Source organism: Noviluteimonas lactosilytica, assembly GCF_020866925.1.
GTDB lineage: Bacteria > Pseudomonadota > Gammaproteobacteria > Xanthomonadales > Xanthomonadaceae > Noviluteimonas > Noviluteimonas lactosilytica.
Window position 1 is genome coordinate 55,896 of record NZ_JAJGAK010000001.1, and the last position, 55,610, is coordinate 111,505.

At 67.6% G+C, this 55,610-nt stretch carries 57 protein-coding genes and 2 pseudogenes (2 of these 59 cut by a window edge); 19 read left to right on the forward strand and 40 right to left on the reverse strand.

The features are described from left to right. Positions 1-1,856 carry the 5' portion of an efflux RND transporter permease subunit gene (locus tag LK996_RS00270; protein ID WP_230525176.1) on the reverse strand. 1,642 nt of this gene lie to the left of the window's left edge, so only the first 1,856 of its 3,498 coding nucleotides appear in the window; the start codon lies at positions 1,854-1,856; its stop codon lies beyond the left edge, outside the window. Between the two features lie 31 nt (positions 1,857-1,887). Further along, complete coding sequence (locus LK996_RS00275; RefSeq protein WP_230525177.1) at positions 1,888-3,027, reverse strand: efflux RND transporter periplasmic adaptor subunit; 1,140 nt, start codon at positions 3,025-3,027, stop codon at positions 1,888-1,890. 294 nt (positions 3,028-3,321) lie between these two features. Between LK996_RS00275 and LK996_RS00280 the strand changes: the two genes are divergently transcribed. Together LK996_RS00280 and LK996_RS00285 are read left to right on the forward strand one after the other, a co-directional pair. Next, on the forward strand, positions 3,322-3,777 hold the full coding sequence (locus tag LK996_RS00280) for a c-type cytochrome (protein WP_230526797.1): 456 nt from the start codon (positions 3,322-3,324) through the stop codon (positions 3,775-3,777). Between the two features lie 8 nt (positions 3,778-3,785). Further along, positions 3,786-4,229, forward strand: a complete 444-nt coding sequence (locus tag LK996_RS00285; RefSeq protein ID WP_230525178.1) for a c-type cytochrome — start codon at positions 3,786-3,788, stop codon at positions 4,227-4,229. Positions 4,230-4,311: 82 nt separating this feature from the next. Here LK996_RS00285 and LK996_RS00290 read toward each other — a convergent pair whose 3' ends face one another. Together LK996_RS00290 and LK996_RS00295 are read right to left on the reverse strand one after the other, a co-directional pair. After that, entirely contained in the window at positions 4,312-6,027 is a 1,716-nt protein-coding gene (locus LK996_RS00290; protein ID WP_230525179.1) for a hypothetical protein, read from the reverse strand. 27 nt (positions 6,028-6,054) lie between these two features. Then, positions 6,055-6,648, reverse strand: a complete 594-nt coding sequence (locus LK996_RS00295) for an NfuA family Fe-S biogenesis protein (protein ID WP_230525180.1) — start codon at positions 6,646-6,648, stop codon at positions 6,055-6,057. Between the two features lie 105 nt (positions 6,649-6,753). On the opposite strand from LK996_RS00295, the gene LK996_RS00300 reads away from it, so the two are divergent. Next, positions 6,754-7,107, forward strand: a complete 354-nt coding sequence (locus tag LK996_RS00300; protein ID WP_230525181.1) for a 4a-hydroxytetrahydrobiopterin dehydratase — start codon at positions 6,754-6,756, stop codon at positions 7,105-7,107. Between the two features lie 31 nt (positions 7,108-7,138). Here the strand turns inward: LK996_RS00300 and LK996_RS00305 are convergent, their stop codons facing one another. Further along, positions 7,139-8,104: an RluA family pseudouridine synthase gene (locus LK996_RS00305; RefSeq protein WP_230525182.1), complete on the reverse strand. Its 966-nt coding sequence runs from the start codon at positions 8,102-8,104 to the stop codon at positions 7,139-7,141. A gap of 438 nt (positions 8,105-8,542) precedes the next feature. Between LK996_RS00305 and rne the strand changes: the two genes are divergently transcribed. Next, positions 8,543-11,632: a ribonuclease E gene (rne, locus tag LK996_RS00310; RefSeq protein ID WP_230525183.1), complete on the forward strand. Its 3,090-nt coding sequence runs from the start codon at positions 8,543-8,545 to the stop codon at positions 11,630-11,632. Positions 11,633-11,659: 27 nt separating this feature from the next. Here rne and LK996_RS00315 read toward each other — a convergent pair whose 3' ends face one another. The 14 genes from LK996_RS00315 to LK996_RS00380 all read right to left on the reverse strand — a co-directional run bounded on the left by LK996_RS00315 (position 11,660) and on the right by LK996_RS00380 (position 21,178). Beyond that, positions 11,660-12,310, reverse strand: coding sequence for a response regulator (locus tag LK996_RS00315; RefSeq protein WP_230525184.1), 651 nt, complete (start codon positions 12,308-12,310; stop codon positions 11,660-11,662). A 62-nt stretch (positions 12,311-12,372) separates the two neighbouring features. After that, complete coding sequence (locus LK996_RS00320; protein ID WP_230525185.1) at positions 12,373-13,281, reverse strand: CPBP family intramembrane glutamic endopeptidase; 909 nt, start codon at positions 13,279-13,281, stop codon at positions 12,373-12,375. A gap of 56 nt (positions 13,282-13,337) precedes the next feature. Next, positions 13,338-13,550: a dodecin gene (locus LK996_RS00325; protein ID WP_230525186.1), complete on the reverse strand. Its 213-nt coding sequence runs from the start codon at positions 13,548-13,550 to the stop codon at positions 13,338-13,340. Positions 13,551-13,613: 63 nt separating this feature from the next. Continuing rightward, positions 13,614-14,777, reverse strand: a complete 1,164-nt coding sequence (locus LK996_RS00330; protein WP_230525187.1) for a hypothetical protein — start codon at positions 14,775-14,777, stop codon at positions 13,614-13,616. A 10-nt stretch (positions 14,778-14,787) separates the two neighbouring features. Beyond that, a complete protein-coding gene (locus LK996_RS00335) occupies positions 14,788-15,762 on the reverse strand; it encodes an HAD family hydrolase (protein ID WP_230525188.1) in 975 nt (324 codons plus the stop codon). Between the two features lie 13 nt (positions 15,763-15,775). Then, on the reverse strand, positions 15,776-16,315 hold the full coding sequence (locus LK996_RS00340; RefSeq protein WP_230525189.1) for a hypothetical protein: 540 nt from the start codon (positions 16,313-16,315) through the stop codon (positions 15,776-15,778). Further along, on the reverse strand, positions 16,312-17,082 hold the full coding sequence (locus tag LK996_RS00345; protein ID WP_230525190.1) for a DUF2092 domain-containing protein: 771 nt from the start codon (positions 17,080-17,082) through the stop codon (positions 16,312-16,314). Before LK996_RS00345 ends, LK996_RS00340 begins: the two co-directional genes overlap by 4 nt. 14 nt (positions 17,083-17,096) lie before the next feature. Next, positions 17,097-17,516, reverse strand: a complete 420-nt coding sequence (locus tag LK996_RS00350; RefSeq protein WP_230525191.1) for a YidH family protein — start codon at positions 17,514-17,516, stop codon at positions 17,097-17,099. Further along, complete coding sequence (locus tag LK996_RS00355; RefSeq protein ID WP_230525192.1) at positions 17,513-17,881, reverse strand: DUF1622 domain-containing protein; 369 nt, start codon at positions 17,879-17,881, stop codon at positions 17,513-17,515. The genes LK996_RS00350 and LK996_RS00355 overlap by 4 nt, the downstream gene beginning before the upstream one ends. A 10-nt stretch (positions 17,882-17,891) precedes the next feature. Continuing rightward, positions 17,892-18,845 carry a formylglycine-generating enzyme family protein gene (locus LK996_RS00360; RefSeq protein ID WP_230525193.1) on the reverse strand — a complete coding sequence of 318 codons (954 nt, stop codon included), beginning with the start codon at positions 18,843-18,845 and terminating at the stop codon, positions 17,892-17,894. Then, positions 18,842-19,390, reverse strand: coding sequence for a DUF4136 domain-containing protein (locus LK996_RS00365; RefSeq protein ID WP_230525194.1), 549 nt, complete (start codon positions 19,388-19,390; stop codon positions 18,842-18,844). The genes LK996_RS00360 and LK996_RS00365 overlap by 4 nt, the downstream gene beginning before the upstream one ends. A gap of 43 nt (positions 19,391-19,433) precedes the next feature. Beyond that, positions 19,434-19,901, reverse strand: a complete 468-nt coding sequence (locus tag LK996_RS00370; RefSeq protein ID WP_230525195.1) for a DUF202 domain-containing protein — start codon at positions 19,899-19,901, stop codon at positions 19,434-19,436. An 82-nt stretch (positions 19,902-19,983) separates the two neighbouring features. Then, the gene (locus LK996_RS00375; RefSeq protein WP_230525196.1) at positions 19,984-20,397 is read right to left on the reverse strand and encodes a response regulator; all 414 of its coding nucleotides are present in this window, start codon (positions 20,395-20,397) and stop codon (positions 19,984-19,986) included. 94 nt (positions 20,398-20,491) lie between these two features. Then, complete coding sequence (locus tag LK996_RS00380) at positions 20,492-21,178, reverse strand: response regulator transcription factor (protein WP_230525197.1); 687 nt, start codon at positions 21,176-21,178, stop codon at positions 20,492-20,494. Between the two features lie 219 nt (positions 21,179-21,397). On the opposite strand from LK996_RS00380, the gene LK996_RS00385 reads away from it, so the two are divergent. The 4 genes from LK996_RS00385 to LK996_RS00400 all read left to right on the forward strand — a co-directional run bounded on the left by LK996_RS00385 (position 21,398) and on the right by LK996_RS00400 (position 26,074). Beyond that, positions 21,398-22,993: a sensor histidine kinase gene (locus LK996_RS00385; protein WP_230525198.1), complete on the forward strand. Its 1,596-nt coding sequence runs from the start codon at positions 21,398-21,400 to the stop codon at positions 22,991-22,993. Positions 22,994-23,062: 69 nt separating this feature from the next. Further along, on the forward strand, positions 23,063-24,004 hold the full coding sequence (locus LK996_RS00390) for a SphA family protein (RefSeq protein WP_230525199.1): 942 nt from the start codon (positions 23,063-23,065) through the stop codon (positions 24,002-24,004). Between the two features lie 27 nt (positions 24,005-24,031). Beyond that, positions 24,032-24,748, forward strand: a complete 717-nt coding sequence (aqpZ, locus tag LK996_RS00395) for an aquaporin Z (protein WP_230525200.1) — start codon at positions 24,032-24,034, stop codon at positions 24,746-24,748. 18 nt (positions 24,749-24,766) lie between these two features. Then, positions 24,767-26,074, forward strand: a complete 1,308-nt coding sequence (locus tag LK996_RS00400; RefSeq protein ID WP_230525201.1) for a tyrosine/phenylalanine carboxypeptidase domain-containing protein — start codon at positions 24,767-24,769, stop codon at positions 26,072-26,074. Between the two features lie 166 nt (positions 26,075-26,240). On the opposite strand, the gene LK996_RS00405 is transcribed toward LK996_RS00400, so the two are convergent. The 7 genes from LK996_RS00405 to LK996_RS00435 form a co-directional block, all read right to left on the reverse strand. Continuing rightward, positions 26,241-27,107, reverse strand: a complete 867-nt coding sequence (locus LK996_RS00405) for a bile acid:sodium symporter family protein (RefSeq protein WP_230525202.1) — start codon at positions 27,105-27,107, stop codon at positions 26,241-26,243. Positions 27,108-27,120: 13 nt separating this feature from the next. Next, positions 27,121-27,573, reverse strand: coding sequence for a hypothetical protein (locus LK996_RS00410; protein WP_230525203.1), 453 nt, complete (start codon positions 27,571-27,573; stop codon positions 27,121-27,123). A gap of 13 nt (positions 27,574-27,586) precedes the next feature. Next, a complete protein-coding gene (locus tag LK996_RS00415) occupies positions 27,587-28,408 on the reverse strand; it encodes a transporter (RefSeq protein ID WP_230525204.1) in 822 nt (273 codons plus the stop codon). 121 nt (positions 28,409-28,529) lie between these two features. Then, the gene (locus tag LK996_RS00420; RefSeq protein ID WP_230525205.1) at positions 28,530-29,033 is read right to left on the reverse strand and encodes a DUF411 domain-containing protein; all 504 of its coding nucleotides are present in this window, start codon (positions 29,031-29,033) and stop codon (positions 28,530-28,532) included. Next, on the reverse strand, positions 29,030-31,330 hold the full coding sequence (locus LK996_RS00425) for a heavy metal translocating P-type ATPase (RefSeq protein WP_230525206.1): 2,301 nt from the start codon (positions 31,328-31,330) through the stop codon (positions 29,030-29,032). Before LK996_RS00425 ends, LK996_RS00420 begins: the two co-directional genes overlap by 4 nt. Before the next feature lie 38 nt (positions 31,331-31,368). Next, on the reverse strand, positions 31,369-32,175 hold the full coding sequence (locus LK996_RS00430) for a copper resistance protein B (RefSeq protein WP_230525207.1): 807 nt from the start codon (positions 32,173-32,175) through the stop codon (positions 31,369-31,371). Then, positions 32,172-33,953 carry a copper resistance system multicopper oxidase gene (locus LK996_RS00435; protein WP_230525208.1) on the reverse strand — a complete coding sequence of 594 codons (1,782 nt, stop codon included), beginning with the start codon at positions 33,951-33,953 and terminating at the stop codon, positions 32,172-32,174. The genes LK996_RS00430 and LK996_RS00435 overlap by 4 nt, the downstream gene beginning before the upstream one ends. Positions 33,954-34,023: 70 nt before the next feature. On the opposite strand from LK996_RS00435, the gene cueR reads away from it, so the two are divergent. Both cueR and LK996_RS00445 read left to right on the forward strand, forming a co-directional pair. Then, positions 34,024-34,482 carry a Cu(I)-responsive transcriptional regulator gene (gene cueR, locus LK996_RS00440; RefSeq protein ID WP_230525209.1) on the forward strand — a complete coding sequence of 153 codons (459 nt, stop codon included), beginning with the start codon at positions 34,024-34,026 and terminating at the stop codon, positions 34,480-34,482. A gap of 110 nt (positions 34,483-34,592) precedes the next feature. Beyond that, on the forward strand, positions 34,593-34,880 hold the full coding sequence (locus tag LK996_RS00445) for a carboxypeptidase-like regulatory domain-containing protein (protein ID WP_230525210.1): 288 nt from the start codon (positions 34,593-34,595) through the stop codon (positions 34,878-34,880). A 24-nt stretch (positions 34,881-34,904) separates the two neighbouring features. Here LK996_RS00445 and LK996_RS00450 read toward each other — a convergent pair whose 3' ends face one another. Beyond that, entirely contained in the window at positions 34,905-35,927 is a 1,023-nt protein-coding gene (locus tag LK996_RS00450; protein WP_230525211.1) for a histone deacetylase family protein, read from the reverse strand. A gap of 204 nt (positions 35,928-36,131) precedes the next feature. On the opposite strand from LK996_RS00450, the gene LK996_RS00455 reads away from it, so the two are divergent. From LK996_RS00455 to LK996_RS00470, 5 genes and pseudogenes are all read left to right on the forward strand, one after another. Continuing rightward, positions 36,132-36,710, forward strand: a complete 579-nt coding sequence (locus LK996_RS00455; RefSeq protein ID WP_230525212.1) for an NADPH-dependent FMN reductase — start codon at positions 36,132-36,134, stop codon at positions 36,708-36,710. 60 nt (positions 36,711-36,770) lie between these two features. Next, positions 36,771-36,956 carry a chemotaxis protein CheB gene (locus LK996_RS16535; RefSeq protein WP_255656147.1) on the forward strand — a complete coding sequence of 62 codons (186 nt, stop codon included), beginning with the start codon at positions 36,771-36,773 and terminating at the stop codon, positions 36,954-36,956. 5 nt (positions 36,957-36,961) lie between these two features. Continuing rightward, a complete protein-coding gene (locus LK996_RS00460; protein ID WP_343225839.1) occupies positions 36,962-37,759 on the forward strand; it encodes a chemotaxis protein CheB in 798 nt (265 codons plus the stop codon). A gap of 61 nt (positions 37,760-37,820) precedes the next feature. Then, positions 37,821-41,841, forward strand: a pseudogene (locus tag LK996_RS00465) (PAS domain S-box protein). Beyond that, entirely contained in the window at positions 41,838-42,236 is a 399-nt protein-coding gene (locus tag LK996_RS00470) for a response regulator (protein WP_230525214.1), read from the forward strand. Before LK996_RS00465 ends, LK996_RS00470 begins: the two are co-directional and overlap by 4 nt. On the opposite strand, the gene LK996_RS00475 is transcribed toward LK996_RS00470, so the two are convergent. Then, on the reverse strand, positions 42,233-42,742 hold the full coding sequence (locus LK996_RS00475; RefSeq protein WP_230525215.1) for a hypothetical protein: 510 nt from the start codon (positions 42,740-42,742) through the stop codon (positions 42,233-42,235). The two genes, LK996_RS00470 and LK996_RS00475, sit on opposite strands and share 4 nt — an antisense overlap. 153 nt (positions 42,743-42,895) lie before the next feature. Between LK996_RS00475 and LK996_RS00480 the strand changes: the two genes are divergently transcribed. Then, on the forward strand, positions 42,896-43,648 hold the full coding sequence (locus tag LK996_RS00480) for an oxygen-binding di-iron domain-containing protein (RefSeq protein WP_230525216.1): 753 nt from the start codon (positions 42,896-42,898) through the stop codon (positions 43,646-43,648). Here LK996_RS00480 and LK996_RS00485 read toward each other — a convergent pair. After that, complete coding sequence (locus tag LK996_RS00485) at positions 43,634-44,533, reverse strand: LysR family transcriptional regulator (protein WP_230525217.1); 900 nt, start codon at positions 44,531-44,533, stop codon at positions 43,634-43,636. The genes LK996_RS00480 and LK996_RS00485 overlap by 15 nt on opposite strands. A 111-nt stretch (positions 44,534-44,644) precedes the next feature. On the opposite strand from LK996_RS00485, the gene LK996_RS00490 reads away from it, so the two are divergent. The 3 genes from LK996_RS00490 to LK996_RS00500 are packed head-to-tail and all read left to right on the forward strand — an operon-like array spanning position 44,645 to position 48,326. After that, positions 44,645-45,841: an MFS transporter gene (locus LK996_RS00490; protein WP_230525218.1), complete on the forward strand. Its 1,197-nt coding sequence runs from the start codon at positions 44,645-44,647 to the stop codon at positions 45,839-45,841. Between the two features lie 37 nt (positions 45,842-45,878). Next, complete coding sequence (locus tag LK996_RS00495; RefSeq protein ID WP_230525219.1) at positions 45,879-46,790, forward strand: SDR family NAD(P)-dependent oxidoreductase; 912 nt, start codon at positions 45,879-45,881, stop codon at positions 46,788-46,790. 9 nt (positions 46,791-46,799) lie between these two features. Next, positions 46,800-48,326, forward strand: a complete 1,527-nt coding sequence (locus LK996_RS00500; protein ID WP_230525220.1) for an esterase/lipase family protein — start codon at positions 46,800-46,802, stop codon at positions 48,324-48,326. Here LK996_RS00500 and LK996_RS00505 read toward each other — a convergent pair. The 11 genes and pseudogenes from LK996_RS00505 to LK996_RS00555 form a co-directional block, all read right to left on the reverse strand. Next, entirely contained in the window at positions 48,323-49,633 is a 1,311-nt protein-coding gene (locus LK996_RS00505; protein WP_230525221.1) for an ATP-binding protein, read from the reverse strand. The two genes, LK996_RS00500 and LK996_RS00505, sit on opposite strands and share 4 nt — an antisense overlap. Beyond that, entirely contained in the window at positions 49,630-50,370 is a 741-nt protein-coding gene (locus LK996_RS00510; protein WP_230525222.1) for a response regulator, read from the reverse strand. Before LK996_RS00510 ends, LK996_RS00505 begins: the two co-directional genes overlap by 4 nt. 263 nt (positions 50,371-50,633) lie before the next feature. Continuing rightward, positions 50,634-50,708 (reverse strand): annotated as a pseudogene (locus LK996_RS16715) (hypothetical protein); the annotation flags it as partial. Further along, on the reverse strand, positions 50,680-51,096 hold the full coding sequence (locus tag LK996_RS00520) for an organic hydroperoxide resistance protein (RefSeq protein WP_230525223.1): 417 nt from the start codon (positions 51,094-51,096) through the stop codon (positions 50,680-50,682). The gene LK996_RS00520 and the pseudogene LK996_RS16715, both read right to left, overlap by 29 nt. Before the next feature lie 40 nt (positions 51,097-51,136). Continuing rightward, on the reverse strand, positions 51,137-51,880 hold the full coding sequence (locus LK996_RS00525; RefSeq protein ID WP_230525224.1) for an HvfC family RiPP maturation protein: 744 nt from the start codon (positions 51,878-51,880) through the stop codon (positions 51,137-51,139). After that, a complete protein-coding gene (locus tag LK996_RS00530; protein ID WP_230525225.1) occupies positions 51,873-52,730 on the reverse strand; it encodes an HvfB family MNIO-type RiPP peptide maturase in 858 nt (285 codons plus the stop codon). Before LK996_RS00530 ends, LK996_RS00525 begins: the two co-directional genes overlap by 8 nt. A gap of 93 nt (positions 52,731-52,823) precedes the next feature. Then, positions 52,824-53,288: an HvfA family oxazolone/thioamide-modified RiPP metallophore gene (locus tag LK996_RS00535; RefSeq protein WP_230525226.1), complete on the reverse strand. Its 465-nt coding sequence runs from the start codon at positions 53,286-53,288 to the stop codon at positions 52,824-52,826. 29 nt (positions 53,289-53,317) lie between these two features. Beyond that, a complete protein-coding gene (locus LK996_RS00540; protein WP_230525227.1) occupies positions 53,318-53,845 on the reverse strand; it encodes an HvfX family Cu-binding RiPP maturation protein in 528 nt (175 codons plus the stop codon). A 137-nt stretch (positions 53,846-53,982) separates the two neighbouring features. Then, entirely contained in the window at positions 53,983-54,531 is a 549-nt protein-coding gene (locus tag LK996_RS00545) for a thioredoxin family protein (RefSeq protein ID WP_230525228.1), read from the reverse strand. Positions 54,532-54,533: 2 nt separating this feature from the next. Further along, the gene (locus tag LK996_RS00550) at positions 54,534-55,238 is read right to left on the reverse strand and encodes a cytochrome c biogenesis CcdA family protein (protein ID WP_230525229.1); all 705 of its coding nucleotides are present in this window, start codon (positions 55,236-55,238) and stop codon (positions 54,534-54,536) included. A gap of 131 nt (positions 55,239-55,369) precedes the next feature. After that, positions 55,370-55,610, reverse strand: the 3' portion of a protein-coding gene (locus tag LK996_RS00555) for an organic hydroperoxide resistance protein (protein ID WP_425493688.1). It continues 203 nt past the right edge of the window; only the last 241 of its 444 coding nucleotides appear in the window; its start codon lies beyond the right edge, outside the window — the gene reads right to left on this strand; its stop codon occupies positions 55,370-55,372.

A 55,610-nucleotide genomic window follows, 5' to 3' on the forward strand; every position in this document is an offset into this window, starting at 1 on the left:
CGCTCGTAGATGCCCATCGCGAAGCGGCTGAAGGCGTGCATCACCGGACCGACGACAGCGGAGACGCCACGCCACGCCTTCACGAACAACCAGAAGATCCCGAAGAACAGGTTGCGCAGCGCCCAGCCGATGCCGCGGCCGGTGGCGGCGACGGGCTTCTGCCACTTCTTGTCCGGCGTCCACTGCGGATGCGGCGCTTCTTCCTTGAACGCGAGCGGCGCGCGGCCGCGGATCGAGGACAGCATCGGGATCAGCGTCATCGACACGACCAGCGAGATCGCGATGGCGAGCGCAACGGTCAGCGCCTGGTCGCGGAACAACTGGCCGGCGATGCCTTCGACGAACACCAGCGGCAGGAACACCGCGATCGTGGTCAGCGTCGACGCAACGACGGCCATGCTCACTTCGCGCGTGCCGGCGATCGCGGCTTCGACGACGCCGAGTCCGCGTTCGCGCGCCTTGGCGATCGATTCGAGCACGACGATCGAGTCGTCGACCACGAGACCTGTTGCGAGCGCGAGGCCGCCGAGCGACATCACGTTGAGGCTCAGGTCGAACTGGTCCATGAAAAAGAACGTGGTGACGATCGACACCGGCAGCGACAGGCCGACGACGAACGTGCTCCAGCCGTCGCGCAGGAACAGGAAGATGATCAGGATCGCGAGCGCGCCGCCGACCACCGCATCCCATTTCACGTCGCTGATCGCGTGGCGGATGAACTGCGACTGGTCGTCGATGACCGTCAGTTCGATGTCCGGCGGCATCTGCTTCTTGATCGTCTCGATCTGCGCCGCGATGGCGTCGGCGGTGGCGACGGTGTTGGCGTCGCCTTCCTTGTAGATCGCGAGTTCGACGGCTTCATGGCCGCCGAGGCGAATGATCGCTTCGCGTTCCTTGTAACCCTGGCGAACGTCGGCGATGTCCTTCAGGCGAATGGGCCTGCCGCCGGCGACGGCGGCTCCGCCCGACGACGCGCCCTGCACCGACGCCGCCGCGGCCATCGCCGCCGCATTGCCGGTCGCTGCGGCCACGCGCGCCATTTCGTCGGCCGCGCTCGACGCACCACCGGCACCTGCGGCCTGCGTGGTGACGAGCATGTCGCGGATTTCGTCGACGGTCGCGAACTGGTTGACCGTGCGCACGAGGAAACGCTGCGAGCCTTCTTCCAGGCGACCGCCGGAGATGTTGATGTTCTCCTGCTGCAGGCGCTGGATGACGGTGTCGATCGGCAGGTTGAGCTGCGCGAGCTTCTGCTGGTCGATGTCGACCTGCACTTCGTCCTCGAGACCGCCGCCGACCTTGACCGCGGCGACGCCTTCGACCGGTTCGAGCTTCTTCTTCAGGTCATCGTCGGCGTAGCGGCGCAGCGCGGTGAGCGCGGCCTGCGAATCGCGCGCCTTGTTGGCGAGCACGAGGCGCATGATCGGCGCCGTCGACGGATTGAAGCGCAACAGGACCGGCGGCTTGGCTTCGAGCGGAAGCGCGAGCGCTTCCATCTTGTCGCGCACTTCCAGGCTCGCCTTGTCCATGTCGGTGCCCCAGGCGAACTCGAGCACGACGTCGCTCTGCCCGGTGCGCGAAACCGACTTGAGTTTGCGCAAGCCCTTCACCACGCCGACGGCTTCTTCCACCGGCTCGGTGATCAGCGTTTCGATTTCCGCGGGCGCGGCGCCCGTGTATTCGGTGCGCACCGTCAGCGTCGGATAGCTGAGATCGGGCAGCAGGTTGACCTTCAGGTTCGACAGCGCGATCAGGCCGAAGAGGAAGAAGGTGAGCGTCGCCATCATCACCGTGACGCGGCGACGGGTGGAGAATTCGACGACGCTGAACGATGCAGAGTCTGTGGTGTGGTTCACGCGCGGGCTCCGGGCCTGGGGCGGTCGTCGATCAACGCGCGGCGGTCGCGGCGGCGACGCCCTTGCCGGCGGCAGCCGGCGCGGCGGGCTTCTGGTCGCCGACGATGGTCACCGGGCTGCCTTCGCGCAGCGCGACCTTGCCCGCGGTGACGACCTGGTCGCCGACCTTCAGGCCATCGCGCACTTCGGCCCACTGGCCATCGAGGTAGCCGAGCTTCACCGGCACGCGCACGGCCTTGCCCTGCTTCACCGCGAACACGGCGGCCTCGCCTTCGTCTTCGAGCAACGCGACGCGCGGCACGACGAGCGCGTCGGTGCGCTGGTCGTAGTCGATGCGGATGCGGCCGAACATGCCGGGCTGCAGCGCACCGCCGCCGTCGAACGTGCAGATCACGCGGAACGTGCCGCTGCCCGCGTCGACGACCGGCGCGATGCGATCGATCGTGCCCTGGAACTTCTTGCCGGGCAGTGCGTCGACCGCGAGGTCGACCGTCAGGCCAGACTGCAACGTGGCAACTTCGCGTTCGGGCACGTTGAGCGTGGCTTCCAGTTGCGAGTTGTCGACGATGCGGAAGATCGGCGTGTTGATCTGCACGAAGTTGCCGTCCTTGATCTTGCGCTCGGCGATCACGCCGGAGATCGGCGCGACGACGTTGGCGTACGACAGTTCGAGGTTGGCGAGGCGGTTGGCCGCGCGTGCGTTCTCGAGGTCGAAGCGGATGGTGTCGATGTCGTTGGCGCTCATCAGCTTCTGCTCGGCGAGCGTGACCGAACGCTTGTAGTTGGCTTCGAGCTTGTTCATCAACGCGGCGGTCTGCGCGGCCTGCAACTGGGCGCGCGAGGCGTCCAGGCGCACGAGCGGCTGGCCGGCCTTCACCTGCTGGCCTTCCTCGACCAGCACGTCGAGCGCGACGCCGGAGGTCTTGGCGACCACCTGCGATTCGCCGCGGGCTTCGAGCGGCGCGGTGCCGGTGTAGCTGGCCGCGATCGGCCGCTTGGCGGCGGCCATGACCTCGACCGGGATGGCGTCGGGGCCCTTGTCCCCTTCCTTGTCCTTGGCCATGGCGTCCCCGTCGCCCTTCTTGCAGGCAGAAAGCGCGAGGGTGCAGGCGATGAGGACGAGACCGGCGCGACGGATGAAGCGGCCGTTGGAGGAGGCAATGGCAGGCATGGAGGCAGACCCTTTGGGTGTTGTAGTCAAGTAAATCACTCCAACCTTCAGCCGCCATGCGCCATAGGTCATGGTGACTTCACGGTGGATTTCTGGTGCGCGCGAACAAAGGCGCGATCGACGATAGGGATGCGTCGGACATCCAACCGGTTGCACGACGGGCTACGCGCGCGACGGCCACGCGTTTGCAGGTTCCATTCACGTGCAAGCTATACTTCGCCGCTTGCAAGACGCGGACATGACGAACGCGTCGCGCAACATTCGAACACATTTCCTTTGCGGACTAACTCAATGATGCGACCGCTGACGATCGCTGCCGGCCTGCTGCTGGCGCCCATGCTCCTCGCCCACGCGCAGCAGCCCGCCGCGCCCGCCACCGCCAAGCCGGCAGTTGCGACCACCGCCGCTGCGCCTGCCGCCGCTTCCACGGCCGCTGCGCCCGCCGCATCGACGACTGCCGCCACTCCCGCCGTTGCCGCGCCCGTCGCGCTGAAGGGGAATCCGGAAAACGGCCACCAGCTCGCCTTCACCTGCCGCGGTTGCCATGGCGTCGAGGGTTACAAGAACGCGTACCCGAGCTATCACGTGCCGCGCATCGGCGGCCAGTCGGAGCAGTACCTGACCAACGCGCTCACCGAATATCGCGAAGGCAAGCGCAAGCACCCGACGATGCAGGCGCAGGCGCAGAGTTTCTCCGCGCAGGACATCGCCGATCTCGCCGCCTATCTCTCGACCGTGACCGCGAAGTGAGCCGACCCATGACGATCAAGAAGCCCGCGCTCGCCATCGCGCTGCTCACCCTCGCCCTTACCGCCTGCTCGGGCGCGGAAGCCCCGACGGCCGAAGCCGAAGGCGGCGCCGAAGCCCACGAAGCGGTGAAGTCTTCGTCGGCCGGCCTGCCCGGTGGCGACATCGAAGCCGGCAAGACACTCGCGGCCAGCAAGAATGCGACCACCGGCCAGGCGTGCGTGGATTGCCACGGCGCCGACGGCAACGCGCCGATCGATCCGAGCTATCCGAAGATCGGCGGTCAGTACGCCGACTACCTCGAACACGCGCTGCTGGCCTACCGCAAGGGCGATCGCCAGCATCCGCTGATGGCGTCGCAGGCGAAGGACCTCACCGACCAGCAGATCGCCGACCTCGGCGCGTACTTCCAGTCGGTGCCGGGCCAGTTGGCCGACCTGCACGAAATGGAATAAGGCTTCACCGCCTCGCTTCAACGACGACGGCCCGCGCAAGCGGGCCGTTTTCGTTTGCGACGTCGCACGCGGCGTTCGCGAATCAGAGCCCGGGCGGCTGCGCGCGCGTCGACGCGTTCGGCGGCGGCGTGCGGATGCTGCCGTTGTCTTCCTGCAACCACGGCTTGAACGGAATGTCCGGCGAGGGCCGCGCACTGGCGGGCTGGTTGTTGATGTCCGGATCGGTCAAGCCACACCCGCCACCGAACTGCAGGATCGACACCACGCACGAAAGTTTCTTGTTGGTGCCGGGGATCGGGATCGCGATCGACTTGATGCCCTTGCGCACCCATTCCTGCAGCAGCGTTTCGTGCGGACGCCAGTACTTGTCGAACGTCGTCGGCTTGTAATCCAGCGGCGGCCGCTTGAGCCACTGGCCCGCGCGATCGAGGTCGGCGATGTGCGCCTCGACCGTGCCCGGCGCGTTCTGTCCCGGCGTCGGCGGCTCGCCGATGTTCGGACGCCCTTGCTCGTCGAAGATGCCGGGCCTGGCGCTCGCGCCCGGCGCTCCGCCGGGGCGATTGCGCGTGCCGACACCGAAGTCGTCGCCGCGCTCCGGCGACGGCCACGCGCCGGGCGGCGCGCCCGGTGCGTGCCCCGCGCCCGGTTGCGCCGCGGGCGACGTGCCCGCGCCCGGCGCTTGCTGCCCGCCCGGCTGTGCACTGGTCGCTGCGGTCGATGTGCCCGGCGCGGTGGACGGTGTGGTCGACGTGGAGTCGCCCGGTGCCGCGGCGGTCGGTGTCGTGCCGCGCGAAGGCATCGGGATCGCGCGTTCTTCGCCGCGCAACGCGGGCACGCTGATTTCCTGCGCGCGCGTGGGCGCGCTGATCGTCGGCAATGCCTGCGTGAGTCGCGCCGATTCCTCGCCGCGAACGACCGGCGCGACGCGAATGCGCTCCACGTCGACGCGCGGTGCATCGAGCGTTTCGCGTTGCAGGCGTTCGACGCGCGTGCGTTCGGTGGGCTGGCGCAACTCGGGCACGACGAGGTTCGGCTGCGGCACGTTCACTTCGCGCGGGCGCGGCGGCGGCAGCACGAACGTGGTGTCGGGCTCCGGCACCTGCGTGACCTGCAACGGTTGCGGGGCAGGCGGAACTTCGATCGGCGTCGGCTCCGGCTCCGGCGGTTGCGGCTCCGCGGGCGGTTGCGCAGCGACCGGTTGTTCCGGTTCCGGTTGCACTTGCTCGGGTTGCGGCGCGGGCGGTTGCGGTTGCGGCTCCACCTGTGTAGGCGTCGGCGATGCAGCGGGTGCAGCCGGCGCCGCGGCCGTTTGCTCGGGCTCCGGTTGCGGACCCTGGGGGGCGCCGCCGCCGGTGTCTTCAGGCGTGCCCGTGCCGATGAACTCGACTTGCACGACCGTGTCGCCCTCGCCCGCCGGCGGCGGCGGAATGCGCACCCACGCGAGCCACGTCAGCAGGATCGCGAAGAACAGGTGCATCGCCGCACTGAAGGACGCGGCGAAAATGCGCACGCCACGTTCTTCCTTCCCGGGCGGATGCCATTGCTGGCGCCACAGCGTCGCGAACGCCTGCCAGCGATTGAGATTGGCGACGCGCGTCGGTGGCGCGCTCAGCGGACGCAGGACGAGTTCGGCGATGACGTCCTGCGGCATCGCACCGCTGACGCCGCGTGGCGTCGCCTGCATCGTGTCGAACCACGCCTGCCAACCCGGCGGGAACGTGCCGGGCGCTTGCGGTCGAATGGATTTCAGCCGGCGCCGCAGCCCGAGGGCTTCGATGATGTCGGCGGCGGAGAACACGCTGGGAGGCCGTGCTCGCCGGGACCGTCAGGCTGCGTCGCGCGGGATGTAGGGCGCCGAGCCGGTCGCATGGTCGGTCGCGTCGCGCACCGCGGTGACGCCGGGGACGCGCGTCATCAGCGTCGACTCGATGCCCTGCTTCAGCGTGACGTCCGCCATGCCGCAACCGTGGCAACCGCCGCCGAACCTCAGCAGCACGACGCCATCGGCCGACACCTCCTGCACCGACACATGCCCGCGATGTTGCGCGAGTTGCGGATTGATCTCCTGTTCGACCACCCAGCGCACGCGCTCGACGAGCGATGCGGTCTCCGCCGGCGCCTCGCCCTTGATCTTCGGCGCGCGGATCTGCAGTTGGCCGCCGGTAGGCGACTGCACGTAATCGATCTCTGCAGCGTCGAGGTAAGGCGCGCTGGCCGGATCGATCCAAAGGGTGAAGCCTTCGCAATCGACCGCCCATTCGTCGCCGGTGAGATCGGCCGGTTCGGCGAACTCCAGGCGCACGTCGGCGCGCGGCGTGCCAGCATGCACGGCGGAAAGGCGGACGCCGAGGCCCGGCAGGGCTTCGCGTTCGATCAGGCGGGCGAAATGCGCCTGCGCGGATTCGGAGAGTTGGATCATGCGGCTATTCTAGCCACCCATTGCGTGGTCGCAGTCAGCGGGTCCACCCTGCGACCACGCCCGATGTGTTCTGGTTCAGCGCGCACGCCGCGGAGTGAAGCCCCCATGTCCGACCTGATCGCCCTCGCCGACGCCCACTGCATCCCGCGCCGCGGCACCGAGCACAAGCTCAACGAAGCCCGCGTGCGCGAACTCCTGCCGGAAGTGCCGGGCTGGGAGCTGGCCGAGGACGGCCACGCGCTGGTGAAGACCTACAAGTTCAAGGATTACTGGCGGACCATCGCATTCGTGAACGCGCTGGCCTGGATCGCCAATCGCGAAGACCACCACCCGGACCTCGGCGTGCATTACGACCGCTGCGTCGTGCGCTTCTCGACCCACGATGTCGGCGGCCTGAGCGAGAACGACTTCATCCTCGCGGCGAAGGCCGAACGCCTCGCGGCCGACGCACCGGCGTAACGCGATCAGGCGATCAGGCGAACCTGCTCGATCAGGCCAGTCGATCCAGCACGTCCACCAGCTCGGGCGCCAGCGGCGCGTTGAGCAGGTACGGCGCACGCCCGCCGTCGAGCGCGAATTCCAGCGTCGATGCATGCAGGAACATGCGCTTGAGTCCCGCCTGTTCGCGCAGCCGCTTGTTCGCGGCCGCATCGCCGTACTTGTCGTCGCCGGCGACCGGATGGCCGATGTGCTGCGCGTGCACGCGGATCTGGTGCGTGCGGCCGGTTTCGATGCGCACTTCGCAATACGACTGGCCGCCGCGGCGTTCGAGCGCCTTGAAGTGGCTGAGCGACGCCTTGCCTTCGGGACTCACTTGCACGTGGCGTTCGCCGCCCTGGCGCAGGCCGATGTGCAGCGGCGCGTCGACCGACATCGTGCCGCTCGGCATGCGGCCGATCAGCAAGGCGAGATAGCGCTTGGCGATGCCGCCGTCCTCGCGCATCAGCGCCTGCAGTTCGGTGAGCGCCGAGCGCTTCTTCGCGAGCACGAGCAGGCCCGAGGTGTCGCGATCGAGGCGATGCACGAGTTCGAGCGAGTCCTTCGGGCGCAACGCGCGCAGGGTTTCGATCACGCCGAAGCTGATGCCGCTGCCGCCGTGGCTGGCGACGCCCGACGGCTTGTTGATCGCGAGCAGGCGCGCATCCTCGAACACGATGCTCGCCTCCATCGCTTCGAGCAGTCCGCGCGCCGGCGTACCCTTCTCGCCCGGCTCGTCCAGGCGAACCGGCGGGATGCGGACCTCGTCGCCGGCCTCGAGCTTGCGCTCGGCCCTCGCGCGGCCGCCGTTCACGCGAACCTGCCCGGAGCGCACGAGCTTGTAGACCAGCGAGCGCGGGGCGCCCTTGAGCTGGCCCAGGAGGAAGTTGTCGAGCCGCTGGCCCTCGCGGTCTTCGGGCACCTTCACGGTGCGCGCGGGGGCCGAGGGACGGCTCGGGGTGGGTTCGGTGGGGTCCATCGTCGGGCTTTGACCTGCTACACTCGCCGCGCGAAGTAAGGGTTTGATTTCGCAGGGAGATTGCGCCACGGACCGCGAACCTCGCGTTCCCGCGCTTATCGGGCCGAAAGCCCGCCTTCCGCGATCCCCGACACAGTGCGCGACCACCGCCCCCGGGGCGGCCATGTTAGCGGCTCGTCGGCAAGCCCGGCCATCGCCCGGTGCGTCAGACATCGGCGCTGAACACGACCCGCGCGACGCGAAGCTCCCCCAGCCCAGCGGCCGCCGGCCCCGAAAATTGGATAAGCAACACAAGCGCTCCCGCGGTTAGCCGTGGTGTCGTAGCGCTGGCATACATCGAAGCGCGACGCGCTGCGCAAGGCGCAAGCGGCGCGCGAAGCGGTATCCAGAGGCGAACGCCCCGGCGTTCCGCGTGCGAGAGCGCGCGAGGAACGCACAATGAAGCGAATGCTGATCAACGCGACGCAGGCGGAAGAACTGCGCGTCGCAATCGTCGACGGCCAGACGCTGTACGACATCGACATCGAACAGCCGTCGAAGGAACAGAAGAAGTCGAATATCTACAAGGGCCGCATCACGCGACTCGAGCCCTCCCTGGAAGCCGCCTTCGTCGAATACGGTGGCGAGCGCCACGGCTTCCTCCCGCTGAAGGAAATCTCCCGCGACTACTTCCAGGCCGGCGTCGACCCGAACAAGGCGTCGCTGCGCGAGCTGTTGAAGGAAGGCCAGGAGATCGTCGTCCAGGTCGACAAGGAAGAACGCGGCAACAAGGGCGCGGCGCTGACGACGTTCATCTCGCTCGCCGGTCGCTACATGGTCCTGATGCCCAACTCGCCGACCGCGGGCGGCGTCTCGCGCCGCATCGAAGGCGACGACCGCGCCGCCCTCAAGGAGGCGATGGACAAGCTGCAGATCCCCGACGACATGGGCGTCATCATCCGCACCGCCGGCGTGGGTCGCGACGCGGAAGAACTGCAGTGGGACCTCGATTACCTGCTGCAGGTGTGGAAGGCGATCGCCGAGGCCGCGCTGAGCAAGCCGAGCCCGTTCCTGATCTACCAGGAATCGCGCCTGATCATCCGCGCGCTGCGCGACTACATGCGCGCCGACATCGGCGAAATCCTCGTCGACACCGACGAGATGTTCACCGAGGCCCGCGAGTTCGTGCAGCAGGTGATGCCGCACAACCTGCGCAAGCTCAAGCACTACACGGACGACACCCCGCTCTTCAACCGCTTCCAGATCGAATCGCAGATCGAGAACGCGTACGAGCGCACGGTGCGCCTGCCCTCCGGCGGCGCGCTGGTGATCGACCAGACCGAGGCGCTGACCGCGGTCGACGTCAACTCCGCGCGCGCCACCAAGGGCGGCGACATCGAAGAGACCGCGTTCCAGACAAACCTGGAAGCGGCCGAGGAAGTCGCGCGCCAGCTGCGCCTGCGCGACCTCGGCGGCCTGGTGGTGATCGACTTCATCGACATGTCGTCGAACAAGCACCAGCGCGAAGTCGAGAACCGCCTGCAGCATTCGCTCAAGTACGACCGCGCGCGCGTGCAGCTCGGCCGCATCTCGCGCTTCGGCCTGCTCGAGATGTCGCGCCAGCGCCTGCGTCCGAGCCTCGGCGAATCCAGCCAGCTCGTGTGCCCGCGCTGCGACGGCCATGGCCGCATGCGCAGCGTCGAGTCGCTGTCGCTGTCGATCCTGCGCGTGGCCGAAGAGCACGCGATGAAGGAAAACACCGGACAGGTGCTGGTGCAGGCGCCGACCGAGATCGCGAACTACCTGCTCAACGAAAAGCGCCGCGCGCTCGGCGAGATCGAGCAGCGCCACGACGCCCCGATCGTCATCGTCGCCGACGACCAGCTCGAGACGCCGCACTACGAAGTCACGCGCATCCGCGAGAACGAACTCAGCGAAGAAACCAGCAAGCCGAGCTACCAGCGCGGCACGCCGCGCAAGCTCGCGACGCACGCGCTGACCAAGGCGCACCTCAACATCCCGAACCTGCCCGCGGTCACCAACGTGCGTCCGGCGCAGCCGGCGCCGATTCGCGAAGAAGTGCGCGAAGAACCGAAGGCCGCGCCTGCTCCGGCACCCGTGGCGGCCGTCGCGCCCGTCGCGGCGAGCGGCGGCTTCTCCGGTTGGCTGAAGCGCCTGTTCGGCGCGCCGGCTCCGGTTGCAGCGCCGACGCCGACTGCGCGTCCCCAGGACGGTCGTCGCGACCAGCGCGATGGTCGTCGTGACCAGCGCGACCAGCGTGGTCGCCAGCAGCAAGGCCAGGGTCGCCGCGACGAACAGCGTCGCGATCGTGGCCAGCAGCAACAGCAGAAAGGCCAGGGCCAGCAGCAGCAACAGCAGAAGCAGGCCCAGCCGCAGCAGCAGAAGGGCCAGCAGCAGAAGGGCCAGCAACAGCAGAAGCAGCCGAAGCCCGAGCTGACCGAAGCGCAGCGCGAACAGCAGCGCCTCGAACAGCAGCAGCGCGCCGAGCAGCAGCGTGCCGAACAGCTGCGCCGCAACGAAGAGAAGCGCCAGCGCCAGCAAGCGGAAGCCGAAGCCAAGGCCGCGGCCGAGGCGAAGTCCGCCGCGACGAATGCCGCATCCGTCAACGCCGACACGGCGAACACGTCGCCGACCGCCGCTGGACCTGTCGCCGCTGCACCTGTCATCGCCGCGACTGTCGTCGCTGCCGCACCTGCGGCCGACGCCGCTATCGCAGTGTCCGACGCTGCGCAGGCGGCGGACGCCACGCAGCAGGCCGTCGCCGGTGACGCCACCGATGCAACGCACGCCGATGCAACGCACGCCGATGCGGGCGAAGGCGGCGGTCGCCGTCGTCGCGGCCGCCGCGGTGGTCGCCGTCGTCGACGTGGCCAGGGCGGCGCCGAGGGCGAAGTCGTCGGCGAAGCGCTCGAGCACGGCGACGAACACGACGAAGCCGAAGCCGGCGACGTCGTCGCGCAGCATCGCTCGCAGCCGGAGTTCGACTTCGACGACGAAGTCGCACCCGCCGCGTCGTCGCAGCCCGTCGCGTCGCAGCCCGTCGCGTCGCAGCCCGTCGCGTCGCAGCCGGTTGTCTCCGAACCCGCCCCGATGCAGCCGGCGGAAGCCGCCGCCGCGCCGCAGCAGGCCGCCGCGCACGACGCCGCCTTCGCCGAAACGCCAGCCGAGCACGATGTCGAGCGCACGCCGCAAGGCATGGACGCGAGCGTCGAATCCACGGCGAGCAGCTACGACCGCGTCGCCGCGACCTCGCCGGGCGCATGGACCGACACGCCGGTCGCGAACGAACCGGTGAGCGCGAGCGCGCCCATCGACGTCGAAGCCGAAGTCGAATCCGAAGCCCCCGACGCGATCGAACTCGCGCCCGTCGCGCGTGAAGTCGCCCGCAACGACACGGCCGCGGAGCCGGAAGCAGAAGCGGATCGCAGGCCTGCGTCGCCCGGCCTGTTCGACGCGATGCCGCCCGCCGACCCCGCGGCCGCCGCCGCCGACGCGGCCGAAGACGCGACGCACCAACGCAACGCGTAAGCGTCGCCCCGCCCTCCGGCGTTCGCCCTACCAGGCGAGCGCCGGATCGGCCACGCCGTAGCGGCTCGCCATCCGCGCGAGCGCGATCGGATCGTGGATCCCGAGTTTGTCGAACAAGCGCGTCTTGTGCGTGTTGATCGTCTTCGCGCTCAGGCTCAGGCGTCGCGCGATGTCTTCCTGACGCAACCCTTGCGTGAGCAGCAGCGCGACTTCGAGTTCGCGTGGCGACAACGTGTCGAACGGCGAAGCGTCGCCCCCGTCGATCCCCGCCAGCGCGATCTGCTGCGCGATGCCTGTCCCGAGATACCGCTTGCCGCGGGCGGCGTCATGCAACGCGCGCACCAACTCCGTCGCATCGTGGCTCTTGCCGACGTACGCCGACGCACCCGCTTCCATCGCGCGGCGCGGCAACGGCCCTTCGTGCGAGGCCGACACCACCACGACGCGCGTGCCGTAATTGCCGCGCACCACGCGCTCCGTCACCTCCAGCCCGCTGATGCCGGGCAGGTGCACGTCGCACACCAGCACGTCGGGCCGCAACTTGCGCAGTTGCGGTAACGCGTCCTCGCCGCACGCGGCGTGCCCGACGACGTCGATGTCCGACTGGCCGTCGAGGATCACGCACAAACCGGTTCGCACCATCACGTGGTCGTCGACCACGAACACCTGGATCGCCATGCCTTGGTCTCCCTTTCGGACCAAGCCTATGGCGATTGCCTCAGGACGACGTGCGACCGAGGTCAGCTTTCACTTGTTGGCGCGGTCGCCGATGACGTAGCGATATTTCCCTTGTTGCGCGTACTGCGCCACACGAGCAACGCGAACACGAGGTTCACCGACGCCAGCGCGAAGCCCGTTTCGCCGGTCGCATACGCGGTGGCCGTGCCCGCGGGCGTGGTGTTCATGTCGAACAACGGATACAGCAGCGCGTTGTGCACCGAATGCACGACCACCGCGGGCCACACGCTGCGCGAACGCCAGCGCAGCCACGCGCACACGAAGCCCACCGGCAAGATGCCGAGCATGAAGACCAGCCACGCGTACCACGTCGGCAGTTCGCCGAAGCCGAACGCGGTGAGCAACGGCAGGTGCCAGAGACCCCACACGAGGCTGCTGGCGATGCCACCGAACAGCAGCCCGCGGCGCTGCGACAACGCCGGCGACAACAGGCCGCGCCAACCGATCTCTTCGCCGAGCGAACGTCCGATCTCGACGAGCACGCCGACGGTGAGCGTCGTGAGCACGCCGGCGGCGATCGCACCGGCGCCGGTGAGCGACCACTTCTTTTCCGAATCCGCGACGAACGCGGACGCATCGAAGGTACCGATCTGCAAGCCCCAGATCAGCGCATACGCGATGACCAGGTACGCGAGCGGATACAGGTAGGCCAAGCCCAGCCACTTCGCGCGCGGCAGTCGAAACCCGAGTGCGCCGAACGACGTGCGTGTCGTCGCGCACGCGATCAGCGCCGCAAGACCCGGACACCACATGATCGCGGTGACGAACCACTCGCGCGCCTTCGGCACGGGGATCGCCCACGCGCCCGAACCCCAGGCCCACGCGAGCATCCACAACGGCACCGACAACACGAGCAACCAGACGAAGAACGCCGCGAGCGTGCCGCGGCCGAACGAACGATCGACGTGCATCCCCTGCCCCCGGCAAGCCTCGATGGAACGAGTCTATCCGGTCGCAGGCGGGTGGATCAGTCGTCGTCGAGCGTGAATCCTGCCTTGATCGTCACCTGCCAATGCGCGACGCGCCCGTCCTCGACATGGCCCCGCGTCGAGACGACTTCGAACCACTTGATGTTGCGCACGGTCTTGCTCGCGCGCTCGATCGCGTTGCGCACCGCTTCGTCGGTGCCGTTCTTCGAGGAACCGGTCAGCTCGACCGCCTTGTAGACATGGTTGGACATGCGTGTCTCCGGGGAAGTGGCAAACAACGGAACGTGGCGCCGCCAACGCGACGGCCACCGGCGTCAGGCCAGCACGCCGAGCAGGCGCTGGAGCAGCTCGTCGATGGAGATCGCGTGCAGCAGCGCCGGCAGGAACGGCAAGGCCGCGAGGAACGCCGCCGCCAGGAGCGTCATCCGGTTCACCGGCACGACCGACATCGAACGCGCGGTGCCGTACATCGCGGTGAAGTCGGCGATCGCCGAAGGATTGGGGCTTTCGAGCAGCGATTCCCCGCCCTCCTTCGACGTCGGGCGCCAGCGTTCGTCGAACGCGGTCGCCGCGCGCTGGCCGAGCGCGCCGAGATCCAGCAACCCGCGCCGCCGGATCGACGCCATGCGCGGCAACATGCACAGCAGCGGCGCGAAGATGAGCAGTGTGCTGCCGACGATGTAACCGATCAGTTCCCACTGCACCTGCTGCAGCTGTCCGTTCGCATACACCATGCGCACGAGCACGTCGCCGCTGACCAGGCACCCGCCGGTGAAGGACATCACCGCGAAGCGCGCCTGCGTCGGCGACAGGAAGCCCAACCCGCCCGCGCCGTCCGGATGCGCCGCATGCAGCGACAAGTGCAGGCGCGAGAGCCGCCACAACACGTACGCCCACAGCAGGAAGCGCCAGATCCAGATCAGCCCGACGAAGCGGAACACCGGCGCGGCCACCCACGCGAACCACGCCCCTGCCTTCGACAACGTGCCGTCCGCATCCAGCGCCCAGTGCGAGAGGCCTTCGACGTGCGAGAAGTGCGCGTTGGTCCAGAACGCCGAACCGACCGCGATCAGCGCGCACAGCACTTCCGGCACGCTGGAATCGCGCAGCGCCCGCGCGCGATGCACGATCGCTTCGAACCGCGCATGTTCGATCTCCGGCACGAGCCCCGAACGTCCGACGTAACGCATGGCGCCGCGCAGCACATCGTCGCTCGGCGCCGCGGCGAACACGAGGATCGGTATCGCGACCAGCAACCGCGCGAGCACCGCGTAATCGCCGAGCAACGCGATGCCTCCCTGCCCCGGCAACAACATGCGTTCGCCCATCGCGAAGAACGCGAGCGGCACGAAGGCGACGGCGACCAGCAACACCGCGACCAGCGGCGCGGTCGGCACCCCGGGCCGGATCACGCCCAGCCCGTGCATCACCCGATACACCGGTCCGCCGCGCATCAGCGAGAAGCTGTCGGAGATCACGGCGCACCCCCTAGTTGGAATCGGGGTAGATCGTCTCCCAATCGCGCTTCATGTCGATCAGCACCCACTTGCGCTTCGGTGCTTCATCCAGCCCGCGCGCGAGTTGGCCGACGTGCGACTTGCGGTCGTAGGCGAACTCGCGCTCGGCGTCCGTGTGGTGCACCAGCGCGCCGAAGCGCGGACCCGGGCCGGTGGTCGTCCATTCGAGCATCTCGAAGTCGCCATCCGAATTGCCGAACGCCATCACCGGCCGCCGTCCGAGGAAACGCTGGATGCCGACCGGTTTGCCCGCGTGGTCGTCGACCAGTTCGGGTTGTTCGGTCTTGAGGATCGAAGGCCGGTCGCCCGCCTGGTACTTCAACCCCGCGTAGCTGCCGATCACCTGCTGCGGCGGAATGCCGTAGGCGGCCTCGCACCACGCGCGCAGGAATTCCTGGCCGCCGCCCGACACGATCCACGTGCCGTAACCGTTCGCGCGCAGGTACTGCATCAACTCCTGCATCGGCTTGAACACCATCGCGTCGTAACGGCGCTTGGTCACCGGGTGGCGCGCATCGGCCATCCAGTCGCGCACGATCGCCGTGAACTCCTCGGTGGTCATGCCCGCATGCGTGGCGGCCAGGATCGGCAACAGGCCCTTCTCGCCCGAGGCTTCGAGCGACTTGATGTCGTTGTCGAGCACCCACTTGAACGGTTCCGTCGTCTTCCACTCCGGATGCTGCGGCGCGAGCGCACGCACGCGATCGAGCGCGAACAGGAACTGGAAGTACAGCGGCTGCTCGGACCACAGCGTGCCGTCGTTGTCGAACACCGCGATGCGATCCGCCGGCGCGATGAAATCGGGCGACCCCGGCTTCGTCGTGCGTTCGACGAATTCGACGATCGCCTGCTTCGTCGGTCCGTCGCGCCACGAAGGCAAGGCGGCATTCGACGTCTGCGCTTCGGCCGGCGCCGACAACGCCATGGCGAGGAACATGGTGATCATGGCGCGCATCTCGTTACGGAGGACTGACGACGACGTACTGCACCGACGATCCGGCGTACTGCGGCTCGTACCAGGTCGAACCGCATTGCTGGTACGCGATACCGTTGACGACCGTCGTCACGCAACCCGACGGGACCGAATAGACGATCGACCCGATCGCCGCCGCGGTCACCGCGGCAGCCGTCCCGACCGCGGCCGCGGCCGCCCAGGGATGGTCGATGTCGTTGTCCCAGCCGTTGTCGACGTCGATGTTCACGTCGCGATCGACGTTGACGTTGGTGTTGCGATTGACGTCGGTGTTGCGGTCGACGTTGGTGTTCGTGGTGCGCTGGTTGGCGTGGTTCGCGTTGGTCGGACGATTGACCGGCGCGCCGCTCGCGCGGGTACCGGCATGCGCACCCGCGGCCGCGTGTCCGCCACCGGCATGCACGCTCGAACGCGCCGCGGCGCCGCCGCCGCCGCGCCCGCGCGGCAGCGCGCTCGCATCGAAGGCCACCATGCTGAAGCAACCGGCGCACGCCGCCACGATCGCGATGGAAAGCTTGCCGTTCATTGCCCACCCTCCTGCGACGCGGAGATGACGACCGTGGGGAAGAACGCGATTTCGTAATCGTCGTCCCCCGGTTTGAACGCGAACGCATCGGCGCTCACCGTTTCGCCTTTCGACCAGTCGAGTTGCGCGGTGTACTCGGGCCGCTCGGGCGTGCTCGTGTCGGCGATGACGAGCTTGCGCGGCAATGCCTCGCCATCGAGCCACACCTGCCAGTCGGTGTCGCCCTGGCGGTACGCGAAGTGCGCGACGGGGTCGCCGTCGATGCGACCGCGGCCGATGTACGTCGCACGCGTGATCTCCGATGCCGGCGCGGCGTCGGTGCCCCACAGGAACAGATCGGCCAGCGGCATTTCGACGCCGTATTCGTTCTGCGCCTTGTCGACCAGGCCGCGCAGCGTGGCGGGCGCCGGCAACGTCGCGTAGAACCCGGTGGTCGGCGCATAGATCGTCAGCGTCTTGCCGTCGTAATAGAACTCGCGCTCGCGGCGGTCGGACACGAGCGAAGCGTGCAGTTTGTTCGGCGGAATGACCTGGTAGTCGACCTGGCCGCTGAACTCGACCTTCTCGGCGTCCTCCAGCACGAGTTCGGCGGTCGATTCGGCATGCACCGAGAACGGCCCCAGCGCGCGGAGCGCCTTGCCCATGCGATCGAGCGCTTCCATCGCCTTCGGATCGACCGCGGGCGGATCGGTGGCCGCGTCCTGCGCGAACGCGGAACCGGCCATCGCAAGCGCGACGGCAATCAGCAATGGGGAAATGCGAAACATGCGACCTCCTTGCGTCAGGCGCGGAAGAGCCACACGGCGGTGATGCCGCCGATCAGCAGGAACAACAGGGTGAGCGTGGTGATCGCGCGATCCATCGGCCGGAAGGACGCGGCCTTGATGTCGTGGTTCACCCGCTTGTAGCGATACAACGACCACACCGCGAGCGCGATGCCGAGGATGACCATGCCGGTGCCGACGTTGCCGGTGTCGCGCAGCATCGGTCCTGCGGCGCCGACCTTCATCGCGTCGTTCTGCACCAGGAACTCGGAGAAGCGATTCAGCGTGATGCCGAAGCCGATCAGCGACACGCACGTGCGCAGGTAGGCCAGGTGCGTGCGTTCGTTCGCCAGGTGCGAGCGCAGGTCGGCCAGGCCGGTGCGCGACTGCGAGAGTTCGTTGGAAGTCGGCGTGGTGCCCGTGGGCGTGGTGTTCATCGCGTCGCCTCCACTTCCGCGGGCGTCGTCGCTTCGCGCGCGGCGTTCTCGAGGTCGCGCTCGAGGAAGTAGTTGAGGAAGGTCCGGATCAGCGCGATCGCGCCGAGCATGCCGATGTCGTCCCACGTGGGCGCGATCGCGGTGCGCACGATGTCCGCCGCGAGCATGAACTCCAGGCCCAGCAGCAGCCATCGCGCCAGGCCCAGCCACGCGGCGCGACGTGTCCCTTGCGAGGCATCGTGGCGGAACAGCGGAATGAGGATCTTCGCGAGCGCTTCCAGTGCGCCGATCGCGATCATCAGGACGGAGATCGCCTCCAGCGCGAGCGCGATGTGCTGGCTGACTTCGCGGAAGATCGCTTCCATGCCGGTCGCCTCACATGCGCCGCACGCAACGGAAGCCGAGGTGCGAGGTCGACGTGTCGACCGGTTGCGCCATGCGCGCGGCAGGTCGATAGCGACGGCAGTAGTTCGGCGCGCACAGGTGCGAGCCGCCCTTCATCACCCGGCGCGGAATGCGCAACTGCGGTTGCGCGGGGTCGAAGCTCGCGTCCATCGGCCCGCCGCGCGGGTTCTCCGGGATGCAGCAGGCCTTCTGTGCGTCGGCCGGATGCCGTGCGCGATACCAGTCGGCCGTCCACTCCCACACGTTGCCGATCATGTCGGCCAGGCCGAATGCGTTCGCCGGATACGAACCGACCGGCGAGGTGCCGATGTAACCGTCCTGCGCGAGGTTCTGCCAAGGGAACTCGCCCTGCCAGGTGTTCGCGCGATGCAGGCCGTCGGGCGCGAGTTCGTCGCCCCATGCGTATTCGGTGTCGTCGAGGCCGCCACGCGCCGCGAGTTCCCATTCGGCTTCGCTCGGCAACGCCTTGCCGACCCACGCGGCATATGCTTCGGCGTCGCGTGCGGCGACATGCACGACCGGATGATCGTCCTTGCCTTCGATCGAACTGTGCGGCCCCTGCGGGTGCCGCCAGTCCGCGCCGGCGAGGAACTGCCACCACTGGTAATGATCGCGCAGGTCCACGCGCTGCGGCGGCGGCACGAACACCACCGACGCGGGCACGAGCATCTCCGGCAACGCACCCGGATAGTCGTCCGCATTCGGCGCGATCTCGGCGAACGTGACGTGCCCCGTCGCTTCGACGAAGGCCGCGAACTGCGCGTTCGTCACCGGCGTCGCGTCGATCCAGAACCCGTCGACGCTCACGCGATGCGCGGGCGCCTCTTCCGGATAGTGATGGTCCGAACCCATCCGGAACGTGCGGCCTTCGATCCAGGCCATGCCCGCCGGCGCATCGCGCGCGGTGTCGTATTGCGCGCTCATTGCGGCTTCGCCACCGAGCCCGGCGGGAACGCGGACAACATCTTGTCGAGCGCGGCTTCGACCGCCGCCTGGTTCTTCTCCGGCGAATCGGAGACCGTGCCGCTCGCCGTGCCGCGCCAGATCGCGCGCTTCGTGGAGGCATCGAACATGTCGAGCACGAGCGTGCCGACCGTGTAGGTGCGCACGCGCGTCGTCGAACTTCCCATGCCGCCGTAGCCCCAGCCTGGCCCCCAACCCCACCCGCCGTAGGCGCCGCCCGTGTACATCGTGTCGAGCGTCTGCTGCTCGCTCGTGGCGACGTTGGCGACGAGCGCGATGTCGCCGCTGCCTTCCTGTCGCGTCATGCCCCTTGCGGCAAGGCGCCGGTCGACGCCGGCGACGATGCGCTGCTGCGCGAGCGGATTGGTGGTGTTGGGTTCCTGCGCCCAGTAGTAGGTGCGATAACGCGAGAAGTCGGCGGAAGGATCGTGGTCGGTGGTGACGTCCGGCGTCGATGCGCAACCTGCGAGCAATGCAACCGCGAACGCTGAGAACAAGGCTTTCATGGCGTTTCCCTCTTCGGGTGGGCCCCCGATCGTGCGGACATGCTTACGAGAACAACGGGATGTTGAAGACCATGCTGATGATCGCCATCAGGCCGATCAGCAACAGGGCGAGCGCACACAGCAGGACGAGCGAAACCGGGTACGCGCTTTCGCCGTGGATGAGGCCGTCGGCGACCATGCGCTTGCGCTCGTTGCGCAGGCCGACCATGTAGCGGACGTGGTAGATGATCCCGAGCACGAGCAGGAGCACACCTACCGTCACCAGCGCGATGCCGAAGTTGCGCGGAGCCTGCGCGGCCAGGTTGACGTGCGGGATCTTCACCCAGTTGCTGAAGACCTGGTAGATCGTGAAGCCGAAACTGATCAGCGACAGCGCCGTGCGGATGATCGACATCAGCGTGCGGTCGGCGCTCATGCGCGTGCGCTGGAAGCTCATCCCCGTGCGGCGCATGCTCAGTTCGACCGAGATGTCGTCGTCGGTCTTGAAACGCTCGCGGTCGATGGGGCTCATGCAGGCAGCTTCCGGTCGCGGTCAATCGCGCACAACGGGGATAACACGGTCGCCCGGCTCAGTATTTCTACTGGCCGCCCGGCTATTTGCGGACCTTCTCGCGCGTGATCGACGCCGACGCGTACCAGCGTCCGGCCAGCACCGCATCGAGCGCGGCGGGCAAGGCGTCGCCCGCATCGGCCTTGAGCACATACGCGGTGCGCGGCAGGGCGCGCGCGCGCGCGACCAGGCTCGGCTCGTCGTGCACGGTGATGAAGACCACGCGCAAGTCGGGATACGTGCGCAGGGCCTGTTCGGCGGCGGCGAGGCCGTCGATGCCGGGCATCGAGATGTCGGTGACGAGTACATCGGGCGCGAGCGACTCCAGGGCGGAGAGGATCGATTCGCCGTCGGTCACCAGGCCCACCACCACGTAGTCCTGCGCGAGCAACAGGCGCAGCTGCCGGGCCATGACCGGGCTGTCTTCCGCGAGCAGCAGGCGGGGCTTGCGTTCCATCGCGACAGCGTGGCGCTCGCGGGGCGCCGCGCCTATTGTGAAAACGACTGAACCGGGGAGAGTAAAACTACGCAGCGCGGCCCAGTAGACACACTTACGGCGGGCTGTCGATCGCGATCAACCCCGCATGCGCGGCCTTGCGCACGAGTTCCACCGTGCTGTGCACGCCGAACTCCTGCATGATCGCGTACTTGTGCGACTCGACCGTGCGCACCGACAGGCCGAGTTCGAACGCGATCTGCTTCGAACGCAACCCCTGCGCGACACGCGTGAGGATTTCGCGCTGCTTCTGGGTCAGTGCCGTTTCCTGCGCGCCGCGTCCGGAGGATGTCATGCCATGTGCGCGATGCGCACTGGCGCGGATCGTGCGTGCGGCCAGCGTGGGCGTCACGTAGGTGCGCCCTGCGAGCACTTCGAAGATCGCGCGCACCAGTTCCTCACCGGCCGATGCCTTGAGCACATAGCCGCTCGCGCCGGCCTCGATCGCTTCCGCCGCGAGTTCCGGATCGGCATGCATCGTGAGGAACACGAACGGCGTGTCGAAGCCGAGCCCTCGCAACGCACGCATCGCATCGAGTCCGCTCATGCCCGCCATGCTGATGTCGGACACGACGACGTCGGGCGCATCGCGTTGCACCGCGGCCACGAGCGATTCACCGTCGTTGACGAGCTGGATGTTGCAGAAACACTCCAGCAGCAGCATCTCGACGCCCTGCGCAACCAGCACATGATCGTCGGCCAACAGCACGCGTGCACGCGCACTGGAAATTCCGGTGTCCATTGCGGTGTCCCCTCTCGTTGGTTCCACCCGGGCCTGCACGGTGAGGTTCGTGTGAAGGGTGTTCATCCCGCGTGACGGACGAGTGACCGTGTGGGTGACTGCATCGCTCTGCGTGAATGCATTCACATGTTTGAATGCCGCGCGTCGGCACGTGACCTGACGCCGTTGCTCAGCACGTCCTTGCGGGAGTACACGCAATCCTTTCGGCGCAGACGACCCATGGAACAGGAATCCTCGCGCGTGGGCTGGATCGTACCCGTGGCAGTCGCCGCGGCGGCCGCGTTCGGTCAGTGGATGACGATGCAACCGGCCACCTCGGAGTTCCTGGCGCAAGCCGTGTGGATTCCCGGCGCGGTGTTGATGTGCGGTTTGCTGGCGACGAGCACCTCGCGCTGGCCGATCGTGTTCGCGGCCGCGTTCGCCGGCAGCGCACTCGCGTGCGTGGAAATGGGCCGCGAGTTGTTGCCGCATTGCGTCGTGTTGCTCGGCGAGTTCGCGCTGGTCGCCGCGACGACGTGGTTCCTGCAACCCGCGCGCGACGGCCGCTTCGGTGCGACGCAGGGCTGCGATCCCGCGCGTTTCCTGCTGCTCGCGGGCATCGTGTTGCCCGTCGTCGGCGCGTTGTGGTCCCACGCAGCGGCAACGCAGATGGGCATGGCCGTTTCCGAGTTGAGCGATGGCGACGGCGACGACATGCTCTCGCGCAGCGTGGCGTATCTCATCCTCGTGCCCGCCTTCACCGGCGCGATGCGGCTCGCGCACGACGAATCGGACGACGCTCTGCCTTCGCGTCCGCTGCGACCTGCGTTCGTCGCCGCCGGTGCGGTCGCCATCGTGCTGCTGTGGCTTTCGCCGCTCGGTCGCGGCGAAGCCTATCCGATCCTGCTGCTCGCACCGGTCATGCTGCTGCTGTGGGCCGACCATGCGCTCGGCACCGCGTGGACGCGCTTGGCCTGGCTCCCGGTGTGGATGGCGTGCCTGCTGATGACGTCGCTCGGTCTCGGCCCCCTGGTCCACGACGACCCGCAGGGCACGTTGATGCACCTGCAATGGTGGTCGGTCGGCAACAGCGTCGTGCTGCTGCTGCTCACCGCGTTGCGCGACCTGCGCGGAGAGTCTTCCGAAGCGCTGCGCGATTCCGGCGAACGGCTGAGCCAGCTCGCGCGCCGCGCGATGACCATGCAGGAAAACGAACGCAGCCGCATCGCGCGCGACCTGCACGACGACGTCAACCAGTCGCTCGCCTCGATCTCGATCGAACTGAGCAGCCTCAAGCGTGTCTCCGGCGAAGAAGGCCGCGGTCGTATCGAAGGGCTGCAGGATCGTTTGCTCGGCGTGTCCGACGACATCCGCCGCCTGTCGCACGAACTGCATCCGAGCATGCTGCGCTACACCAGCCTGGCCGCGTCGCTGGAAGGCCTGTGCGCGAGCCATTCGCGCGACGACCTGCACGTGCATTGCGAAACGGAAGAAACGTTCGACCTGAGCGAGCCGCAGAAGCTCGACCTGTTCCGCATCGCGCAGGAAGCGCTGCACAACGTCGAGAAGCATGCCCACGCACGCCACGTGTGCATCGAACTGCGCCGGGACGACGACGGCATGGGCCTGCTGCGCATCCAGGACGACGGCCGCGGCCTGCCCGCCGATCGCGCCGCCGCGCCGCGCAAAGGGCTCGGCATGATCAGCATGGCTGAACGCGCCCGTTCGCTGCGCGGCCGGCTGGCGATCGAACCCGGCCCGAAAGGCGGCACGCGGGTCGACGTGCGCTTCCCCGTGCCCGTGCCTTCGGTAGAAGTACTGAGGTCGATTCCGTAGAAGTCGGGCTGCGACACGGCGCGCCAATCCACGACGATGGCACCCGTCCCGACGTCGACCGGAGCCATCATGCAGCCGACCGCGCGTTGCTTCCCCCTCAGCGCCGCGCTCGTGCTCGCAGTCGCCTGTGTTCCCGCACACGCCACGGAGGGAGGCCTGGGCCGGCCGATCACCGGGCTGCAAGGGACGTCGTATGCAGGCGTGGTTCCGCCGACGCCGGGATTCAACCTTGTCGTCGGATACGCGTATTACTCCGGCGACATCGGTGCGCAGCGTGAAACGCCGATCGGCATCGGTACCGCCATCGGCCTTTCCGCGCAGTTCGACCTGCTGAACTTCACCGGGCTCTACGTGTGGCCGACGGGCGAAGGCCGCTGGAACTACGCGAGCGCAGCCTCGTTGCCCTTCGCGAAGGTCGACGTCGAGGCCGACCTGCGCCTCGGCCGCTTCGGCCTGTCCACGAGCGACGAGGAGTCGGGCCTGTACGACATGACGTTCGTGCCCGTCATCGCCAGCCGCCATTTCACCCAGGCGAAGCACATGTCCCTGGCGCTCTACATCTACGCGCCCACCGGCCAGTACGACCCCGCGCGGCTGGCCAACGTCAGCCTCAACAACTGGACGTTTTCGCCGACGGTCGGTTACACGCAGCTCGGCCAGGGCGGCACACTCGAGTTCAGCGCCGTGGCCGCGGTGGACTTCTACACGGAGAACGACGCGACCGATTACCAGAATGGCGCGGTTTTCCGGGTTGATGCGTTGTTGATCAAGAGGACCCCGAAGGGTTGGGGCTTCGGTGCCGCGGGCGGGTGGATCGAGCAACTCGAAGACGACACCGGCCCGACCGCGGATCGCTTGAACGGCTTCAGGGGCCAGGCGTTGTCGATCGGTCCGATCGTCACCTACAAGACGGGCAAGGTCGAGTTCTCCGCGCGCTGGCTGCACGAGTTCGATGTCGAGAATCGGTTGGAAGGCAATCCCGTGATGCTCACTGGCACCGTCACCTTCTGAAAGACGCATCCAAAAGGAACCAGGCCCATGCTCAAGCCATTGCTCGCTGAAACGATCGGTACGTTCTGGCTCGTCCTCGGTGGTTGCGGCAGCGCGGTGCTCGCCGCGAACTTCGGCGGGGAAGGCAATCCGCTCGGCATCGGCCTCGTCGGCGTGTCGCTCGCCTTCGGTCTCACCGTCGTGACCGGTGCGTACGCACTCGGGCATATCTCGGGAGGCCACTTCAATCCCGCGGTCAGCGCCGGCCTCTGGGCCGGAGGCCGATTCCCCGGAAGCCAGCTCATCCCGTACTGGGTGGCGCAGACGCTCGGCGCGGTGCTCGCGGGCTTCGTGCTGTGGCAGATCATGCACGGGCGCGCGGATGTCGTGGTCGATCCGACATCGGCCGGTGCATTCGCGACGAACGGGTTCGGTGCGATGTCGCCGGGCGGCTACTCGATGATGGCGGCGTTGCTTTGCGAACTGGTCATGACCGGCATGTTCCTCGTCGTGATCATGGGCGCGACCGACAAGCGCGCACCGGCGGGTTTCGCACCGCTCGCGATCGGCCTCGCGCTCACGCTGATCCACCTGATCAGCATCCCGGTCACCAACACGTCGGTGAATCCCGCGCGTTCGACCGGCGTTGCGTTGTTCACCGGCGGCGCGCCGCTCGCGCAGCTGTGGTTCTTCTGGGTGGTGCCGATCATCGGCGGCGTCATCGGCGGTGCGCTGTATCGCTGGCTGATGCACCAGGATCGCTGATGCGACGAGCATGATGCGATGAACGCCAACCCCGTCGCCGCCGATCCCGCGCTCGAACACCTGTTCGAGATCGATGCGCGCATCGCGAAACTGGGCGGCAAGATCCGCGTGCTCGACGCGATCGGCTGGCCGGCGGAGATGGAGGAACGCTTTCTCGCCGGCTGGCGCGCGGGCAAGCCCGAGCTCCCGCAACCGACGACGCAACCGCAGTCGCTCGACGCCGAAGTCGCCGAACTCGAAGCGTTGATGGCGTCGATCGACCGCGGCCATCCCATCGGCCACTGGTTGTGGAAGACCGCGTGGAGTTACCGCGTCGCCGCGCAGATGCTGCGCGGGATCGGCACGCCGGAATTCACGAAGTGCTCCGCCCTGCTCTACGGACGGCCCGACACGATCTACAAGTCGCAGGATCTCACCGCGGCCGACGCCGCCGCGGACATGCTCGCGAGCACCGACCAGCTGATCGATGCGCGCCTGCTGCCGGAAATCCCGTGCGACATCCCCGCGGCCGACTTCGCCGAACTGCTGCGCGCGCGCATCGATCCGTTCTTCACCGACGACAAGGTCGACGTCGTGCTCAACGCCGACCTCGCATCGAAGGCCGCCGCCGGCAGCAAGAAGATCACCCTGCGCGCGACGGCGATGTTCTCGCACCTCGACCTCGAGCAACTCGTGCAACACGAGGCCTTCATCCACACGGCGACGCTGCTCAACGGCAAGCACCAACCCTATCTGCGCTCGCTCGGCGTGGGCGCGCCGCGCACGACGCGCACGCAGGAAGGCCTGGCGACGTACTCGGAGATCATCACCGGCGCGATCGACCTCAATCGCCTGCGCCGCGTCGCGCTGCGCGTGGTGCGGGTGAAGGACGCGCTGGAAGGCGCCGATTTCATCGACGTGTTCAAGGCCTTCCTCGCCGCGGGCCAGACCGAAGTCGAAAGCTATCGCAGCGCCGCGCGCGTGTTCCGCGGCGGCGACGTGCGCGGGGGCGTGTGCTTCACCAAGGACGGCGCCTATCTCGAAGGCGTCATCCAGGTGCACCTGTTCATCTGCAAGGCACTGCACGACGGGCGCGCCGACGTATTGCGCATGCTGTTCTGCGGACGCGTGACGACGGCCGACGCCATCACGCTCACCCCGTTCCGCGATAGTGGCCTGATCGCCCCGGCCCGCTATGTTCCGCCGTGGGCCCGCGCGCCCGAGCGCGTGCTGGCGACCGTCGCATTCGCGGCGGCGACGAAGCGCTACAAGCTGGACACGTTCGAGTTCGATCGCTTCGTCGAGTATGAGGACGAGCGGATCGCTGAGTCGGGGATTGCCTGCTGAAAGAAAAAGAAGCGGGAATGGGGAATAGGGAATGGGGAAACGAGGCGACGATGCGCAGATGATTGCGTCGGTCGAAGCCCGCTTTCGCAAAAGACGATCTTCGACACGCGCGCGTTCAGCCGCAGCGCAGCGCCCTCTCCCTATTCCCCATTCCCTATTCCCGCTCCTAGGTCTTCGGCGCCGCCGCCGGCGCTTCGCACCGATGCATGTACATCACGTAAGGCAACCCCATCAGCGCCGACACCAGCACGTACAACAGGATCGTGCCTGCGAAATGCTGGTCCGGGAAGTTCGCGGATGCCATCGTCAATGCGATCGCGGGGTGGCGGCACGAACTCGCGAGGGCCAGGCCGATCGAATGTCCGCGGTCCGGCCGGCCCAGCAGGTGGCCGACGGCCATGCCGATCCCCACGAACACCACGATCGCGAGGATCGTGCCGTCGCCGATCGCATCCCAGATCCCGCGCCATGCAGCGGCGAGCAGCACGATCACGGCGAGCGGCAACAGGATCTTCGCGATCCGGCCCACCATCGGCGCGATGTGGTCCGCGAAGCGCGGCATCCTGCGCCGGATCAGCACGCCGACGACGAGCGGCAGCACGGCCATCACCAACACGATCTTCGCCACGGCGGAGACGGACAAGTTGAACTGGCGTTCGAACACCACGCTCAGGATCGCCGCGGACACCGGCACCGCGACGATCGCGACCAGCGACAACGTCAGCAGCAGCGACACCATGTACGCGTGTTCGCCGCCGGCGCGGTCGGACTTGGTCGGCAGCAACGGCGGGATCGGCGAAAACGCGAGCGCCACCAGGGCGAGTTCGGCCGTCCGGCGGAACTCGAACAGCGATTCCATCGCCAGCGCGACCGCGGGCATGATCAGCATCACCGACACGATCGACCTCACCAGCAGGCCAGGCCGACGCCACAGGTACAGCAGGTCGTTGCGGCTCGCGTGCAGGCCGAAGCCGAGCACCGTGCAGACGATGCTCAGCTGGCAGGCCAGGATGACGATCGATTTCGGATCCACCGCGGCGTCTCGTTCAGCGGCCTTCGCGATACGTGTCGATGTCCACGCCCGCCGCGGTCGACTCGGCGAGTTGCAGCGCGAAGCGACGTTCGCCGCGCTTGGCGGTGATCCACACGTTGCCCTTGGCGATGTTGACGTTGTAGTCGCGGCTGCCGAGGGTCTTGCGGAAGCTGTCTCGCGCGGTCACCGCGATCCTGTTCGGCGTGTCGCCCTTTTTCACGTCGATGGTCAGTTCCGTCGGCGTGTCTTCGTCGTGTTGCCAGAGCAGGAAGCGAATCTGACCGTCGGACTGCGAGGTGCGGTCGAAGGCGATCTGCCACCGCTGGCCGATATCGCCGGGACGTTGCGCGGCGTTCGCCGCCGCGTTGGCTGCAGCGGGAGCGGCTTGCGCGACGGTCGCCTGCGCGAACGCGGGGCTGCAAGCCAGTGCAGCCACAAGCAGGAAAACAACGGGACGCAGGTTCATCGTGGCTCTCCGATCAATGATGTTCCGGGAACAGGAAGGTCACGCCGAGCCGGATACCCCAATCGGGTCCGTTCTCCGGCGCATCGAGATAACCGCGCACGCCGCCCACCAGGCTCAACCGTTGCTGGCCCACGCGGATGACCTTGGAGTACGTGAGGTTGAGTGGCACCGTCCATTGTTCGTGCTCCCAGTCGTAACTCGACTCGAAGTTCACCGTCAGCGTCCTGGCGCCGGGGAACTGCTTGGCGACGAAGGGCTGCAGGAACGTCGCGCTGATGTCGTCCCGGTCGTCGTTACCCGCGAACGACCACAAATGGTTCATGAGCACGCCGTACGTCCAGCCACCCTGCGTCTGTCGCAACGCAATCATCGTCGGACCGGCCGCCCATTGCTCGCCGCCCAGCAGGTCGTCGGTCGCGCTCGGCAGGAGGAACGCGGGACCGATGCCGAGCGTCCACCCGCCCGCGGTCGGCTGCTTCGGCGAGAAGAAGAACGAGGGCGTGATGTCGCCGAGGCCGAACTGGCTCTCGCGGCCGATGACGTCGTCCTGGTAGATCACCGGCACGATGACGCGCGTGATCAGGTTCCAGTTGTCGTTGATCGAGGTCGGGACGACCGGCTGGATGTTGAGCTTGTGCTGGACCCCGTCCTCGGGCTCGAAGCCGAAGTCCGCGTTGTATTGGAACGGCACGCTGATGAGCGAGGAGACGGGGTTCGACAGCTGCTTGGCCAGCGCTTCATCGCCGCCGGGCGCTTCCTGCGCGCATGCGCCGAACGCCGCGCCCAGGCCGATGGCGCAGGCGACAACCGCCCGGTTGCCGATTCGCGAACGCATGCCCACCCCGCGTGATTGCCGAGGCACCTACCATGCGGGCCGCTCCCGCGAGCGGCCACCGCAAATCCACCGGAGCGGCGGTCAGTAGAAATACTGGCGGCGCGCGGCCGCCCGTGGTGCATCAGTGATTCGCGAATACGCTGGTGTTGCCCGCCGCATCGACGAGTTCGACACCGAAAGGCTCCGCCTTCATCCCCGGCACTTCCATGCCCGGCGAACCCACCGGCATGCCGGGCAGCGCCAGGCCCTTCGCCTTGGGCTTCTCCTGCAACAGGCGCTTGATGTCCTCGGCAGGCACATGGCCTTCGACGAAATAACCGCCGACCTCGGCCGTATGGCACGACGCACGATCGAGCGGCACGCCGAGCTTCTCCTTCACCGCGAACAGGTTTTCCTCGTTGCGCACTTCGACTTCGAAGCCCGCCTTCTGCACGTGTTCGACCCACGCGGCGCAGCAACCGCAGCTCGCGCTCTTGTGCACGATCATGCGCGGCCATTGCATGGCGGGTGGCGCGGCGTCGGCGACCGCGACGGTTTCGTTCGCGACGGGTGCGGGCACGTTCGCCGACTGCGCCGTGCAGCCTGCGACGATCAACGACAGCAATGCGAATGCGGCGAGTCTCACGAGGCGTCTCCTGTTTCATCGAACGATACGCGATTCAGCCGCAGCGCGTTGGTCACGACCGATACCGAGCTCAGGCTCATGGCGAGCGCCGCGAGCATCGGGCTGAGCAACACGTGGAAGGCCGGATACAGCACGCCCGCCGCCACCGGCACGCCGATCGCGTTGTACGCGAACGCGAAGCCGAGGTTCTGCTTCATGTTGCGCACCGTCGCCTCCGACAACGCGCGGGCGCGCACGATCCCGCGCAGGTCGCCCTTCACGAGCGTGACCTGCGCGCTCGACATCGCGACGTCCGTGCCCGTGCCCATCGCGATGCCGACATCGGCCGCCGCGAGCGCGGGCGCATCGTTGATCCCGTCGCCCGCCATCGCGACGCGACGTCCCTGTCGCTTCAGGCGCTGCACGAGCGCGGCCTTGTCGGCGGGACTGACTTCGCCATGGAATTCGTCGATGCCGAGCTTGCGCGCGACGGCCTGCGCGGTCGTGGCGCCGTCGCCGGTGGCCATGATCACGTGCATGCCGGCACGACGCAGCGCCTCGAGTGCAGGCGCCGCCGATGCCTTGATCGGATCGGAGACCGCGATCAGGCCCGCGAGTCGGCCGTCTATGGCCAGGAACATCACGCTGGCGCCTTCGCTGCGAAAACGTTCTGCCTGTTCGCGCATCGTATCGATGGACACATTCGCGCCCTCCATCAGGCGCGTGTTGCCGAGCAGCACGTCGCGCCCTTCGATGCGACCACGCACGCCCAGTCCCGTGACCGATTCGAAATCGTCGGCGCGCGCGAGCGTCACGTTCCTGCGTCGCGCTTCATCGACGATCGCGGCGGCCAGCGGATGTTCGCTGCCCTGGTCGAGGCTTGCCGCCACGCGCAACACGTCGTCCGGCGTGCATTCGCCGAACCCGATCGCCTCCTGGTACGCAGGACGCCCTTCCGTCAGCGTGCCCGTCTTGTCGACGATCAGCGTATCGATGCGGCGCAGGTGTTCGATCGCCTCCGCGTCGCGGAACAACACGCCGCTGCCGGCCGCGCGACCGGTTGCCACCATGATCGACATCGGCGTCGCCAGGCCCAGCGCGCACGGACAGGCGATGATCAGCACGGAGATCGCGTTGAGCACCGCGTAGGTCCACGACGGCGACGGCCCGAACACGCCCCACGCGAAGAACGTCGCAACGGCGACGCCCAGCACCGCGAGTACGAACCAGAACGCCACCTTGTCCGCCATCCGCTGCATCGGCGCGCGCGACCGCTGCGCCTGCGCCACGAGCTGCACGATCTGCGCAAGCACCGTGTCCGACCCGACCTTCTCCGCGCGCATGAGCAGGCTGCCGGTGCCGTTGATGGTCGCGCCGATCACGCGATCGCCCGGCGACTTCGTGACGGGCATCGGTTCGCCGGTCAGCATCGACTCGTCGATGCTCGAGCGGCCTTCGATCGCGACGCCGTCGACCGGCACCTTTTCGCCCGGACGTACGCGCAGGGTGTCGCCGACATGGACGTGTTCCAGCGGAATGTCTTCCTCGACGCCGTCGGCGCGGATCCGCCTGGCCGTGCGCGGCGCGAGCCCGAGCAGCGCCTTGATCGCCGCGGAGGTCTTCGAGCGCGCGCGCAGTTCGAGCAATTGGCCGAGCAGCGTCAACGAGACGATCACCGCGGCCGCCTCGAAGTAGACCGCGACGCGGCCGTGCGCCTGGAAGGAAGGCGGAAACACGCCCGGCGCGAGCACCGCGACGGTGCTGTAACCGAAGGCCGCAGCCACGCCGATGCCGATCAGCGTCCACATGTTGGGGCTGAGGTTGCGGATCGATTGCACGCAACGTTCGAAGAACGGCCAGCCCGCCCACAACACCACGGGCGTCGCGAACGCCAGTTCGATCCAGCTGCGCGTGTCCGCGGGGATGGGCATGCGGTCGCCGAACATGCCGAGCACGAACACGACGACGGTCAACGGCAGCGTCCACCAGAAGCGACGGCCGAAGTCGCGCAGCTCGGGGTTCTCTTCATCGTCGAGGCTCGGCATCTCCGGCTCGAGCGCCATGCCGCAGATCGGACACGTGCCCGGGCCCTGCTGGCGGATCTCGGGGTGCATGGGGCACGTGTAAATCGCGTCGGACGAGGTCGACGGCCTCGACGACGCGGGCGTCGCCTGTTTCGCCAGATACGTCGCCGGCGACGCGATGAACTTCGTGCGGCAACCCGCCGAACAGAAGTGGTACTCCGCGCCATCGTGCCGCGCGTGATGCGGCGTGCGCGCCGGATCGACGTCCATTCCGCACACAAGATCCTTGGCCATGTCCTCTCCAGGGTGATGCATATTCAGGCCATGCGTCTTCAGAACCACACCCGCACGCCCGCGACGATGCGGGTGTCGCGCTTCTCTTCGCCGCGCGCATCGCGGAAGTCCGCCGTGTCGCCGAACGCGCGCTCGTGCACGACGCCGATGTACGGCGCGAACTTGCGATGGGCCTCGTAACGCAGGCGCAGTCCCGCTTCCATCGTCGACAAGCCGGAACCGACGCCTCGAAGTGCATCGTCCTTGCCATTGAAGTTCGCTTCGACCAGCGGCTGCAGCACGAGGCGATTGGTCAGCAGCAATTCGTACTCGACTTCCACGCGCGCGGCCGTGCGACCGGAAGCGCCGACATACGCCGTCGCTTCGACTTCGAACTTGTACGGCGCGATGCCGACGACGCCGATCGCCGCCCAGTCCTGCGACGCGCCCGGCTTGAAGTCGTGGCGCACACCCGCGACGACATCCCACCATCGCGCGACCGGTCGGCCGTAAAGCACTTCCAAATCGGCGGACTCGGTGCGGCTGTCGACGCGCTCGCCTTCCGAACGCAGCCACAACTTGTCGGTGTCGGTGCCGATCCACGCCTGGCCTTCCCATTGCTGCCCGGTGCCGTGATCGGTGTCGAACGCTTCGAGGCGATTGAGCAGCACCTTGGAATGCACGGTGTTGTCGTGCACGGGATGCGCTTGCGAAGGCGGGCGCGCGGCTTCGCGATCGGCGTCGGTCAACACGGGGATCGGCGTGCGCGGTTCGTCCTTTCGTTGGTGGTGCCCGTGGTGCTGCGCGTAGGCATTCGCAGACAGGAGCATCGCCGCCGCGAGCGCGGTCATCGTGAGCGTCTTCATTCCTCGACCCTCACTTCGCGCATCATCCCCGCCTCCATGTGGAACAGCAGGTGGCAGTGGTACGCCCATCCGCCGAGCGCATCTGCCCGCACGCGATAGGTGCGGCGCGTGCCCGGTGGAATGTCGAGCGTGTGCTTGCGCACGAGGAAGTTGCCCTGCTCGTCCTCCAGGTCGCTCCACATGCCGTGCAGGTGGATCGGGTGCGTCATCATCGTGTCGTTGACCAGCACGATGCGCAGGCGCTCGCCGTAGTTCATGCGCAACGGTTCGGCCTGCGAGAACTTCTCACCGTTGAAGCCCCACGCGAAGCGCTCCATGTGCCCGGTGAGATGCAGTTCGATCTCGCGACCCGGATCGCGACCATCGGGATCGTCGAACGCGCTCTTCAACATGCCGTAGCTGAGGACCTTGCGCCCGTTGTCGCGCAAGCCGATGCCGGGATCGTCGAGGCGCGGCGTCGGCGACATCGCCTGCATGTCGACGAAGGGGTTGTTCGACTCGCTGGCAGGATGCGACTGCATCGCGGGCGCCTGCGACGTCGCAGGCATGTCGTGCCCCATCGCCGCGTGATCCATGCCCGGCATGTCCATGCCGGCCATGTCGTGTCCCGTCGCGCCATGGTCCATCGCGCCATGCCCCATGTCGGCCATCGCCAGGATCGCGCGCGGATCCAGCGCGGGCACCGGGGCGCGCAGTCCTTCGCGCACGGCGAGCGTGCCGCTCACGTAGCCGGTGTGGCCCATGTCCTGGGCGAAGATCGTGTACGCATCCTGGCCGGCGGGTTCGACGATCACGTCGTAGGTTTCCGCCGGCGAGATGCGGAACTCGTCGATCGTCACCGGGTGCACGTGCTGGCCATCCGCCGCGACGACGGTCATCTTCAGGCCGGGAATGCGCACGTCGAAGTACGTCATCGACGAGCCGTTGATGAAGCGCAGCCGCACCTTCTCGCCGGACCGGAACAAGCCCGTCCAGTTCGCGAGCGACGTCGCGCCGTTCATCAGGTACGTGTAGGTGTGCGCGTTGACGTCCGACAGATCGGTCGGCGTCATGCGCATCTTGCCCCACGCCTTCCGGTCATCGATCGTGGTCGACATGCCGTCGCGCTTCGCATCGCGCATGAAGTCGCCGACGGTGCGCTTGTAGTAGTTGTCGTAGCCCGGCATCTTCTTCAGCCGCGCGAACAGCGCCGACGGATCCAGGTCCGTCCAGTCGGTGAGCATCACCACGTGCTCGCGGTCGTACGCGAACGGCTCCGGCGCGATCGGATCGATGACCAGCGGCCCGTACAGTCCAGCCTGTTCCTGGAAGCCGGAATGGCTGTGGTACCAGTACGTGCCGCCCTGCTGCACGGTGAAGCGGTAGTGGTACGTCTCGCCGCGCCCGATGCCGTCGAAGCTGATGCCCGGCACGCCGTCCATGTTGGCCGGCAGCAGGATGCCGTGCCAATGGATCGACGCTTCGTGCCCGTGGATGGAGCCCGCGGGAAGCGCATTGCGCACGCGCAGGTTGACCGTCGTGCCTTCCTTCCAGCGCAGCAGCGGCGCGGGAATGGTGCCGTTGACGGTGATGGCGGTGCGCACGCGGCCGGTGAAGTTGGCGGGCGACTCGCCGATGACGAGGTCGAACTCGGTGCCGCTCAACGCGGCGCCGCGCATCGCGCCGGGCGATGCACGCAGCGGCCATCCACCGGCGCCGGCCAGCAGGCCGGCGGCCGCGAGGCCTTGCACGAAGCGACGACGCGATGGATCGATGGACGACATGTTGCTGGCCGGCATGCAGGTTCCGTTCGGGGGAGCTCGGATCGGGATGCAGGATGGGCCTTCCCATGATGGTAAGGTCAAGCACATGACGAAACCGAAACCCCGCCCCGAACTCGCCGAGGCCAGGCAAGAAGGCCTGCACAACATCGGCGAGGCCGCCGCGATGACCGGCGTCACCGCGAAGATGATCCGCCACTACGAGAGTATCGCCCTGCTCCCCGAGGCCGGCCGCACGTTCGCGGGCTATCGCATCTACGACGACGCCGACCTGCACCGCATCCGCTTCATCAAGCGCTCGCGTTCGCTGGGCTTCTCGATGAAGCAGATCCGCGCGCTCCTCGACCTGTGGGACGACGACTCGCGCAACAGCGCGGACGTCAAGCGCCTGGCGCGCGAGCACGCCGCCGAACTGGCCGAGCGCATCCGCGAGATGGAATCGATGAAGCGCACCCTCGAGCACCTGGCGCATCGCTGCCATGGCGACGCGCGACCCGACTGCCCGATCCTCGACGATCTCGCGAACTTCTCACCACCAGGCGACTGAACGCTGAATGGCACTTGTCCCGTGCCCTTCACGGCTGGCGTAGTGCATGCAACATGCGTCGCCGCATGTCGTATCCATCCCGCCACCGATAGTCACCTGGAGCCCGTTTCATGAAGCGTGTCGTCCTTGCCGTCGCCGGTTCGTTGCTTGCCTTCGCCGCCTTCGCACAGAGTTCCGTCGGACACATCGTCGGCGACGCGAAGAAAGGCGATGTCGTCGAGATCTATTCGCCCGACGTCGGCGTGAAGCGCACGACCACGATGGAAGAGGACGGCCGTTACACGTTCCGCCGCCTGCCGCTCGGCTCGTACGAAGTCACGGTGAAGCATGCCGACGGCACCGAAGAGCAGACGAAGTTCGTCACCCTGCGCGTCGGCCAGACCGCGAAGGTCCAGTAAGCCGCCGCGCCAGTCGATCGGGTTTCAGGCGAACGCGGCGAGCACCGCGCCGACGTTCGCCCCGATCTCCTCCACCGCGTAACCGCCTTCCTGCACGAGCACCGTCGGAAGGCGCAATGCGGCCATGCGTTCGCCGATCGCGACGAAGTGCGATGCATCCAGCGCGAAGCTGCTGATCGGATCGCCTTCGAAGGTATCCACGCCGAGCGACACCACGAGCGCATCGGCGCCGAAGGTGTCGATCGCGCGCAATGCGACGTCCAGCGCGCCTTCGTACGCCGGCCACTGCGTGCCGCGCGGCAACGGCAGGTTGAGCGTGCGCCCCTCGCCTTCGCCGGCGCCGCGTTCGTCGGCGAAGCCCAGGAAGTACGGGTACTCGGTCTCCGGCGTGCCGTGCAACGAGGCGAAGAACACGTCTTCGCGCCACCAGAAGATGTCCTGCGTGCCGTTGCCGTGGTGATAGTCGATGTCGAGCACCGCCACGCGCGCACAGCCCGCATCGCGCAACGCCTGTGCCGCGAGTGCCGCGTTGTTGAGATAGCAGTAGCCGCCGTACACCGAACGCGCGGCGTGATGGCCGGGCGGACGACACAACGCATACGCGGCGCGCGCGCCTTCGCTGACGAGCGCGGCGGCCGTCAGCGCGCATCGCGCGGCCGCGAACGCCGCGTCCCACGTGCCCGCGACGATGGGCGTGCCCGCATCGAACGCGTAGTACCCCATCATCCCGTTGATGCCTTCGGGCACGCGGTCGCGACGCAGGCTGCGCGCGGGAAACCCGCTGGGCAACATCGAACCACCGCGCCCCTCCGCCTGCCATCGCGGATACGCGGTGCGCAGGAACTCGACGAACGCCGGATCGTGCACCGCGTGCAGGACCTCGAACCCGAACTCGCGCGGTTCGATCACCGGCATGCCGGCCGCCTGCACCGCGCGCAGGATGTGATCGATGCGATCGGGCGACTCGTACATCGGCACGAGTTCGCCGCGGTGGAGTTCGACGCCACCATCGTGGCGCGCGTGCAACGGCGAGTGGACGACCTGCATGGCGCGCAACCCGAGGCGAAGACAGGGCCAGAGTACGAAAACAGGGGTCAGCGAAAACAGGGGTCAGAGCACCATTTCGAACCGAAATGGTGCTCTGACCCCTGTTTTCAGACCCTGACCCCTGTTTTCTGACCCCTGTTTTTCTCACGCGCGTTGAATGCGCGGTTGCCGAGACTTCGAGTCCCTCGTCACCGGGGCATTCCCATGCATCCCTTCTCCGTCGGGTATTTCGTCGGCAGCCTGGCCAAGGCCTCCATCAACCGGCAGCTCGCGCACGCGCTCATCAACCTCGCCCCGGGCGAGCTGAAGTTCACCGAGATCAAGTTCGACGAACTGCCGCTGTACAGCTACGACTACGACGCGGACTTCCCGCCGGTCGCGCGCAAGTTCAAGGAAGCGATCGCCGACTGCGACGCGATCCTGTTCGTCACGCCCGAATACAACCGCTCGATCCCCGGCGGCCTGAAGAATGCGATCGACTGGGCGAGCCGCCCGTACGGGCAGAACTCGTTCTCGCGCAAACCTTCCGCGGTGATCGGCACCTCGCCGGGTGCGATCGGCACTGCGGTGGCCCAGCAGCACCTGCGCAGCCTGCTGAGCTTCTGCAACTCGCCGCAGATGAACGCGCCCGAGGCCTACATCCAGTTCAAGCCCGGCCTGATCACGCCGCAGGGCGAAGTGACGGATGAGACGACCGAAGCATTCCTGCGTGAATACATGAAGGAGTTGCACGCGTTCATCGTGCGCGTGCTCACCGTGTTGCCGCGCGAGAAACGCGCATGACGGCGGGCACGTAACTGCTGCCTCACGCGGCCGCCAGCACACTCGCGGACGGAGGTGCACATGGCGAACGCGACAACGCATCGCGACATCATCGTGATCGGGGCATCGGCCGGCGGCGTGCCGGTGCTGCTCGAACTCGCGAAAGGCCTGCCGCGCGACCTGGCGGCGAGCGTCCTGATCGTCGTGCACATCGGCGCGCATCCGAGCACGTTGCCGGAGCTGATGAGCGCGCGGCCGGGCCGCTGACCGCGGTGCATCCGCGCCATCTCGAACGCCTCGAGCCCGGCCGAATCTACGTCGCCCCGCCCGACCACCACATGCTGGTCGTCGGCCGGCAGATCCGCCTGACGCGCGACGCGAAGGAAAACCACGCGCGGCCCGCGATCGATCCGTTGTTCCGTTCGGCCGCGATCGCGCATGGCACGCGCACGATCGGCGTGATCCTCAGCGGCCGGCTCGACGACGGCACCGCGGGGTTGCAGGCGATCCAGGCGTGCGGCGGGCTGACCGTGGTGCAGGATCCCGACGACGCGGAAGAAGGCCAGATGCCATCGAGTGCGATCGAGAACGTGCGCGTGGACCACGTGGTCACCTGCGAAACACTGCCGGCCACGCTGGCTTCCCTTGTGCACCAACGCGCGCCCGCCGAAGTACCGGTCCCGCAACGCGTGGCCTGCGAACAACAATTGAGCCAGGGCGAGGGCGACACCATGGAAAACCTCGACGCGATCGGCACCCCATCCAAGATCATCTGTCCTGAATGCAACGGCGTGCTGTGGGAAATGCGCGATGCGAAGCCGCGGCGCTTCCGCTGCCATACCGGCCACGCATTCACCGCGGCCTCGCTGATCTACACGCAACGCACGAAGATGGACGAAGCGTTGTGGAACGCGTTGCGCGCGATGGAGGAACGCGTGTCGCTGCTGCGTTCGATGGCCGGCACGCACCGCGAAGCGGGCAACCCGCGCGAAGGCGATCGACTCGAACGCGAGGCCACGCACCTGACGCAACACGCGGCGCAGCTGCAGGCCATGGTCTCCGGCACCTGATGCGCGTTGCCGCTGCCGGGCGGAAAGGCGGATACTGACCCGACTGCGGCCGAGCCTTCCGATGACCAAGCGATCGAAGACCCCAGCTCCGACGACGCCCGGCGACGAAGCCGCCACCGCCGAGCCCGTCCACACCGTGGCCGCAACCTCCTCCGTCGATGCGGCGCCCACGCCGCCCGACAGCGAAGAACCCCTCGTCGTCGGCATCGGTGCTTCGGCCGGCGGGCTCGAGGCGTACAAGGCCTTCTTCGACAAGATGCCGACAGGCACGAACATCGCCTTCGTGCTGGTGCAGCATCTCTCGCCCGACCACAGCAGCATGCTGGTCGACCTGATTTCGCGGCATACCGGGATGCAGGTGCAGGAAGCCACCGATGGCACGTCGGTGCAGGCCGGCCATGTCTACGTGATCCCGCCCGACGCCACGCTGACGATCTCCGACGGCGTGCTGCAACTCACCAAGCCCGCGCCGCCGCGGCAGTATCGCTGGCCCATCGACAGCTTCTTCGCCTCCCTCGCCGAAGACCAGGGCGATCACGCGGTCGCGATCGTGTTGTCGGGCAGCGGCAGCGACGGCGCGCGCGGCCTGCGCGCGGTGAAGGAACGCGGCGGCCTGACCATCGCTCAGGCCGGCACGGACCACGTCGCGATGAGCGGCATGCCCGCGAGCGCCGCGGCCACGGGCGTCGTCGACCACGTGCTGCCCGTCGATGAAATGGCCGAGCGGCTGGTGTCGCACCAGCGCCACCTGCAGACGTCGCGTCGCACCAAGGGTCCCGATGGCGCGCGCCAGGACCTCGCCGCGCACCTGCAGACGATCGCCGCGATGTTGCGCGCCGAAGTCGGCCACGACTTCAGCCAGTACAAGGAAAAGACGCTGATCCGCCGCATCCAGCGGCGCATGCAGGTCGCGCAGTCGGACACGGTGCAGGACTACATCGAGCACCTGAAGCAGAACCCGCTGGAACTGGAGAACCTGTTCCGCGAGTTGCTGATCGGCGTGACCGAGTTCTTCCGCGATGCCGAAGCCTTCGACGTTTTGCAGGAACAGGCGATCCCGCTGCTGCTCGCCGACAAGAGCGCCGCCGACATCCTGCGCGTGTGGGTGCCGGCGTGCGCGACCGGCGAAGAGGCGTATTCGATCGCCATCGCGCTGGCCGAGGCGATCGCGCAGCATCGCGGCGGGCCGAAGGTGCAGATCTTCGCGACCGACATCGACGATCGCGCGATCAACCTCGCGCGCGCCGGCCGCTTCCGCGGCCCGTTGCCGGGCGTCTCGCCGGAACGCCTGGAACGCTGGTTCATCCAGGACGGCGACTACTACGTGGTGATCAAGCCGATCCGCGAGATGGTCGTGTTTTCGCCGCACAGCGCGATCAAGGATCCGCCGTTCTCGCGGCTCGATCTCGTCTCGTGCCGCAACCTGCTCATCTACCTCAACTCGGAACTGCAGGAACACCTGATCCGCACGTTCCACTACGCACTGCGCGCGGGCGGCGTGCTGATGCTCGGGCCGTCGGAAAGCCTGGGGCGCAATACGTCGCTGTTCTCCGTGCTCGACAAGAAGCACCGCCTGTACGTGCGCCGCAGCGATGGCCGCGGTGCGTTGCCGATCGCCGCGCCAAAACGCCTGGTCGGCGTGGATTCGGCGGCGCGCAACATCGCCGCGCGCGTCAACAGTCCCGAAGACGCGATCGAACGCAACGCGCGTCGCGCGCTCGAAAAACACGCACCGGCCTACGTCATCATCGACGCCAACCACGACGTGCTGCGCTTCTTCGGCGATACCGGTCGCTATCTCGGACCGTCGTCGGGCACCGCGAGCCTCAACCTGTTCGCGCTGCTGCACAAGGGATTGCGCGGTCCCGCGCGCACCGCCGTGCAACAGGCGCTCGGCCGGCAGGCCACCGTCGTGCAGGAAGGCCAGCTGATCGGACGCGGCAGCGAACGCATCCCCGTGCGCCTGATCGCCGAACCGATCTTCGAACAGGACGACGGCAACAACCGCGACGAGCGCCGTGCCTCGACGCTGTGCCTGCTCATCTTCAAGGAACTCGCCCAGGCCCCGCAGCACGCTGCGGCCGAAGCCGCCCCCGCGGCGACGAACCGCAAGACCGGCGCACGCGGCGAGTCCGCGCGCATCCAGGAGATGGAACTCGAACTCGCCACCACGCGCGAGCAACTCCACACCGCGATCGACGAACTCGAAACCGCGAACGAGGAGATGAAGTCCGCCAACGAAGAATACCAGTCGGTCAACGAGGAACTGCAATCCTCGAACGAGGAACTGGAAACCTCCAAGGAGGAGATGCAGTCGATCAACGAAGAGCTGCAGACGGTCAACGTCGAGCTCAACAGCAAGAACGAAGCGCTCGGCCGCCTCAACAGCGACCTGCAGAACCTGCTGGAAAGCACGCAGATCGCCACGCTGTTCCTGGATTCGTCGCTGCACGTGAGCGGCTTCACGCCCGCGATCTCCGACTTGTTCCACCTGCGCGAAGGCGACCACGGCCGCCCGATCACCGAGATCACCGCGCGCATCCCCTACCCGCAGCTCAAGGCCGACGTGAAGCAGGTGCTGCGCACGCTCGCGATGGTCGAGCGCGTGCTGCACGGCGGCGTCGACGGCGCGGTGTACCTGCTGCGCATGCGTCCGTATCGCACGACCGACAACGTGATCGATGGCGTCGTGCTCACCTTCATCGACATCACCGAACGTCAGCAACACGAGTACGAACGCGGGCGGTTGGCGGCGATCGTCGAGTCGTCGCAGGACGCGATCATCGGCCACACGCTCGAGGGCGCGATCACCTTCTGGAACGGCGCCGCCGAACGCATGTTCGGTTACACGACCTCGCGCGCGATCGGCAAGTCGCTGGGCATGCTGTTGCCGCCGTTCGAAGCGCAGCCCGACCTCAAGATGCTGCTGGCGGCGGCCGCGGGCGAAGCCTCGCCGGAAGAAATGACGACGACGTGGCTGCGCCAGGACGGCTCCGAAGTCCCGGTCTCCGTGCGCAGTTCGCCGGTGATGGACCAGGCCGGCGCGGTGGTCGGCGGTTCGACGATCGTGCGCGACATCAGCGATCGCAAGCGCGCCGCGCGTCGGCTGCAGGAGAGCGAACGGCGCCTGGCCGACATCGTCGAGCAGGCCACCGTCGGCGTCGCGCAGACCGACCTCGAAGGTCACCTGGAAATGGTGAACCCGCGCTTCTGCGAGATCGTCGGGCGGACGTCCGAGGATCTGCGCGGCATGCGCATGCAGGCGATCACGCACGTCGACGATGTCGTCGAGAACGACCGCACGTTCCGCGCGCTCGTCGCCACCGGCGAGCCGCTGCAGAACGAAAAGCGCTTCCTGCGCCCCGACGGCAAGGTCATCTGGGTCAGCAACCATGTGTCGCTGATCCACGACGACCACGGCCGTCCGACGAGCGCGGTGGCGGTGGTGCTCGACATCACCCAGCGCAAGCTCGTCAGCGAACACCGCGAGTTGCTGCTCGACGAACTCAACCATCGGGTCAAGAACACGCTGGCCACCGTGCAGGCGATCGCGATGCAGACGCTGTCGCACGCCGCCGACATGGGTGGATTCCGCGAAGCGTTCCTCGCGCCTGCAGTCCCTGTCCAACACTCACAACCTGCTCGCGGAACAAAGCTGGCGCGGCGCCAGCATCGGCGATCTCGTGCGCGCGGAAGTCGCGCCCTACGCCACGCCCGCCGGCCCGCACGCGCACATGGACGGCGAGGACATCGAACTCACCACGCGCCAGGCGCTCGCGATCAGCCTCGCGTTGCACGAGCTCGCCACCAACGCCGGCAAGTACGGTGCGTTCTCGAAACCCGAAGGGCGCGTCGACATCCACTGGAACATCGACGTGCGCGACAACGCGCGCTGGTTGCGCCTGCAGTGGGAGGAACGCAACGGCCCGAAGGTGAATGCGCCCGATCGTCGCGGCTTCGGCACGCGACTGATCACCGAAGGCGTGAAGCACGACCTCGATGGGCGCGTGTTCCTTGACTTCCCGACGACAGGCGTCGTCTGCATCATCGAGTTCCCCCTGAAGGACCAGGAACACCGTTGAGCGATCCCTCGATGAATGCGGCGCAGCGCCCGCGGGTGCTGATCGCCGAAGACGAGGCCTGCCTCGCGTTCGCGCTCGCGGACCTGCTGGAAGACGCCGGCTACGACGTCGTCCCGTTCGCGCGCCTGGACGATGTCGCGCGCGCCGCCGCCGACGGCGCGGACTTCGACCTCGCGATCCTCGACATCAACCTCGCAGGCGAGCTCGTGTATCCGGTCGTGCCGCGCCTGCGCGATCGCGGCGTGCCGATCCTGTTCGCATCGGCCTACGGCACGCGCAGCATCCCCGCCGAATACGACGACGTGATCGTGTTGCAGAAGCCCTACGATCCCGTTGCGATGCTGTCGACGGTCGCGTCGATGCTGACCGCGCGCACGGTCTGGCGCGCTGTCTAATTCGGCGCGCTGGCGGTCTCGCGCAACAGCGCGGTGACATGCAGCCGCGCCCACAACGTCAGGTACTGGATCGCCGCCGCGCGCGAGATGCAGACGACCTCGCCGCGGAATATCGCGTCGCGATGCAGGTTCGTGTAGGCCTTCCAGCCGCCGTTCGGCGCGTGCTCCACGTTGGCGACGACGCTCCCGGACGCCCGTTCGCACACGAGCATCGTGTCCTGCCCGAGCCACCAGTCTCCGTCCTTCCAGCGGAAGCCCTCGGGCGGATCGATCGTGCCCGTGGGGCGATACGCGGTGCGCAGGACGAGATCCGGCGAGGAAGTGACGTACAACTCCGTGCCGAGCGCTTCGTCGTAGTGCTTGCTCATCTCGGCGTCGAGTGCATCGGTGTCGATCGTGCCGCAGGCCGTCATCGGCCCGAACAGGGTTTCGACCAGCACCGACGCGCGCATGCAATCGGGCACGAGCACGAGCCTGTCGCGTGTCTGGTAGACGGTGCAGTCCATCGCCGCTCCCAACGTCGAGTTGCGAGTGTGCGCGCTGCGTGCAGTGCAACACCGCCGCCGGTCGGACTGGACAGTCCCCCGGTTGGCCGATACCGCGCCGCGCGCACGTTGAATAGGCCTCGTGGAAGCCTTCCTCCACGCGGAGCCGCGTTCATGACCGTGACCAATTCAGACTCCAACACGAACGTCCACGAGATCGCGGACCGCATCTACCGCATCAATACGCCCGTCTCGCTGCCGGGAGACGACACTGGCTTCTCCTTCAACCAGTACCTGATCCTCGACGACGAACCCTTGCTCTTCCATACCGGCCTGCGCGGGCTGTTCCCGCTCGTGCGCGAAGCGGTGGCGCACGTGATGCCCGTCGAGCGACTGCGGCACGTCGCGTTCTCGCACGTGGAAGCCGACGAATGCGGTGCGCTCAACGAGTGGCTCGCCGTCGCGCCGCATGCAGCGCCCCTGTGCGGCCAGGTGGCGGCGCTCGTGTCGATCGGCGATCTCGCGGACCGTCCGCCGCGTGCGCTCGCCGACGGCGAAACGATCTCGCTCGGCAGCCACGTGATGCGCTGGATCGATGCGCCGCATCTTCCGCATGCGTGGGAGTGCGGTTTCATGATGGAAGAAAGCACGCGCACGCTGTTGTGCGGCGACCTGTTCACCCAGCCGGGTTTCGGGAAAGCGCCGATCACCGAAAACGACATCCTCGGTCCGAGCGAAGCGTTCCGCGGACAGATGGACTACTTCTCGCACACGAAGAACGCCGAAGCGCTCATCGGGAAACTCGCGAACCTCGCACCGCGCACGCTCGCGGTGATGCACGGCAGCGCCTACAGCGGCGACGGTGCGGCGTTGTTGCATGCACTCTCGCGCGAACTGTGCCGGGAGCAAGCCTCACGAACCGCTTGATACCGCGCGCAACCGCGGCGCAGCGAAATCGATGAACGCGCGAATCTTGCGCGGCAGCGGTTTGCGCGCGGCGTACAGCAGGTTGATGGGACTGGGCTCGGGACGGAGGTGATCGAGGACGCCATGCAGCCGTCCCGATGCGAGCGCTTCTTCCACCTGGAACGACAACAGTTGCCCGATGCCCAGCCCGCGCAACGTCGCCTCGAGCGATGCCTCCATCGTGTTCACGGCGATGCGGCTGCGCACCGGCCCGTCGTAACCGATCCACCCGTGCGTGAAATCCCACCGCCCCGCCGCGCCGATGGACTCGGTCACGATGCAATCGTGGTCGGCAAGGTCTTCGACAACGCGCGGCACGCCGCGCCGCGCGAGGTAGTCGGCACTCGCGCACAACATCGGTCGCGCATGCCCCACGGGCACGGCGACGAGATTGCCGATGTTCGGAACGCCGAACCGCACCGCGACGTCGACCTGTTCGTCGATCAGGTGCACGCTACGATCGACCTGCTGGAAGCGCACGCGGATCTCGGGATAGGCGTCGAGGAAGTCGACGACGATCGGCAGCACGTGCATGCGCCCGAACACCTGCGTGGTGCTCACGACGAGTTCGCCGGTCGGCATCGCGTATTCGCCGGAAACCGTGCGTTCGGCTTCGGCCACGTCCTCGAGGATGCGCCGACACGCCGCGACATAGGCCGCGCCCGCTTCGGTCAGGTTGAGCTTGCGTGCGCCGCGCACCAGCAATTGCGTGCCCAGGTGCTTCTCGAGATCGGCGACCTTGCGGCTCACGGTGGCAAGCGGCAGCTGCAAGGCGCGCGCCGCGCCCGAAAGACTGCCGGCATCCACGGCCGCCGCCAGCACCGACATCGCCTCCAGCCGGTCCATCGAACCTCCCGTTTTCCGGGATCTTCGTTCTCGCGAATGCAGTCTACTGGCCTCGATCGGGAGGGTCTACGGTGCGACTCGTGCGGAATCCCGCGCCACGAGACCACTGCCATGCAACGCACCGAAACCCGCCCGTCCATCATCCTGCTGCTCGCGTCGCTGACCGCAATGGCGATGCTCGCGACCAACATCGTGCTGCCGGTTCTGCCGCAGATGCTGGGCGACGTGCATGCATCGGGCGCGAGCGCCTCTGCCGTGTTGTGGTCGTTCCTCGGCGTGTTCGCGATCGGGCAACTGATCGCTGGGCCGCTGTCGGATCGCTTCGGTCGTCGTCCGGTGTTGTTCGCGGGCCTGGCGATCTTCATCGGCGGCAGTTTGCTTGCGGCATCGGCCGACCAGATGAGCGTGTTGCTCGCCGGCCGCGCGTTGCAGGGCCTCGGCGCGGCCGCTGCGTCCGCGTTGTCGCGCGCCGTGTTGCGCGATCTGTTCGAAGGCCCGGCGCTCGGCCGCGCGATCGGCCTGGTCATGTCGATCATGGCGGCCGCGCCTGGCTTCTCGCCGTTGATCGGCGCGGTGATCGGCACGACGTTCGGTTGGCGCGCCACGCTGGTCGCGCTGGTGATCGCGGCGATCGGCGTTGCCATCGCGCACCAGAAGCTCGTCGGTGAATCGCATCCGAAGCCGCTGCGCACGCGCCACGGCGTCGGCAAGCTGTCGCGCGGCTACATGGCGCTGCTGAAGGACCCGCGCTTCATGCGTCCTGCGTTCGCGAACGCGATGTCGATGGGCGCGCTGTTCGCCTACTTCGCCGCGACGCCGGGCATCCTGCGCAACGTCTTCCACCTGGGCACGATCGGCATCGGCGTGTTCTTCGGCGCGGCGGTGCTGGCCGTGTTCGCGGCCGCCAGTCGTGCGTCGCGCTGGAGCGCGCGCATCGGTGCGCCGCGCGTGGTCGGCATCGGCCTGGCGATCATCGGTGGCGCGGCGCTCATCGCCTTCGCCACCGGCCTCGCGGGTGGCCTCGGCTTGCCGGTGTATGTCGCCGCTGCGACCACCTTCCTGTTCGGCATCGGCCTCACGCAGCCGACGACCACCGCGATGACGCTGCAGCCGTTCGCCGCGCAGGCGGGCCAGGCGTCGGCACTGCTGGGCTTCCTGCAGATGGGCGCGGCGACGCTCACGCTCGTGCTGCTGCAGGCGCTCGCGCTGTCGCCCACCGTCGCGCTCGCGCTGCTGATGGCCGCTGCCGCCGCGTCCGCACTGTTCGTCATTCGTCCCGCGTTCGCCCCGGCGCCTGCCGCTGCCTGACGCCTTTCCCCGTTCGATCCATCGTCAGAGAATTTCCATGAACACCCAAGCCCCCATCCTCGTCACCGGCGCCGCAGGCGACCTCGGCGCCATCGGTCGCAACGTCACCACGTTCCTGCTCGAAAAAGGCCACCGCGTGCGCGCCCTCGTGCGTCGCGAAGACGATCGCGCGCAGGCCCTGCGCGATCTCGGCGCCGAAGTCGTGCAAGGCGACCTCACCGACCTCGAGTCGATGCACGCGGCGATGCAGGACGTGAAGCGCCTCTACTTCGGCATGTCGGTGTCGCCCGCGTACCTGGAGGCCACCGTCAACGTCGCCGCGGTCGCCAAGCACCACGGGGTCGAGGCCTTCGTCAACATGTCGCAGATGACCGTCACCCAGATGAGCATCACCGAGACGACGAACAGCCCGCAGCACAAGCAGCACTGGCTCGCCGAACAGGCGCTCGCGTGGTCGGGCCTGCCGGTGGTGACGATGCGGCCGACGGTGTTCATCGAGAGCTTCTTCCTGCGCCTGGCCGCACAGGGCGTGCGCGAACAGGATGCGATCGTGCTGCCGCTGGGTACGAGCAGGACATCGCCGATCTCTTCGATCGACGTGGCGCGCGCCGTCGCGACCGTCCTCGACGATCCCGCGCCGCACATCGGCAGGATCTACAACCTCACGGGTGCGGAGTCCGCGGATGTCGCGCATTACGCGCGCACGTTTTCCGACGTGCTCGGCCGCGAGATTCGCCACCAGGACGTGCCGCCCGCCGCGTGGAGCGAGCGCCTCGCGCAACTGGGAGTGCCGGCGCACTTGCTGGGGCATCTCGCCGCGATGGTCGAGTTGCATCGCGAAGGCCGCTACGACCGCATGACCGACGACTACACGAAGCTCACCGGGCGCGCGCCGACGACCATGCGCGAGTTCGTCGAACGGCATGCCGCCGAGTTCGCGAAGGCGTAAAACTGGTGCATGGCACTGTGGCACCACGAGGCGCGTGTGGCGAGCAACGATTGGCTCGCGTGGGCGAGCGCCTCGTGGAATGAGATGGAGACCACGTGCGATGCGCGCGTCGCCGACACCGCGGCGTCGACCGCAACGCACTGCACGGAACGCCTGTTGCAACGGCTGCTCGCCAGGCACGCGTCCCCGTGGACCGAAGGCGTTGCGTCGATCGACGGTGTTCGCCTGCAGGTCGAGTTTCGCGATCTGTCTCCCTGCCTGAAGTCGTCGCTGCGCATCGCGACCGCACAATCCGTGGCGATGGAGGTCCTCGGCGGCACGCGTCTTGCCATGCCGGGGTTCGGCGTCCCCCTTGTCGTCGACTCGCCACCCTGCGACGACTCGCCGTACTGCGCGTTGCTGCCCTACGAAGGCGTGCATCGCGCCGCCACCGCGTGGATCGAAGCGCCCGCCGCGGGCGCGACGCTGCCGAAGCTCGTCATCGCCGATCCGTTGCGCCATCCGGTACTGAAGACGCGTCGCGCGGCGCGCACGCTCGCGCTCGATACGTCGGCGCCGTTGGCGCGGGCCGCCGCCGCATCGCGACTGCATCGCCTTTCGCGCCTCGGGCTCGTGCGCAGCGTCGAAGTCGCGCGTCACGCGGGCGTCCACGTGCTGCAGGACTACGATCCGCACAAGCGCACGCTGGTGATGATCCATGGCCTCGGCAGCACGCCGCGCGTGTGGCTGCGCGTCACCAACGCGATCTGGGGCGATCCGGAGTTGCGTGCGCGCTTCCAGGTCTGGCACGTGCTGTATCAGACCGACGCACCGACCATCGTGTCGCGCAAGCGCGTGCAGACCTATCTCGAGGACGCGTGGCAGCTCGTCGATCCCGCGGGCCTCGACGCGGCGCGCGAAGGCATCGTGCTGATCGGGCACAGTCTCGGGGGCGTCGTTGCGCGCCTGCTCTGCGTCGACAGCGCATTCGCGCTATGGGACGCCGGCTTCACCGTACCGCCCGAACAGGTCCACAGCGATCCGGAAGGCGTGCGCTCGGTGCAGGAGGTATTCGCGTTCACCGCGTATCCGGGGGTGACGCGCGCGATCTTCCTGGCCGCGCCGCATCGCGGGAGCCCGAAAACAGGCACGCTCACCGGGAACATCGCGCGCGTGCTGATCGGTCGCGGCGTGCCGGAGATCGCACGCCTGCGGCGCCTGGCGATCGATCACCCGGACGCCGTGCAGCCTGCGTTGCAGGCGATCTATCGCCGCGGCGCCGTCAACAGCATCACGTCGCTGCAGGTCATGCAGCCGATCCGCAAGGCCAGCGAACGCCTCCTGCCGCGCGATGGCATCCGCTACCACACGATCGCCGGCGTGATCCGGCATCGCGGCGCCGCACGCACCGACGGCACCGTGCCGCTCGACAGCGCCTTGCTCGAAGGCGCGCAGTCGACGCTGGTCATTCCTTCCGCGCACGGGATCTGCAACGAACCGGCCGCCATCGCCGAAGTGCAACGCATCCTGCGCGAAGACGTCAGGTCGTTGCATTAGTCGTTCGTCGGCAGGCGTACTGTCGCTTCGAGACCGCCGCCTTCGCGATTGCGGAGCACCAGCGTCGCACCGAGCGACGCCGCGAGTTCCTGCGCGATGGCAAGGCCGAGGCCCGTGCCGCCAGTGTCGCGATTGCGCGAGGACTCGAGGCGATAGAACGGGTGCAGCACGTTGGCGAGCTCCGCTTCCGGGATGCCTGGGCCGCGATCGGCGACGCGCAACAGGACCGCGTCCGCTTCGACGTCGGCATGCAGGACCGCGGGGCCCGCGTACTTGAGCGCATTGTCGACAAGGTTCGCCAGCAGGCGACGCAACGCGTGCACGCGCGTTTCGATGTGCAGGCCGGTGTTGCCTGCGAGGGTCAATGACTTGCCGGAATCGCGATAGTCGCAGGTGAAGCTGTCGAGGAATGCATCAAGATCGACCCGCTGCCGCGGCTCCGCGGCACCATGCGCACTGCGCGCGTAGGCGATGCCTTCGCGCACCAGGTGCTGCATCTGCACGAGGTCTTCGGTCATCTTCTCGCGCGTCGTCGCATCGTCGAGCGCTTCCGCGCGCAGGCGCATGCGCGTGATCGGCGTCTGCAGGTCGTGCGAGATCGCCGCGAGGATCTGCACGCGTTCCTTCACGTATTGCGCGATGCGGTCCTGCATGGCGTTGAATGCGGATGCAGCCTTGTCGACTTCCGTCGAGCCGCCGGGCGGCAGGCGCGCGCCCTCACCCGTCGGGCTCAGGCGATCGGCCGCATCGGCCAGTTGCTTCAATGGCCGCGTCGCGATGCGCACCGCGAGCCACGCGCAGACGAGCAGCAGGACCACCTGCACCGCGAGCACCCACGGCAGCCAGTCGGCGATCGGCGCGACCGACGGGGTCAGGTCGATGGTGAGCGGCGTGCCATCGGAGAGGCGCACATGCACCTGCATCTGTTGCGGGCCGACCTTGTGCGCCTCGAACGGATACTTCGCCTCGAGCCCGCGCTCGATGCGCATCACCATCTCGCGCGCCATCGGATCCGTCAGCGCAACGCCCTGCTCTCCCGGGCCCAGCGTGTAGGTCACGGTGCGCCGGTGCAGGATCGGCAGGATGGCGGCGCGATCTTCGGGCCGCAGGCGATCGAGCGTGTTCACCGCGACGATCACGTCGTGCTCGACGTTGGTCATCAGCATCGAGCGCGCGTAGACGTAGCGTTCGTAGAACAGGAAGCCGAAGGACAGCGCATGCGCGAGCAACAGCCCGGCGCACAGGATCAGCGACAGGCGCGCGGCGAGCGTCTTCGGCTGCCACCAATGCGTGGCGCGCGCGATCATTCGCCGTCGCCGGCGAGCGAGACAGCGGCGCTGAACACGTAGCCTTCGCTGCGGACGGTCTTGATGTATTGCTGCTCGCGCGCGTCGTCCTGCAGGCGTTGACGCAGGCGGCTCACCAGCAGGTCGATGGAGCGTTCGAACAGCTCCGCGTCGCGCCCCTGCGTCAGGTTGAGCAACTGATCGCGCGTGAGCACGCGATTGGGATGATCGAGGAACACGCGCAGCAAGCGGAACTCGGCGCCGCTAAGCGCGACGACGGTGTCGTCCTGCGCCAGCAGATGACGCGCCGTCGTATCCAGGCGCCAGCGGCCGAAGGCGATGAACTGGCTCGCTTCGGTGACCTGCAGGTTCGGCGGCAGCATGCGCGTGCGACGGATCACCGCGTTGATGCGCGCGAGCAGTTCGCGCGAGGAGAACGGCTTGGTGACGTAATCGTCGGCGCCCATCTCCAGGCCGATGATGCGATCGGTCGCATCGTCGCGCGCGGTCAGCATGATCACCGGGATCGCCTTGTGCTTGCCGGCGCGCAGGTTGCGCGCGAGCGACAGGCCGTCTTCGCCCGGCATCATCAGGTCGAGCACGATGAGATCGAAGGCATGCGTGTCGAGCAAGGCGCGCATCTCGCGCCCATCGGCCGCGGTGGTCGCGCGCAGTCCGTTCTTCTGCAGGTAGTCGGCGACCATCTGGCGGATCTCGCGATCGTCGTCGACGACCAGCACGTGGTCCAGGGATTCCATGCGCGCCTCGGCTTGCCGCGGTTGCGGCGATTATGCATCGGGGCCCGCGGGCGCGCCGCGCCATCCAGGCGAGGCGCGCCGACGGGGTTGGCGTCGCCGTCGAGGACTTCGCCGGCGTTGGATCCGGCCATGTCTTCGCCGTCGCCGCGCAGGTGGCGCGGGAGCGTGGCTTCGCTGTATTCCGGGCGGCCGCCGTTGGTCGCGTTTTTCTCGGGGCGCAGCACGATGTCGGGCTGGATGCCGAGCGCCTGGATCGATTTGCCGCTCGGCGTGTAGTAGCGCGCGGTGGTGAGTTTCACCGAGTCGCCGTCAGGCGACGAGCAACTGCACATCCGCATTGCCGCGCGTCATGCGCGAATACGGGCACGTCTGGTGCGCGGTTTCGACGAGCGCCTGCTTGGTCTTCTCATCGAGGCCCGGCAGCGACACGTTGAGGCGCACGGCGAGCTGGAAGCTGCCTTCGGCGGTCTTGCCGAGGTCGACTTCCGCGTCGACAGCCGTGTCGGCCGGCAGCTTCACGTTCTGCGCGCGAGCGGCGAATTCGAGCGCACCGATGAAGCACGCCGAATACCCGATGCCGAACAACTGCTCCGGGTTGGTGCCGGGACGGCCCGAGCCGGGCGTGCTCAGCTGCAGGTCGACCGCGCCGTCGCTGGTGGTGCCGCGGCCGACGCGGCCGCCGGTGACGTGGGTGTTCGCGGTGTAGACAACAGTTTCGAGGGACATGGTGTTTCCAGTGGTGGGGGGTTGCTGGGGTGACGCGGGGTTACAGCGGGGTTGCGAGTACGACGCCCTGGGTGCGGAGGGTTTCCAGCAGCGTCGCGCCTTGCGCTTCGAATTCGACGGGATCGGTTTGCAGTTCCGCGGCGAGCGCGGCGAGATGTGCGCGGCCCGTGTCGGCGGTGTCGCCGATCTCGGACAGCAGTCGGTAGACCAGCGGCGCGATGCGCACGAAGCGCACTTCGTGTTCCGCGTCGCGATGCACGAGCAGCGTCGTCGGTTGTTCGGGCATGGCGTTCGGGACGAAGCCCGGACCGATGTCGGTCACCGGCCACCGATACGCGAGCGGCAACGCGAGCGGCGACAGCACGAGCACGTGGTCGAGCACATCGCCACCCACGTCGTGCGGCGGCATGCGCGCGTCGCTGGTGAACAGCTGCTGCTCGACCCACTCGTAGTGCGCGAGTTCGGGCAGCCACGCCGCGATCGCCGGATCGCCCGCACGCCCCTCGAGGTAGTCGACGAATTCCTTCGCCAACTGCGGGAACAACGGCGTGCGACTGCGGTGCTGCGAGAAGAACGCCTGCACCAGCGCCCTCCACCTCACAGCGCCCAAGGTTTCGCGGATCACCGGGAAGCCCGAGGACAGCAACGTGTCGACGTTGTTGAAGAACAACTCGCGGTACACCTTGAGCCGGCGCGCTTCGATGCGCGGCGGCGGCGCATGGCGTCCCGGGTCGCGGATGTGTCGCGCCAGGGCGAACTGTTGCTCGCGCAGGACATCACGCATGGGACAGCGCCTTCAGTCGCGCACGATCGTGGTAGATCGTCTGGATGGAGCGGATGCGCCCGGTTTCGGTGAGCAGTTCGGCCAGCGGCGGGAAGTTGAAGTCGCGCTCCAGCAGCGTCGGCTTCACGCCGAAGCGGCGATACGCGCTTTCGAGCAGCGTCCACACGTCCGCCTTCACCGGTGCGCCATGCGTGTCGACCTTCAGGTCGATGTCTTCGTCGAAATGGCCGGCGATGTGGTACTGCGCGATGCGATCCGCCGGCAGGCGCGCGAGGAAGCTCTCCGCGTCGTACCCGTGGTTGATCGCATTGACATAGAGGTTGTTGACGTCGAGCAGGAGGTCGGTGTCCGCCTCCGCGAGGACGGCGTTGATGAAGTCGACTTCCGCCAGCGCCTGGAACGGCGCGGCGTAGTAGGACACGTTTTCCACCGCGATGCGGCGGCCGAGCACGTCCTGCACCTGGCGGATGCGCGAGGCGACGTGCTTCACCGCTTCATCGGTGAAGGGAATGGGCATGAGGTCGTACAGCTGACCGTCGTCGGACGTGTAGCTCAGATGCTCGCTGTACAGCACGACGCCGTGGCGCTCGTTGAATTCGCGCGTCCGGCGCAGCAGGTCCATGTCGAGCGGTTCGACGCCGCCGAGCGACAGCGACAGGCCGTGCGCACTGATGGGAAAGCGTGCGGCCAGCTGAGCGAGCTGTTCGCCGAATCTGCCACCGACGCCGATCCAGTTGTCGGGCGCGACTTCGAGGAAGTCGACCGCACCATGCTTCATCGCAAGGAGCTCGGGCAACAAGCCGCGTCGCAGGCCGAGGCCGGCCGTGGTGGTCGAATCGAGGGTGCGCATGGAAAAGGTTTCCTGGAAGAGCGCGCCCCTGCCACGCGGCAGGGGCGCGTATCGAACACGTGGATCGACAGCAGGTCGATCGCAAGCAGGCGTTTACTTGGTCGGGACGTCGTGGAACAGCCCGCTAGGCAACTCGCGACCGTTGTCGTTGTAGGCCGCCTTGACGCTCTCGTACGACTCACGCTCGTCGATGAAGCCGTCGCGGTTGACGTCCTTCTTCGCGAACAGGGCGTTCTGGCCCGGCGCGACAGCGAGGAACTCGGACAGCGAGATCAGCGCGTCGTCGTTGGTGTCGGCGGCGTTGAAACGCTCGTCGCCGCACTGACCTTCGCCGCACTTGCCTTCGGCCGTCTTCTTCGCGGAAGCCTGCTTGGTGGGCTTCTCATCGGAACCGCACTTGCCTTCGCCGCACTTGCCTTCGGAAGCGGCGTGCGCAGCGGCGACCATGTAGCCCTGCGCGAGCGGCTGCATCGCGAAGGCCGAGCCGCTCAGCACGAGGCCGGCGAGCGCGAGGCCGAGCATTCCGGCCGACTTGTTGCGGGTGTTGTCACGGGACATTGGCATAACTCCAGGGGGGAAGGTGCGGCTCAGGCCGCGTGGGTTGCATCGCGGGGGCGATACAGATTCGAAACGAGGTGGTCGACGCTGAAGCGACCGCCGCCGTTGAACATCAGCGGCACGAGCATCAGCAGGAACAACAGCGGCAGCTTGTAGTTGCCGAACCCGTCGTCGGTGATCGCGTAGCCCTGCCACAGTTCGGCGAAGCTCGACCACTGCGCGGGCCAGTGCACCGCGTCGATCGCGACGATGGTCAGCACGAACAGCGAGATCGCGGCGAAGCGCGTGCCGACGCCGAGCAGCAGCGCGGCGGCGCCGATCAGTTCGACCCAGGTCGCGAGCGTCCAGTTGAGGTTCGCGCTGAGCAGCGAGAACGGCAGCGGGAACTTGTCCGCGATGTCGGCGAACCAGTTGTCGCCGTAAAGCTTCTCGCGGCCGGCCTCGAAGAACTCCCACGCAAGGATCGCGCGCAGGCCCAGCGGTGCGACCCAGTGGCCGGCGCCGTCGAGGCGGCGCGTGATCGATGCGTGCGCCTTGTGGAGGGTGGAAAGAGACATGGGTGGGTGTTCCTGGTGGAGTGCGTCGTTGCGTGGTGTGTATTTCGCGCCGCGCCGGTATCCGGGGGATGTCGGCGCGGCGCGCGTTTGGTCGCACCGCGTGTCGCCTGGGCGAGTGGATACAAACCGTTACGAAGTCACTTCGCGGCCAGCAGCGCCTTGATGTGCGCTTCGGTCTGCATGTACGCGCCCTCGCCGAAGTGCGCGTAGGTCACGCGTCCCTGCTTGTCGACCAGGTACAGCGCCGGCCAGTAGCGATTGCCGTACGCGTTCCAGGTCTTGTAGGCGTTGTCCTGCGCGACCGGATAGGTGATGCCGAAGCGCTTCACCGAGGCCTGCACGTTGCCGAGGATTCGCTCGTGCCCGTATTCGGGCGTATGCACGCCGACGACGACGAGACCGTCCTTCTCGTACTTTTCGTGCCATTCCTTGACGTGCGGCATCGTGCGGATGCAGTTGATGCAGTCGTACGTCCAGAACTCCACGAGCACGACCTTCCCGCGCAACTGCTGCATCGTGAGCGGCTCGGTGTTGATCCAGTTCTGGATGCCGGCGAATTCCGGCGCGGTCGGCGCCGAGGCGCCCTTCGCGGCGTCGACGGTGTACGGCGTGGCGGAGGTGTCGGCCGCGCACGCACCGGTCAGGCATGCGGAAGCAAGGGCGGCGGCGGCAAGCATCTTGTTCATGATCAGAGTCCTGTGGAAACGGCGGGGAGCCACTGCGTCGCCCACGCGGTCAGGGCGACGTCGTAGTGGAAGAACTGGAGGACAGCGACCGCGATGGCGACGACACCGAACACCGTGCGAAACAGGTCGGCGCGCCGGGTGAGGACGGCCAGGCGCGCGGAGACCCAGCGACCGCCATAGGCGATCGCGAGCATCGGCACGCCTGCACCGATGGCATAGAGCGCGAGCAGCCCCGTGGCTTCGCCGGGCGCCTGCGAGCTCGCGGCGAGCGCGAGTACCGATGCGAGCACGGGGCCCGCGCACGGCGTCCACGCGGCGCCGAGCGACGCGCCGATGAGCAGCGCACCGAGCTTGCCTTCAGGTATGCGCACGGGAGCGCGGCCGCTGGAGAACTTCGCGCGCAGCATCGCGAAGCGCGCGACCAGCCATTCGAATGGTGCGGGCCACACGCACGCGATGCCCGCCAGCAACAGGATGCCGATCGATGCGTTGCGGATGCCGTTCTGCAGCTCGCCCGAACTGGCGGCGAGCGCGCCGATCAGGATGCCGCCCGCCGCGAACGTCGCGACGAACCCGGCGATGATCAGCAGCGGCTCGATCCTGCTGCGGCCCGCGGTCGTCGCGAGCACGATGGGCAGCACGGGAAGGATGCAGGGCGATGCGATCGTCGCCATGCCGGCGGCGAACGCCAATACGTGATCGAACATGCGGGATCCTGCGCGAGCTTCGGGGTCGCGCAGGATCCGGCTGGAACGTATTGCGGTTGTGTCGCGCGGGCGCGGGCTTGCAAGCCCGTGTATCGCCTACGCGCGCGGATACATTCGGTTACACGTTGGGGCTACGCGATCTCGAACTGGATGTCGATGTTGCCGCGCGTTGCCCGCGAGTACGGGCAGACCTGGTGCGCGGCTTCGACGAGTTCGCGCTTGAGCGCCATCTCGAGACCGGGGATGTCGATGCGCATCTTCACCGCGATCTGGTAGTTGCCGTCGGCGATGTTGCCGAGCGTGACCTCCGCGTCGATCGCGGTCTCCGGCGGCATGCGCATCTTGCGCTGGCCCATCACCGCGCCGAGCGCA

Coding starts and splice junctions, on each gene's coding strand:
- LK996_RS00550 (WP_230525229.1), bottom strand. CDS start 55,238: ATGTTCGATCACGTATTGGCGTTCGCCGCCGGCATGGCGACGATCGCA.
- LK996_RS00455 (WP_230525212.1), top strand. CDS start 36,132: ATGCATCCCTTCTCCGTCGGGTATTTCGTCGGCAGCCTGGCCAAGGCC.
- LK996_RS00495 (WP_230525219.1), top strand. CDS start 45,879: ATGAACACCCAAGCCCCCATCCTCGTCACCGGCGCCGCAGGCGACCTC.
- LK996_RS00410 (WP_230525203.1), bottom strand. CDS start 27,573: ATGAACCTGCGTCCCGTTGTTTTCCTGCTTGTGGCTGCACTGGCTTGC.
- LK996_RS00415 (WP_230525204.1), bottom strand. CDS start 28,408: ATGCGTTCGCGAATCGGCAACCGGGCGGTTGTCGCCTGCGCCATCGGC.
- LK996_RS00430 (WP_230525207.1), bottom strand. CDS start 32,175: ATGAAGACGCTCACGATGACCGCGCTCGCGGCGGCGATGCTCCTGTCT.
- LK996_RS00375 (WP_230525196.1), bottom strand. CDS start 20,397: ATGGAACGCAAGCCCCGCCTGCTGCTCGCGGAAGACAGCCCGGTCATG.
- LK996_RS00275 (WP_230525177.1), bottom strand. CDS start 3,027: ATGCCTGCCATTGCCTCCTCCAACGGCCGCTTCATCCGTCGCGCCGGT.
- LK996_RS00435 (WP_230525208.1), bottom strand. CDS start 33,953: ATGCCGGCCAGCAACATGTCGTCCATCGATCCATCGCGTCGTCGCTTC.
- LK996_RS00450 (WP_230525211.1), bottom strand. CDS start 35,927: ATGCAGGTCGTCCACTCGCCGTTGCACGCGCGCCACGATGGTGGCGTC.
- LK996_RS00320 (WP_230525185.1), bottom strand. CDS start 13,281: ATGCACGTCGATCGTTCGTTCGGCCGCGGCACGCTCGCGGCGTTCTTC.
- LK996_RS00315 (WP_230525184.1), bottom strand. CDS start 12,310: ATGGCGATCCAGGTGTTCGTGGTCGACGACCACGTGATGGTGCGAACC.
- LK996_RS00500 (WP_230525220.1), top strand. CDS start 46,800: ATGGCACTGTGGCACCACGAGGCGCGTGTGGCGAGCAACGATTGGCTC.
- cueR (WP_230525209.1), top strand. CDS start 34,024: ATGACGAAACCGAAACCCCGCCCCGAACTCGCCGAGGCCAGGCAAGAA.
- LK996_RS00350 (WP_230525191.1), bottom strand. CDS start 17,516: ATGAACACCACGCCCACGGGCACCACGCCGACTTCCAACGAACTCTCG.
- LK996_RS00530 (WP_230525225.1), bottom strand. CDS start 52,730: ATGCGCACCCTCGATTCGACCACCACGGCCGGCCTCGGCCTGCGACGC.
- LK996_RS00285 (WP_230525178.1), top strand. CDS start 3,786: ATGACGATCAAGAAGCCCGCGCTCGCCATCGCGCTGCTCACCCTCGCC.
- LK996_RS00355 (WP_230525192.1), bottom strand. CDS start 17,881: ATGGAAGCGATCTTCCGCGAAGTCAGCCAGCACATCGCGCTCGCGCTG.
- LK996_RS00485 (WP_230525217.1), bottom strand. CDS start 44,533: ATGGACCGGCTGGAGGCGATGTCGGTGCTGGCGGCGGCCGTGGATGCC.
- LK996_RS00365 (WP_230525194.1), bottom strand. CDS start 19,390: ATGAAAGCCTTGTTCTCAGCGTTCGCGGTTGCATTGCTCGCAGGTTGC.
- rne (WP_230525183.1), top strand. CDS start 8,543: ATGAAGCGAATGCTGATCAACGCGACGCAGGCGGAAGAACTGCGCGTC.
- LK996_RS00540 (WP_230525227.1), bottom strand. CDS start 53,845: ATGTCTCTTTCCACCCTCCACAAGGCGCACGCATCGATCACGCGCCGC.
- LK996_RS00385 (WP_230525198.1), top strand. CDS start 21,398: ATGGAACAGGAATCCTCGCGCGTGGGCTGGATCGTACCCGTGGCAGTC.
- LK996_RS00535 (WP_230525226.1), bottom strand. CDS start 53,288: ATGTCCCGTGACAACACCCGCAACAAGTCGGCCGGAATGCTCGGCCTC.
- LK996_RS00345 (WP_230525190.1), bottom strand. CDS start 17,082: ATGTTTCGCATTTCCCCATTGCTGATTGCCGTCGCGCTTGCGATGGCC.
- LK996_RS00305 (WP_230525182.1), bottom strand. CDS start 8,104: ATGGACCCCACCGAACCCACCCCGAGCCGTCCCTCGGCCCCCGCGCGC.
- LK996_RS00425 (WP_230525206.1), bottom strand. CDS start 31,330: ATGGCCAAGGATCTTGTGTGCGGAATGGACGTCGATCCGGCGCGCACG.
- LK996_RS00490 (WP_230525218.1), top strand. CDS start 44,645: ATGCAACGCACCGAAACCCGCCCGTCCATCATCCTGCTGCTCGCGTCG.
- LK996_RS00475 (WP_230525215.1), bottom strand. CDS start 42,742: ATGGACTGCACCGTCTACCAGACACGCGACAGGCTCGTGCTCGTGCCC.
- LK996_RS00520 (WP_230525223.1), bottom strand. CDS start 51,096: ATGTCCCTCGAAACTGTTGTCTACACCGCGAACACCCACGTCACCGGC.
- LK996_RS00390 (WP_230525199.1), top strand. CDS start 23,063: ATGCAGCCGACCGCGCGTTGCTTCCCCCTCAGCGCCGCGCTCGTGCTC.
- LK996_RS00280 (WP_230526797.1), top strand. CDS start 3,322: ATGCGACCGCTGACGATCGCTGCCGGCCTGCTGCTGGCGCCCATGCTC.
- LK996_RS00370 (WP_230525195.1), bottom strand. CDS start 19,901: ATGAGCCCCATCGACCGCGAGCGTTTCAAGACCGACGACGACATCTCG.
- LK996_RS00400 (WP_230525201.1), top strand. CDS start 24,767: ATGAACGCCAACCCCGTCGCCGCCGATCCCGCGCTCGAACACCTGTTC.
- LK996_RS00380 (WP_230525197.1), bottom strand. CDS start 21,178: ATGGACACCGGAATTTCCAGTGCGCGTGCACGCGTGCTGTTGGCCGAC.
- aqpZ (WP_230525200.1), top strand. CDS start 24,032: ATGCTCAAGCCATTGCTCGCTGAAACGATCGGTACGTTCTGGCTCGTC.
- LK996_RS00505 (WP_230525221.1), bottom strand. CDS start 49,633: ATGATCGCGCGCGCCACGCATTGGTGGCAGCCGAAGACGCTCGCCGCG.
- LK996_RS00445 (WP_230525210.1), top strand. CDS start 34,593: ATGAAGCGTGTCGTCCTTGCCGTCGCCGGTTCGTTGCTTGCCTTCGCC.
- LK996_RS00510 (WP_230525222.1), bottom strand. CDS start 50,370: ATGGAATCCCTGGACCACGTGCTGGTCGTCGACGACGATCGCGAGATC.
- LK996_RS00525 (WP_230525224.1), bottom strand. CDS start 51,880: ATGCGTGATGTCCTGCGCGAGCAACAGTTCGCCCTGGCGCGACACATC.
- LK996_RS16535 (WP_255656147.1), top strand. CDS start 36,771: ATGGCGAACGCGACAACGCATCGCGACATCATCGTGATCGGGGCATCG.
- LK996_RS00340 (WP_230525189.1), bottom strand. CDS start 16,315: ATGAACGGCAAGCTTTCCATCGCGATCGTGGCGGCGTGCGCCGGTTGC.
- LK996_RS00545 (WP_230525228.1), bottom strand. CDS start 54,531: ATGAACAAGATGCTTGCCGCCGCCGCCCTTGCTTCCGCATGCCTGACC.
- LK996_RS00325 (WP_230525186.1), bottom strand. CDS start 13,550: ATGTCCAACCATGTCTACAAGGCGGTCGAGCTGACCGGTTCCTCGAAG.
- LK996_RS00300 (WP_230525181.1), top strand. CDS start 6,754: ATGTCCGACCTGATCGCCCTCGCCGACGCCCACTGCATCCCGCGCCGC.
- LK996_RS00480 (WP_230525216.1), top strand. CDS start 42,896: ATGACCGTGACCAATTCAGACTCCAACACGAACGTCCACGAGATCGCG.
- LK996_RS00295 (WP_230525180.1), bottom strand. CDS start 6,648: ATGATCCAACTCTCCGAATCCGCGCAGGCGCATTTCGCCCGCCTGATC.
- LK996_RS00360 (WP_230525193.1), bottom strand. CDS start 18,845: ATGAGCGCGCAATACGACACCGCGCGCGATGCGCCGGCGGGCATGGCC.
- LK996_RS00335 (WP_230525188.1), bottom strand. CDS start 15,762: ATGATCACCATGTTCCTCGCCATGGCGTTGTCGGCGCCGGCCGAAGCG.